The following is a 57,671-nucleotide window of genomic DNA, read 5'->3' on the forward strand; positions in this document are numbered from 1 at the left end:
GCTCGACAACCATCTCCGTTTTTGAAGAGGGGCACTTGAAAGGAACGAGCATGATTCCTTTCGGCGGGGATAACCTTACCAAGGATTTATCCATCGGTCTGCGTACATCAACAGAAGAAGCGGAACAGGTGAAAGTGGAACATGGACACGCTTTTTTTGACGATGCGAACGAAGATGAGAATTTTTCCGTCACAATTATTGGCAGTAATCGTCAACAGGCATTCAATCAATTGCAAATCTCTGATATGATTGAAGCTAGACTAGAAGAAATTTTCGTCTTTGCAGCACAGGAACTTCAGAAAATGGGTGTTCGTGAATTACCAGGAGGTTTTGTTCTCACCGGTGGTACGATGAATATGCCGGGAGTGCTTGAGCTTGCCCAGGATGTATTCCACGCTAACGTCAGACTGGCTATTCCTGATTATATCGGCGTTCGTGAACCGCAGTTTACCAGCGGCGTAGGCATCTTGCAATTCGCCTATCGTAATGCGAAAATACAAGGAAAAGAGATATTTCCTTCTGTCTCAGATGAATTTCAGGAAAGACCACAGCCGAAAAAGCAGAAGCGTTCGGCAAAACCACAGCCTAAAGAAGAAAAAGAAAAAACAGAAAAGAAAAAAGAGTCAGGCTTCAGCAATCTCTTAAAGTATTTCTTTGATTAAATCACAAGTTTGAGTCGGTCGATCGACGGACGAAGTAATAAATCTTGTAATCTCGTGTATTAGGAGGAACGGAAGATGTTAGATTTTGATACAAGCATGGATCAGCTGGCAACTATTAAAGTAATCGGTGTAGGAGGCGGCGGAAGCAACGCCGTCAACCGAATGATTGAACATGGAGTCCAGGGCGTAGAGTTTATCGCTGTCAATACAGATGCCCAGGCTTTGAACCTTTCCAAAGCAGAAGTGAAAATGCAGATTGGTGGAAAATTGACACGCGGACTAGGTGCCGGAGCGAATCCGGAAGTCGGTCGCAAAGCGGCTGAAGAAAGCAAAGAGCAGATTGAGGAGGCCCTTCAGGGAGCCGATATGGTCTTTGTTACCGCTGGTATGGGCGGAGGAACCGGTACGGGTGCTGCTCCTGTCATTGCACAGGTTGCTAAAGAACTGGGTGCCTTGACTGTAGGGGTTGTTACACGTCCATTTACGTTTGAAGGACGCAAGCGCTCTACACAGGCTACAGGCGGAATCGAAGGCTTGAAAGGCGCGGTAGACACATTGATTGTGATACCAAACGATCGTCTTCTTGAAATCGTAGATAAAAATACGCCTATGCTTGAAGCCTTCCGTGAGGCGGATAACGTCCTTCGTCAAGGTGTTCAGGGGATTTCCGACTTGATCGCCGTTCCCGGCTTGATCAACGTGGACTTCGCCGACGTGAAAACGATCATGGTGGACAAAGGTTCTGCTCTGATGGGCATCGGTATTGCTACAGGAGAAAGCCGCGCAGCAGAGGCTGCTAAAAAAGCGATTTCCTCTCCGCTGCTTGAAACTTCCATTGATGGTGCCCACGGGGTGCTGATGAACATCAGCGGAGGAGCGAACCTGAGCTTGTATGAAGTACAGGAGGCCGCTGATATTGTAACGTCTGCAGCCGATCAGGAAGTGAACGTTATCTTTGGTTCCGTTATCAACGAGAATCTTAAAGATGAAATCGTCGTAACGGTTATTGCAACTGGATTTGACGAGTCTCAGCTGGCACAGGGACAGCAGAAAAAGCGCCCGCAGATCAACCAGCAGAAGCCTGCTCCTCAACAGCAGCAGCCGGAACGTGAGCGCAGTACTGTTCGTGAAGAACAGCCGCGTCGTGAAGCGCCGCAGCCACAGCAGAAAGGGAATACGCAGGAAGAAGATACCCTGGATATTCCAACATTCCTAAGAAATCGTAACCGCCGCCGCTGATGATGGCAGAAAGCCGCCGTACTCTCCATGAGTACGGCGGCTTTTTTTCGGTTTCAGTCTTCTACAAAACTTGCCAGCAGCATGATCAGATTGCGACAGACTTTTCAATCGGACGGACTTATACTCGGTGTAACAGCAGAAAAAGGGAGGGAGAAAGGATTTTATATTTGGATGCTGTCTGGCTGCTTAATCTTTTGATGGACGGCATGATCCTGTCGCTTACCCAGGGTCTCACCCGTGCAGGGTCCTCGAAATGGAGGATGGCTGTCGGAGCTTTTACAGCATCGCTGATTGTACCGGTGACCATTTATATGCCGGATTCATGGCTGGTGGGCAGTGCAGGGAAACTGCTGTTTTCCGTAGGCATTGTTTTGACTGCCTTTTCCTTTACCTCCCTCCGTGCTTTTTTTGTCCAGTGGGTCACGTTTTATTTCGTAACGTTTGCCATTGGAGGAAGTATGATGGGGGTCCATTTTTTTCTCGCTTCAGAAGTCGACGTCTTGAAGGGAGCGGTCGTCACGTTCAGCGGCGGGTATGGGGATCCGGTAAGCTGGCTGTTTGTTGCCGCCGGCTGTCCTTCAGCTTATCTGTTTACCAAATGGAGGTTCAACCAGCTCCAGATTCATCAATTGAAATATGAGGATGTTTATGAAGTGGACATGGTATGGAACGGTCAACATGCTGTATGCCAAGGCCTTGTGGATAGTGGAAATCAGCTGATTGATCCAGTCAGCAGAAAAATGGTGTTTCTTGCAGATCCATCGGTGTGGAAGCAGCTTCTGGCCGATGGGGAGCTGGAGCAGTTGAAAGAGGAAGATGTACTCGCTTCTCTCCATGAGCTGCCTGAAACGCTGCAGTCTGCTGTAAGGCTTGTCCCTTATCAGGCAGCCGGGATATCCGGCAGGCTCCTCGTAACACTCATGATCGATCAGATTACTGTTCAGACAAATGAGGGGCCGCTGGTAATCAAACAGCCTCTCGTCGGTGTCCAGCATCAACCGTTAACCCGGGACGGGCTTTATCAAATGCTGATCCACCCCCATGTCATGATCAAAGGAAAATCAGCGTAAGGGAGAAGGAGGATTCCATGTTCAAGTGGATGTTCAGAGCGCGGCTCTGGTATTACCGGTTGTTAATGAAGCTTGGGATTAAGCAGGATGAAATTTATTATATCGGTGGTAGTGAGGCACTTCCGCCCCCCCTTTCCAGGGAAGAAGAAAAAGAGCTTCTGGAACGTCTTCCTAAAGGGGACAAAGCTGCACGGGCCATGCTGATTGAGAGAAACCTGCGGCTGGTCGTTTATATTGCCAGAAAGTTTGAAAACACAGGGTTAAACATAGAAGATTTGATCAGTATCGGGACCATTGGTCTGATCAAGGCCGTAAATACCTTTGACCCGGAGAAAAAGATCAAGCTCGCCACTTACGCCTCCCGCTGTATAGAAAATGAGATTCTGATGCACCTGCGTAAAAGCAATAAGCTGAAAACCGAAGTTTCCTTTGATGAGCCTTTGAATGTCGACTGGGACGGCAATGAACTGCTATTATCCGATATTCTCGGTACGGAAGAAGATCTGATTACAAAAGGAATTGAAAAGAAAATCGATAAAAAGCTTCTCAAATCTGCACTCGAGCAGCTGAATGACAGAGAAAAACAGATTATGGAGCTCCGTTTCGGCCTGATTGGAAAAAAAGAAAAAACCCAGAAGGATGTAGCCGATATGATGGGGATATCCCAGTCCTATATATCAAGGCTGGAGAAGAAAATCATCCGCCGTCTGCAGCGGGAGTTCGACAAAATGGTCTAAAAACCTCATGTAAAGCCGATGCATAAAATTCCCACCCAGGGAGATACTGAGAACTGATTACAGCTTCCTGGGAGGGTCTTACATTGACACGACATAAAGTAGAGATATGCGGCGTAGATACATCAAAACTTCCGGTACTGAAAAACACAGAAATGAAAGACCTGTTTGTACGACTGCAGAGTGGAGAGCTTGAGGCCAGGGAACAACTGGTGAATGGAAATCTCCGCCTCGTTTTATCCGTGATTCAACGCTTTAACAATCGTGGGGAATATGGCGACGATCTATTCCAAGTGGGATGTATCGGCCTTATGAAGTCCATAGATAACTTCGATCTCAGTCACAATGTGAAATTTTCCACTTATGCTGTACCGATGATCATCGGAGAAATCCGACGATACTTAAGAGACAATAACCCGATCCGGGTTTCACGGTCCCTGCGCGATACAGCCTATAAGGCCCTGCAGATGCGGGAGAAGATGATCAGTGAAACCAATAAGGATCCAGCTCCACATGAAATTGCCGAACGAATGGGTGTTCCTCACGAGGATGTTGTATTCGCTATGGACGCTATTCAGGATCCGGTCTCTCTGTTTGAACCGATCTACAATGATGGAGGCGACCCGATTTTTGTAGTGGATCAGCTGAAGGATGATCGGGAGAAAGATACCGTATGGATCGATGAACTGTCCTTGAGAGAAGGGATGAAAAAACTGAACGACCGGGAAAAAATGATTTTGACCAAACGCTTTTTTCAGGGGAAAACCCAGATGGAAGTGGCCGAAGAAATCGGAATTTCCCAGGCGCAGGTATCAAGGCTTGAAAAAGCAGCCATCAAAGAAATGAATACCTCCATGTTTCAATAAAAGAACTTTTCTGCCGCCGGGCAGAGAGGTTCTTTTTGTTTCCAACACGTCAGGCACAATGTGGGAATATCCTTAAGAATACAGGGAAACGAGCCACTTTTTCTATTCTCCACAGCCGCTGCATATAGTAAGATAAGGAGTGTGAGCTGAAATGAAAATCACCGAACTGCAGATGAAGGACGTCATCGCCATGGAAACAGGAGAACGACTCGGGTACATCAGCGACCTTGATATTGATACGCAGCGGGGCCGCTTGAAAGGGCTTGTACTGACGATGAAAGGAAAAGCTATGGGTCTGTTCGGAAAAGAAGAAGAAATGACCATCCCATGGGATCAGATCGTAAACATCGGAGCGGACGTTATATTAGTGAAAAAGTCTGCCTATAAAGGACTGCCTGCAGTTCAAAAGACAGATTCAGCAGAATAGAGCAAGAAATGAGAAGGAAAATGTGTTAAAATGAATGAAATTGAGGTGGTGGGTAAGAAATGGAACCCTTCAAACGACAATCAACGAGACAGCTCTCCTGTTTCCAACAGTATCCTGAAATCATTTCCGGAATAACGACGAGGAACGGAGGGGTCAGCCGTGGTTCTTTTGCATCCATGAATATGGGGCTCCATGTCCATGACGAAAAGGACCTGGTCATAGAAAACCGCAGACTTCTTGCAGAGGAAATCGGTATCCCTTTGTCCCGGTGGGTCATAGGGGAACAGGTTCACGGCACAAAAGTAGCTGACGCCGGCTCCCTGCCGGCTGGTGCTGGTTCCGAGTCATTGGAAACAGCCGCTGCTGGAGTGGACGGGCTGATCACAAAAGAAAAGAATCTGGTCCTTGGAGCTTTTTATGCCGACTGTGTGCCCCTGTACTTTTTCGATCCCGAATCCCAATGGATTGGAATTGCTCATGCCGGATGGAAAGGAACCGTTCACGGCATGTCCGGCCGGATGATTGCTGCGCTGGAGGAGAAAGGGTGCTCCAGGGAGGATATCCAGGTTGTGATCGGTCCATGCATCAGTCCAGAGCGGTATGAAGTGGACAACAACGTCATCCGTCACATACCAAAGCCCTACCACGAAACATGCGTTTCGAATAAAGGCGGCGGTCGGTATCAACTGGACTTGAAAGAATTAAATAGACACATGTTAATCGAATTGGGAATGCAGGAATCCGCAGTTCAGGTTTCCGGTGCATGTACATACGAGAAGGAAGATCAGTTTTACTCCCATCGCCGTGATCAGGGTGAAACAGGGCGGATGCTCGGTTTTATTGCTTTGAAAGCTTAAGGGACGGGAAGGAGTTCAGCAATGTCTGTAGCAGAAAATCTAGCAGAAATTAAAGAAAATATTGAACAGGCCTGTCAAAGGTGTGGACGTGATGCCAATGAAGTATCCATTGTGGCGGTGACAAAATACGTGTCCACCGAGCGGGCGCAGGAAGCATTGGAAGCAGGGATACACAACCTTGGGGAAAACCGCAGGGAAGGGCTGCTTGAAAAATATGAGGCGGTCGGCGATCAGGCCACCTGGCATTTCATCGGCACGCTGCAGTCCCGGAAAGTGAAGGAAGTCATCGATTATGTGTCGATGATTCATTCCCTTGACAGGCGCTCCCTGGCAAAGGAAATTGATAAAAGGGCGTCTTCACCTGTACCATGCTTCGTTCAGGTGAATATCAGCGGGGAGGACTCCAAGCATGGGCTCCCTGCCTCAGAAGTGGAAAGCTTCATAGAAGCTGTGCAGGACTTTAAACATGTTAAAATCGTTGGTCTGATGACAATGGCTCCGCATACAGAAGATGAGGAGCGTCTCCGCGGCGTCTTCCGTCAGCTTCGGGCCTTAAGGGACCGGATCAGGGATAAAGGGTATGCCCATGCCCCATGTGAATACTTGTCCATGGGAATGAGCAATGATTATGCGCTGGCTGTAGAAGAAGGAGCTACTCACGTACGACTCGGTTCCTGTCTTGTCGGCGGACAATAAAACAATGAGGTGATGGAAATGAGCATGAAAAATAAATTCCGTTCATTTTTTACGTTAGACGATGAATATGAATACATTGAAGAAGAAGTGGAAGAAGATGACGAAGAGTCCCATCAGCCCCAGAAAAACACGAAGAAGCAGGACAGTAACAACATTGTCAGCCTGAAAAGTGCAAAGTCCTCGTCCAAAATGGTCCTGAGTGAACCGAACAGTTACAATGAGGCGCAGAATATTGCGGATCAGCTGGTGAGCCGACGTGCCGTTGTCATTAATCTGCAGCGCGTCGATCACAATCAGGCGAAGCGGATAGTAGATTTTTTAAGCGGAACCGTATATGCTATAGGTGGAGACATTCAAAAACTAGGTTCACAAACCTTCCTCTGTACACCGGATAATGTAGAAATTTCCGGATCGATTTCTGATATTATCACAGCAGAAGAAGAGGACTTGAATAGAAGGTGGTAAGTCATGGCTTTTGTTTTTAACATTTTAACGACAGCACTACAATTATACAGCTGGATCTTGATCATTTACATCCTGCTTTCCTGGTTTCCGGGAGCACGTGAATCCAGCTTCGGGCAGATACTCGGCCGCCTGGCGGAACCGTTTCTCGAGCCTTTCAGGAAAATCATTCCACCGCTTGGGATGATCGATCTTTCCCCGCTCGTCGCCATTATCGTTCTGCGGTTTGCTTCGCAGGGATTGAACCAGCTTTACTGGATGCTTGCAGGGTTATAAAAGAAGGAACAGAAGCTAGGGCATTTACCGCTCTTTTCTGTTCCTTTTGGTAGTTATGGAGGATTTTTATGGACATGTACCAGCATTTTAGAAAGGAAGAGCATCCGTTTATCGACCAGGTGGTTTCCTGGCGGGAGGATGTGGCTTTAAAGTACCAGCGGCGTTTATCAGATTTCCTCGACCCGCGTGAGCAGAAAATTGTCAAAGCAGTGATGGGCAATGACGCGGATTTAATCTGTCAGCTTGAAGGCGGTGCGGAAAACAGTGAGCGGAAGCGGGCGGTCATTGCTCCTGATTATGAGCAGATCGACAAGGAAGACTTCCGGCTGATCCTGCTTCAGGCCGAATACCCGGTGAAATTCGTAACGATGGAACACAGAGATGTCCTCGGGGCTTTTATGTCTCTTGGCATCCGCCGTGAGAAAATCGGGGATGTTGTCGTCAAGGATGGAATCATCCAGCTGACGGCCGCTGCTGAAATCAGCGATTATATCAAAATGAATTTGACGGGAATCAAGCGTTCCACCGTCGAATTCAAGGAGGTTCCTTGGACGGGACGTATAGAAAGTGATGAAACGTGGACGAAAAAAGAAACGACGGTTTCTTCGCTTCGACTGGATGTCATCGTTAAAGAAATCTACGGCATGTCCCGAAAGAAAGCCGGTCTATTTATTGAAGGCGGCCATGTGAAAGTGAATTTCCGGACCGTGGAAGACGGTGCATTTTCTCTGGAGCCCGGAGATTTGATTTCTCTCAAGGGAAGAGGGAGGAGCCGTCTGGATGAAGTAACGGGTCAGACGAAAAAGGACAAATACAAAATTATGACAGCACGCCTGAATTAATCCTGCTGAAAAGAAGGAAATCGCAGGTTGTTGTCGAATCTTTAACATAACGAGTAGATGGGGAGGTGGCTGGTGTGCCTTTAACACCATTGGATATTCATAACAAAGAATTCACCCGGGGCTTCCGTGGGTATGACGAAGATGAGGTCAACGAATTTCTGGATCAGGTCATTAAGGATTATGAAATCGTTATCCGTCAAAAGAAAGAATTGGAGCGCGAAGTGACTCAGCTGAATGAGAGACTTGGTCATTTTAATGATATTGAAACGACATTGAATAAATCCATCCTTGTGGCTCAGGAAACGGCCGAAGATGTAAAAAACAGTGCAAACAAAGAGTCGAAGCTCATTATTAAAGAAGCAGAAAAGAACGCTGACCGTATTATTAATGAAGCACTGGAAAAATCACGCCGGATCTCCATTGAAGTCGAGGATATGAAAAAGCAGGCTAAAGTATTCAAAACGAGGCTCCGTATGCTTGTGGAAGCACAGATTGATATGATTGAAAATGATGATTGGGATCATCTGTTTGATACAGAGATTGACAATGAGCAGGAAGTGGAACGGAAAATGGAACAGGAGTACAGCTCCCAGCCTTAACAGCATTCTACATAAACTGGTCCGTGCCATTCATCAGGCACCGTTCTGTGCAGCGGTGCCTTTTCCTATGGGAGCAGGTTTCGCCTGTCGAAATGTGGTACAATAGCCAGGGATAACAATTGTTTGATGGAGGACGCGTATGTATGTGTATTATCTGACAGCCTTGGTGCTGATCATACTGGACCAGTGGACGAAGTATCTGGTCGTGACTAAAATGGAAATAGGACAAAGCATCCCGGTTATCGAGAATTTCTTCTATTTAACATCACACCGGAATCAGGGAGCTGCCTGGGGAATTCTCCAGGGGCAGATGTGGTTTTTTTACATTATTACGGTAATCGTGATTGGATTTGTCATTTACTATCTTCAGCAGATGGGAAAGCAGAGCCGCCTTGTAGGAGCCGCCCTTTCCTTGATTCTCGCCGGAGCTGTCGGCAATTTCATTGACCGGATTTTTCGGAAGGAAGTCGTGGATTTTGCCAACACGTATATTTTCACCTACGATTTCCCAATCTTTAATGTCGCCGATTCGGCGCTCGTCATCGGTGTTGCTTTCATCATGATCGCTGCTTTTTTAGACGAGCGTAAAAAGAAAGGAAGTATAGAATCTTGAGTGAACAATACAACGTAACAGAAAAAGACCAATCCACCCGGATTGATAAATTATTAACAGAAGTCATTGAAGAGGTGTCCCGATCCCAGATCCAGGGATGGCTGAAGGATGATGTCATTCTTGTGGACGGAAAAGCTGTCAAAAGTAATTATAAGGTTCAGGAAGGGGAAACCATTACATGGCATGTTCCTGACCCGGAGCCGATGGATATTCTGCCGGAAGATATGAACTTGGACATCGTTTATGAAGACTCCGATGTGATCGTCGTCAATAAACCTTCAGGGATGGTCATCCACCCGGCCGCCGGGCATTATTCCGGCACACTCGTCAACGGGCTGCTTCATCATTGTACAGATCTTTCCGGCATCAACGGAGTGGAACGGCCGGGCATTGTCCATCGAATTGATAAAGATACGAGCGGGCTCCTTATGGTGGCTAAAAATGATAAGGCCCACCGCTCTCTTGCAGACCAGCTTTCCAAGAAAACAGTGGAGCGGAAGTATGAAGCGGTCGTCCATGGAGAGATCAGTCATGAATATGGAACCATTGACGCCCCGATCGGCCGTGATACAAAGGATCGTCAGAAGATGACGGTTGTCGATGGCGGCCGTGATGCCGTGACCCACTTCCGGGTCATCCGTCTTTTTAATGATTTTACCCACGTCGAATGCAAGCTTGAAACAGGGCGCACCCACCAGATCCGTGTCCATATGCGGTACATCAGCCATCCGCTGGCCGGTGACCCGAAATACGGACCGAGAAAAACTCTCGATCTTAATGGTCAGGCGCTTCACGCCAAAGTGCTGGGATTTGAGCATCCTTCCACAGGAGAGTGGATGCACTTTGAAGTGGATCCTCCCCGGGAATTTACGGATGTTCTTCGTGAACTCGAGCTTCGTGAAGGGTAAATCCAGTCTTGACAAAAGATGAATGCTTTGACATAATCCTTAATAGAATATAAAGACCTTTAAGAGCAGTCCCGTGAGGCTGAGAAGGTACGGTAATTTTACGAGTGATCTATGCGTAAAAAACCCCTTTTCTGCCTACACGTGGAAAAGGGGTTTTTTTGTAAAGGAGCTTGCCCATGAATCCGAAAGCTACGGTTCTGGACGATGCAGCCATCCGGCGGGCACTCACCAGAATCTCCCATGAAATCATTGAGAAGAATAAAGGGATTGAAGATCTTGTTCTTGTCGGGATAAAAACACGCGGTGTTCCCATTGCCGGGAGGATAAGAAATAAAATAGCCGAAATTGAAGGCCGGGAACTGCCGGGGGGAGAACTGGACATCACGTTATACCGGGATGATCTCACCCCTGAGAAACAGACGTCCGAACCGGAATTAAAAGAAACCAATATTGAAACGGATATTGATGGAAAGAAAGTGATTCTCGTCGACGATGTGCTGTATACAGGACGAACGGTGCGTGCCGCAATGGATGCACTGATGGATCACGGTAGACCGAAGGAAATCCAGCTTGCTGTTCTCGTTGACCGGGGACACAGGGAACTCCCTATCCGTGCGGATTATGTCGGTAAGAATGTGCCGACTTCCCTTGAGGAAGTCATCACCGTAACGCTTGCGGAAACGGACGAGAAAGACGAAGTGAAAATTTTCGAAAGATAACTGAATGAACACGCCCTTTAAAAAAGTCCCGTGAGGCTTAAAAGGAATCGTATGGACCTTTCGTGTAGCAGCTACACGTGTGCCTCTTTACGCCTTTTAAGCGTAGGGAGGCTTTTTTTACGGGCAGAGGAGGAATGAACAAATGGAAAAACATCAACCAGCATTAGACATTCATGAAGTTCCGGCAGCCGGGAAGTGGCTGACTTTAAGCCTGCAGCACTTGTTTGCGATGTTCGGCGCTACCATCCTTGTCCCCTTTCTGACAGGACTTTCCCCAGCCGTCGCTTTAGTATCCAGTGGATTTGGAACTCTCGCCTATCTGTTGATCACAAGAGGAAAGGTACCGGCCTATCTTGGTTCAAGCTTTGCTTTTATTTATCCCATTATTGAAGTATCGAAGACGAGCGGAGCAGCCGGGGCCATGGTCGGAAGCTTCCTGACAGGCCTTGTATACGGGGCGGTCGCTCTCTTCATCACTGTTTTTGGAACGAAATGGCTGATGAATCTGCTGCCGCCGATTGTCGTAGGCCCGGTCATCATCGTCATTGGTCTTGGGCTGGCTTCCACAGCGGTCGATATGGCCATGTACCTGCCTGGACAGGAAGAGAATGTATACAGCAGTGTACACTTGACGACAGCTCTGGTCACCTTAGGGTTAACAGTCATCGCATCCATCTTTTTCAGGGGGTTCTTCTCCCTGCTGCCCATCTTGTTCGGTATTGTCGGCGGATACATCTTTGCCTTATTCCAGGGTATTGTGGATACAACGGCGATTCAAGCAGAATGGCAGGCACTCACTTCAGCAGATTCTTTGACAGGCTTTCTCGGAGCGTTCTTCCAAGTTCCTGACTTCATCGTTCCCTTTGTCGACTTCAGCCCATGGGAAGTGATCAGCTGGGAAATTGCCCTCCTGATGGTGCCTTTTGCCCTTGTTACGATTACTGAACATACAGGGGACCAAATGGTTCTTTCCAAAGTGGTAGGGCGGAACTTTTTGAAAAATCCGGGGCTTGATAAATCGATTCTCGGCGATGGAGCGGCCACTATGATCGCATCCTGTCTGGGCGGGCCTCCGAATACAACGTATGGGGAAAACATCGGCGTGCTTGCCATCACAAGAGTCTACAGCGTTTTCGTTATCGGAGGGGCAGCAGTCATCGCAGTCATCTTCGGTTTTATCGGAATGGTCACGGCTGTGATCGGGTCTGTCCCGTCGGCCGTTATGGGAGGGGTTTCCATTCTTCTGTTCGGAATTATCGCTTCCAGTGGACTACGCATGCTGATTGATAATCAAATTGATTTTGGAGAAAAACGCAACCTGATAATAGCATCCATCATCCTTGTTCTCGGCGTAGGAGGCGCCTTCGTACAGGTCACCGAGGAGGTTCAGATCGCCGGGATGGCTCTGTCAGCAGTGATCGGCGTCTTCCTTCATCAAGTGCTGCCAGGAAAAGAAAAAGGCTATGGCAATGGAAAAATGTTTGAAGAACCTGAAGTGGAAGAGAAAAAAGAACAGCATGAAGTGGCATAACCAAGAACACACGTTTTAATCGGGTCCCGTGAGGCCCGGAAAGGTGTACCAGGGAATGGCTCGTCTGCCTGCGCAGCGAGTGAGGCACCCCCGTACACCGGGGGTGCCTTTTTCTTTGTATACCGGTCAAAAATCAAGAAGATCGGAGTGAAGGATATGCCTGTAGTCCAGCCATTACAACATCTATTATCTATGAAGGAACTGAGCCCGGCGCAGATATTCCAGCTTATCGAGAGGGCGGAGCGTCTGAATCAGCCCGGGGATAATCCCTCTTACCATGGCAGGTTTGCTGCCAACCTTTTTTTAGAACCAAGCACACGGACCAAAGTAAGCTTCCAGATTGCTCAGCGTAAATCAGGGTTTGAGCTCATCGATCTGGAAGGGCGGGAGTCCAGCCTGACGAAGGGGGAAAGTCTTTATGACACGTTGAAAACACTCGAATCCCTTGGAGTCGAACTGGCAGTCGTCCGTCAGTCACAGACCGGTCTGCTTCAGCATTGTGCTTCACATTTGAATCTTACTCTGATCAACGCAGGAGATGGTTGTGGCGAGCATCCCACACAGAGTCTCCTGGACTTGTATACCATTTATGAACAGTTTCATAGTTTCAAAGGGCTGCGCATCTGTATCGCTGGTGATATTAAACACAGCCGGGTAGCCAGGTCGAATGCTGCCGCACTTTCCCGCCTTGGAGCGGAGGTTTATTTTGTCAGTAAACCCGAATGGCAGGACGCAGCCATAGCGGATCACTACATTTCTATGGATGAAGCTGTCACAAACTGTGATGTACTGATGCTCCTGAGAATCCAGCATGAGCGGCATATCCATCGAGAAGACACGGCCACGTACCTTGAGCAGTACGGATTGACGAAGGAAAGGGAAGCGAGAATGGATGCGCACAGCATCATCCTTCATCCAGCTCCTGTCAATCGCGGAGTTGAAATCGATCGTGATCTTGTAGAGAGTGGTAAGTCAAGAATTTTCAGGCAGATGAGCAATGGAGTTGCTGTTAGGATGGCTGTTATGGATTCGTTAATGAAGGGGGAACTGTAAATGAAGGTAAAAGTAATCAATGCTCGTATGCTGCAAAGCGATGGAAAGATGGAATCCGCAGAAATGGTGATGGAAAATGGGATGATCCAGGAAATAGGGAAGAACCTTAACCAAACGGTTGTCGACCGTGTATGGGATGCGGAAGGTCTTTTCATCAGTCCCGGCTTTGTTGATGTACATGTCCATCTGCGCGAACCAGGTGGAGAAGCGAAGGAGACGATTGAAACTGGGACACAGGCAGCAGCGAAAGGTGGATTTACGACCATCTGCGCCATGCCGAATACCACCCCTGTCCCTGATGATGGGCAGACCCTGGATGAACTCCAGCAGCGAATAAAAGAGACGGCCCATATCCGTGTCCTGCCTTATGCTTCCATCACAACCCGCCAGGTCGGCCGGGAACTTGTGGATATGAAAACACTGGCAGACAAAGGTGCCTTCGCCTTCACTGATGATGGGGTGGGAATTCAGGATGCGGGAATGATGCTGGAAGCCATGAAAGCTGCCTCAACGGCCGGTAAAGCTGTAGTCGCTCATTGTGAGGACAATTCTCTTGTACATAAAGGGGTGTGTCATGAAGGGGATGTGAGTCAGCGTCTTTCGCTGCCGGGCATCATGTCAACGGCGGAATCTGTTCAGATTGCCAGAGATGTCCTGCTCGCTGAACAAACCGGCTGTCACTATCACATTTGTCATGTTTCCACCAAAGAATCCGTACGTATCATCCGCAACGCAAAAAAAGCGGGGATCCATGTAACGGCTGAAGTGACTCCCCACCATCTTGTCCTGAAGGAAGACGACATCATCGAGGATCATGGGTTTTATAAAATGAATCCGCCGCTTCGGAGCAGAGTGGACCAACAAGCCCTTCTTGAAGGTTTAAAAGATGGCACGATCGACTTTATCGCTACAGACCATGCTCCACATACAGAAGAGGAAAAGCAGCAGGGCTTTTTAGACGCCCCCTTTGGGATTACAGGATTGGAAACGGCTTTCCCTCTACTATATACACACCTCGTTGAAGAAGGATTCTGCACTTTGAAGGAACTGGTGGATTGGATGACAGTAAAGCCGGCAGCCGTTTTCCATCTGCCTTACGGTACGCTTGCCCCTGGTGCTCCTGCAGATTTTACTATGATTGATTTAACCAGTGAAAGGGCTGTGGTGCGGGAAACATTCCTTTCGAAAGGAAAAAACACACCATTCAACGGCTGGACACTGAAAGGCTGGCCGGTGTTAACCGTAGTCAACGGAAATCTTGCGTGGGAGGAGAGTACACATGAAGCAGCTCGTACTTGAAGATGGAACAGTATTCAAAGGAGAAGGTTTTGGAAGCGAAAGGGAATCGATCGGCGAAATTGTCTTCAACACAGGAATGACAGGTTATCAAGAGGTCCTGTCCGATCCTTCCTACTGCGGCCAGATTGTGACTTTTACGTACCCGTTGATCGGAAACTACGGCATCAACCGTGACGATTTTGAAACGGTTCACCCCGCTGTGTTCGGAGTTGTTGTGAAGGAGCACTGTGCAAGGCCTTCAAACTTCCGCAGTGAGGAAACCCTGGATGCTTACCTTGAGGCAAGGAACATTCCCGGGATAAGCGGAGTAGATACGAGAAAACTGACCAAGATCATCCGCCGTTACGGTACGATGAAAGCGATGATTGCCTCCAGTGAGCGATCCCCCTCAGAAGTTATGAAAATGCTGGTGGATTCACCTTCTTACAACAACCAGGTGCAGCACGTATCCACTGTGAAACCGTACGTTGTACCCGGACGAGGGAAAAGGATTGTTTTGATGGACTTTGGAATGAAGCATGGTATTTTAAGGGATTTTGCCAAGCGCAGCTGTCACGTCACAGTTGTCCCGTACCATACCAGTCATGAGGAGATCTTAAGGCTGAAACCGGACGGCGTTATGCTCTCCAATGGCCCGGGAGATCCGAAAAATGTCCCGGAGGCTGTGGAAACCGTACGGAACCTCATCGGGCGTGTTCCGGTTTTCGGCATCTGTCTCGGCCACCAGCTGATTGCTCTTGCAGGTGGCGCCGATACGATGAAAATGAAGTTCGGACATCGTGGGTCCAACCAGCCTGTGAAAGATCTTGAAACGAATCGAACTTTCATTACCTCACAGAACCATGGGTACACCGTAGCGTTGGAATCTCTTGAAGATACGGAATTGATGGCGACACAAGTATCTCTGAACGATGAGACAGTTGAAGGGCTGAAGCATCGCACACAGCCCGTTTTTAGTGTGCAGTATCACCCCGAAAGCTCACCGGGACCAGAAGATACAGCGTGGTTGTTTGACCACTTTCTTGAAAACATCGAACAGACGAACAAGCGCACAAAGGAGGAACCTCAATGCCTAAACGTACAGATATAAATAAAATCCTCGTCATCGGATCCGGTCCCATCGTCATCGGTCAGGCGGCTGAATTTGATTATTCCGGCACCCAGGCCTGTCAGTCTTTGAAAGAGGAAGGGTATGAGGTCATTCTGGCAAATTCCAATCCAGCTACGATCATGACGGATCATACGTTTGCGGATCAGGTCTATATGGAACCTTTGACTCTTGAATTTATGAAAAAGATTATCCGTAAGGAGCAGCCGGATGCCGTGCTTCCGACACTGGGAGGCCAGACAGGTCTGAACATGGCCGTCGAACTTCATGACTCAGGCATTCTCGATCACTACCAGGTGGAGCTGCTCGGTACACCGTTGGAAGCGATCCAGCGTGCGGAGGACCGGGAGAAGTTCCGCTCCCTCATGCACGAATTGGAGCACCCCGTTCCGGAAAGTGATATCGTCAGTACAGTGGATCAAGCGTTACGTTTTGCCGATCGTATCGGCTATCCAGTCATCGTCCGTCCAGCTTATACGATGGGCGGAGCCGGTGGAGGGATTTGTGATCATGAAGAGCAGCTGAGGGAAACGGTGAGAAGCGGACTGTCACTAAGCCCCGTCTCCCAATGTCTCGTCGAGAAAAACATCGCCGGCTTCAAGGAAATTGAATACGAAGTGATGCGGGACAGTACAGAAAATAAAATTGTCGTCTGTAACATGGAAAACTTTGATCCTGTCGGAATACACACGGGTGATTCCATTGTAACCGCCCCATCTCAAACACTTAGTGACAGAGAATATCAGATGCTTCGAAACGTGTCTTTGGAAATTATCGAAGCTTTGAAGATTGAGGGAGGCTGCAACGTGCAGCTGGCTCTCGATCCCGGCAGCTTCCAGTACTATGTGATTGAAGTGAATCCAAGAGTCAGCCGTTCCTCCGCGCTTGCTTCAAAAGCGACGGGTTACCCTATCGCAAAAATTGCTGCGAAAATTGCAGTAGGGATGACGCTGGATGAGATTCAAAATCCGATTACAGGAACCACATATGCCTGCTTTGAACCTGCGCTGGATTATGTCGTATCCAAAATTCCCCGCTGGCCGTTCGATAAATTCGCCAAGGGAAACCGCGTTCTGGGCACACAGATGAAAGCGACAGGCGAAGTGATGAGCATCGGCAGGACTTGGGAAGAGTCCTTGTTGAAAGGCATCCGCTCGCTTGAAGGGGGGACGGAAGAACTGCGTCTGGCCCACGCGTCCCGTTTAACCGCAGAGGAATTGAACGAACGGATTGTGAAAGCGGACGACGAACGGATTTTCTTAATTGCCGAAGCTTTCCGGCGGGGCTTTTCTATAGAGGAACTTCACGAAAAAACAGCGATTGATGAGTTTTTCCTTTATAAATTGGAGCAGATCATCCTTCTGGAACAGCAGCTTGAAACAGAGGGAGTGTCTGCTTCTCTCCTAAGGAAAGTGAAACAGCTGGGGATGTCCGACCAGCAGATTTCCCGTGCAGCAGGAGTCTCGGTCGATGAAGTCCGACAGAAGCGGAAGAGTATGAATATTGAACCAGTCTATAAAATGGTAGATACGTGCGCAGGGGAATTCGCATCCGAAACGCCGTACTTTTACAGCAGCTATGAAGAGGAAAATGAATCCCTTCCCTCATCAAGGAAAAAAGTGCTCGTCATTGGATCCGGCCCGATTCGAATTGGTCAGGGGGTCGAGTTTGATTATGCTACGGTGCACTCGGTGCTTGCGTTGAAAGATATGGGCTATGAAGCGATTATTATGAACAACAATCCGGAGACGGTTTCCACTGACTTCAGTGTCTCCGATAAATTGTACTTCGAACCTTTGACCCTTGAAGATGTTCTCAATGTCACCGACCTTGAAAATCCTGAAGGCGTAATCGTTCAATTCGGTGGACAGACAGCGATAAATCTAGTAGAAGGGCTGAGCCGGCACGGCATCCCGATCCTTGGAACAACGATGGAAGCCATCCATGAAACAGAAGACCGCGACTTGTTTGAAAAGCTGCTCAACCGTCTGAATGTACCGAAACCGGGAGGAGAAAGTGTGGCTGGTGAAGCAGAAGCTGCAGCCGCAGCTGAGAAAATTGGTTATCCCATTGTCGTCCGCCCATCCTATGTCCTCGGTGGGAGAGCGATGGCCATCGTGTATTCGCGTGAAGAACTGGCTTCCTATCTGGATGCCAATGCTTTTGTTCATAACGGCCACCCCATTTTGATCGATAAGTATATGACAGGGATGGAAGTGGAAGTAGATGCCATTACAGACGGTGAGGATGTGTTCGTACCCGGTGTTATGGAACATATTGAACGTGCCGGTGTCCACTCAGGTGACTCCATGGCTGTCTACCCACCCCGGCGGTTGACTCCTGCGCTTGAAAAGCAGTGTCTGGACATCACAGCTGATATTGCAAAAGAATTGAAGATGAAGGGTCTCGTCAATATCCAATTCGTCATTTCAGATGGGACCGCTTATGTATTGGAAGTTAATCCCAGAGCGAGCCGGACCGTTCCTTTTCTCAGTAAAATAACCGGTGTTCCGTTGGCCGGGCTGGCAACGAAAGTGCTGATGGGTGGAAAATTGACCGACCATGGCTACAGCACGGGAACGGCCCGCAAGCCGAAAGGGGTCTATGTGAAAGTGCCGGTGTTCTCCTTTGAAAAATTAAGAAGTGTCGATACGACGCTTGGACCTGAAATGAAATCGACAGGGGAAGTCATCGGGTATGATGAAACGCTGGAGAAAGCCTTATACAAAGGCATGATATCCTCTGGATTAAAAATACCCGTCCAAGGATCTGTCCTCTTAACCGTTGCTGATAAGGATAAGGAAGAAATGGTGCGCATCGCCCGGACCTTTGATGAACTCGGTTTCCGTTTGTTTGCCACAGAAGGCACGTCAACCGTAATTGCCCAGGAAGGTCTTCCTGTAGAAGCGGTCGGTAAAGTTGGTTCGGCAGAGAGGGATGTGCTGGACCTTATTCAGAACGGTGAAGTTCAATTTGTCATCAATACGTTGAACAAAGGGATGCGTGCAAGGTCTGACGGGTTCAGAATCCGCCGGGAAGCTGTGGAAAACGGCATTGCTTGTCTGACGAGCCTTGATACGGCAACGGCTATCGTTGAAGTCATTAACGCCATGTCTTTTTCGGCAAGAGCCATTACTCCGATGGAAGGGGTGGGGCAGTGATCAGAGAAGATTTGACGGTTGTGGATCATACGCTGGTTGCCGAAGATACGTACCAATTAATTCTTTGCGGGCGTATGGTGCATGACATCAAGCAGCCTGGACAATTTGTTCACATTCGGACAAGTGCGGACGAATATTTACGTAGGCCGGTATCCATCTCGGATTACAATATAGATGAGGAAACAATCACCCTGTTGTACAAAGTGATTGGAAAAGGAACAAAAGCTCTTACAGCCTATCAGATAGGTGATTCTCTTGATGTGCTTGGTCCCGGAGGCAGAGGTTTTCCTGTAAAGGCTCTGCCTGGAGAGAGTGTCCTTCTGACAGGGGGAGGCATCGGTGTTCCCCCTCTATACCGGCTGGCACGTGAGTTGTATGAAAAAGGAGCGGACCTTACTATTATTCTCGGATTTCAATCCATCCGTCACGCTTTTTTGAAGACTGAATTTCAACAATATGGGAAAGTCCACATTATGACAGATGACGGAACCTCCGGAAATAAAGGGTTTGTAACAGACGGGATTGCCGGAATGTCTGGTTCGTTTGACCGCTATTATACGTGCGGACCTACGCCCATGCTGAAAGCAGTGGTCAACCAGCTCGGTGATACAGAAGGATATATTTCCATGGAGGAACGGATGGGATGCGGGATCGGCGCTTGTTTTGCCTGTGTAGTGCCTTCCCATGATGAAAAAGGCTACAAGCGAATCTGCTGTGACGGTCCGGTCTTTCACCATAAGGAGGTTGTGCTTTCATGAATACGATGATTCAACTGCCCGGCCTATCTTTGAAAAATCCGATTATGCCGGCTTCCGGATGCTTTGGTTTTGGTCGTGAATATGCCCGCTTTTACCCGCTCGCTGAACTCGGCGCTGTCATCATGAAGGCTGCCACCGGTGAAAAGAGATATGGCAATCCAACTCCGCGGGTAGCTGAATCAACGGGAGGGATGCTCAATGCCATTGGTCTTCAAAATCCAGGGGTCGAGTCGATCATTCAGGATGAAATCCCTTTTCTAAAGGCCCAGCGGGTACCGATCATAGCAAATGTCGCCGGCAGTACGGTAGACGAATATGTGGAAGTAGCAGAAAAAATCTCTGTTCATGTTGATGCTCTCGAACTGAATATCTCCTGTCCGAATGTCAAGGAGGGCGGCGTTCAGTTCGGAATGGATCCAGTGCTTGCGGAGGATGTTACACGCAGAGTCGTTCAAGTAAGCCGTGTTCCGGTATATGTGAAGTTGTCGCCGAATGTAAGCGACATCGTCGTCATGGCCAAAGCGGCTGAAAGGGGAGGAGCCTCCGGCCTGTCTATGATCAATACGCTGACCGCTATGCGCATCGATCCATCCTCGCGGAAACCTGTTTTATCGAACGGGACCGGAGGATTGTCCGGAGCTGCCCTGAAGCCTGTCAGTATCCGGATGATCCATCAAGTTTATCCCGAAGTCGGTATCCCCATTATCGGAATGGGAGGGATTGAAACGGCAGCCGATATTGTCGAGTACCTGCTGGCAGGAGCGAGCGCGGTGGCTGTAGGCAGTGCGAACTTTAAAAACCCACTCATATGCAGCGAACTCGTGGAACAACTGCCGGAGACGTTACACCATTATGGATTTCAATCTGTAGAAGAAGCTGTAGGAGGTGCGCATCGTGAAAGAGTTGAAGCCGGTCTACTTCGCCCTTGATTTCCCCTCAGGCGGAAAAGCGTTTGATTTTTTGATGGAACATCATCTGGAAGGTGTTCCAGTTAAAGTAGGCATGGAGCTTTTTTATAAAGAAGGCGCCCCGTTCATTGCCGAACTGAAAAGACGGAACCACGCAGTTTTCCTGGATTTAAAGCTTCATGATATACCGGAAACCGTCCGCCGGGCGATGAAAAACCTTGCCGGTCTCGGTGTAGATATCGTTACGATTCATGCGTCCGGCGGCAGCCAAATGATTGAAGCTGCCCGGAAGGGGTTGAGCGAAGGGGCAGATGGAAAAACACCTCTTTTATTTGCCGTCACTGTCCTTACTTCCATGGACGAATGGTCATTGAGCAGGGAATGGAAGGTAGAAGGATCAACGAAAGACATGGTCCTTCATTACAGCCTCTTAGCGGAAGAACATGGGGCGGATGGAGTCGTGTGTTCTGTTCATGAAGCATCCTTGGTCAAAAAAGAATCAGGGCTTCTTACGTTGACCCCGGGGATCAGGCTCCCGGGAGGGCACGTGCACGATCAAAAACGGACAGCCACTCCTGCAAAAGCCGCTATGGAGGGAAGTGATGCCATCGTCGTTGGCAGACCTATCCGGAACAGCGGTGAACCTGAGGATACATATCAAACCATCAAGGGGGAATTTCTGCATGGAAAAAAATCAGTTGATTCATAAACTGCTGGATATTGGTGCTGTCAAAATGTACGAGGAGGATTACTTCACATGGACCTCGGGCATCCAATCCCCGATTTATTGTGACAACCGTTTGACGATGTCTTATCCCTCCGTGCGTTCGGCGGTCGCAGAGGCGTTTGTGGACATGATCCGGAAACTGCCGGGAGAGGTGGATGGAATAGCCGGATGCGCCACAGCCGGTATTCCGCATGCAGCATGGGCAGCCGATCGTCTCAATCTTCCGATGGTGTATGTGCGCGGGACCGCCAAAAAACACGGGCGCAGAAATCAGATTGAAGGAGTGGTTACCAAAGGCAGCCGTGTAGTCGTCATTGAGGATTTGATTTCCACTGGGAAGTCTTCCATACAAGCTGCAGATGCCCTGCGGGAAGCGGGGGTGGAAGTGGCAGGGATTTTATCCATTTTCACCTACGGCCTGGCGGAAGCGAAGCAGGTGTTTAAGGAAAAGGAGTACCATGTTCAATCGATTGCCAGCTATGATGATCTACTGGATGAGCTGTACCAACAGGAAGAACTGGATGACCTTCAGCTGGAGAAACTGAGAGTGTGGAGGGAAGACCCTTACGTTTTTACAAATTCTTAAATGAGGGAAGAGTTGCTATTTTCATCTTGTCCTTGTACCATTAATACAACACAACGTATTGGTGATGACGATGAAATCTAACAAACATTCCTTTTTTATTCTCATGAATGCCTCCCTCGGACTATTAACCTGCTTCGTTTATTTATACACGTGGGTCGCTTTTTCCTTTATGGAATCCATGCTTTCATGGGAACCCCTGCTCAGTCTGGCAGGGTCGCTGACGATATTTATATTATGGAATATGTACATGTTGAAAAAGGAAGCGAAAAGATACTGGGCCCAGGCGGTTTTTTCTTATGTGGCCTCGATTGCCGTTTTTGCTTATTTTTTAACTTGAAGCTGCGATGCCGATCGCAGCTTTTTTCGTCCGGGGCTTTTGATGGAATGTTCTTACAATAGAAAACGTCAGGACGTGAGAGTTGTCCTGACACTTAAAAATCGATAAGATAAATGACTATACATACGAAAGAGGGGAGCATCAATAAATGAAAGATTTAGTCAAACAGTCCTACTGGCTGCGGCGTCTGCTCGCCTCTGATCCGGGCAGGCGGAGACTGGCCCAGGCGGGGAAAGCTACGCTGAGTTTGATTTCATCGGTTTTTACAACGATGTTGATCATGAACGTCTTTGCCATCGATCCGCTTTTTCCTGCGATCATCTCCGGGATTGCCGGTCTGATGGGCATTATGATTGTTATGGATGATACAAAAAGAAAAAAACAGGGGACAACCCTTCTCCTGGGAGTGGCTGCATGTTCAGGGGTGACGCTTGGGTCCTTGACTGCTTCAAGCCCCGTCCTGGTAAGTATCCTGATGATTGCTTCGATAGGTGCAGCTTTTTATTTTTCGCAGCATGGAAGCCGGTATTTTTCTCTTGGAATGATTGGGTTCTTCACAATTTATTTCTCCTCATTTCTTCAGCTGTCACCGTCCCAGTTTCCCTGGTTTTACCTCGCAGTAGGTATCGGCATTCTTTATGCCTTTCTTTACAATTTCTTCCTATTTGAAGACACAAGGCAGATGCTGCGGAGAAGCACGGTTTCCTTCCACAGGCAGGCAAACTTGACGTTCGACCTGCTTATTGAGGTGATTAAAGACCCCGAACTCCAGCCGTCCCGGTTGAAGAAGCTGGGCAGCAACGTGAGTAAATTAAGAATTTACGCCAACCAGGTCGCCGCTGATCTACACCAGCAGGACAGCACAGAAATCTGGCCGGGGCTTCAATCCGGCCGGCTGCGATTATATATTTTCGATACGACCATGTTTGTTATGACGCTTTCGGAAAGCCTGCAGAAATTGAAGGAAGACGAGGCATTGGATTTGAAGGAGCTGCGCTATCTTCTCGTCGATCTGCTTCTGACGTTGAAAGATGCCGATGTGCTTGACCCACAGCCGGAAATGAAGAGTCTTCAGGAGGCTGAGAAAGTGGTCGCAGGTATCCGGCATCAGCTTGATCACTGGATGATGAATGCAACCGATCTCCCTGATGGACGGCTTTATTTGATCAGAAGAATTGAAACAATGGCTTCCCACGTGACAGAAGGCGCCTCGGAAGTGCAGCGGGATATTCACTTCAATGAAGCAGTGGAACATCCACCGGCAGCAGATGAAGAGGCGGTGGATGAGAAGGAAGCGGGGCCTGCCGGACTGAAACCTGCTGAGAAAAAAGCCGTGCAGGCGTTGATTGCAGGAAGCATAGCTATTGTTACGGGCTATATCATTTCTCCGATTCAGCCGTACTGGGTCCTGTTGACCGCTTTTATTATCCAGCTCGGTACAGAAACCGTCGGCAGGACGTACTTAAAAGCTTTTGAGCGTTCCGTCGGCACATTCTTCGGTGCTTTCTTCGGTTTTCTCGCTGCTTTGTGGCTCTCCGGCCACCCTTACCTTGAGGTTGTCCTATTGTTTCTGGTTATTTTTACAGCTTTTTACTTTCTTACGGTTTCCTATACGGTGGCAAGCTTCTTTATTACGATGATGATTGCCTTTATTTATGATCTGATTCTCGGTGGAGTTACGCCGGAGCTTCTTGGAGCGAGGGTCATTGACACAGTGGCCGGAGCTGCGATTGCTCTTGGTGTTTCTGCTTTCGTCTTTCCCACGAGTACTAAGGACAAGCTTTCCGAGGCCTTTCGTGAATATTTTACACAAATGTCTCAATTAATCAGCCAGTATTTAACCAACATCAAGGGTACGAAAGGAGTTAAAGGTCTTGCGCAGCAGGCCTTAGATCTGGATGCGAAAATGCAGGAAATTGAGGAAGAATCCAAGCCTGCTGTACAGGATCCTATTTTCCGAGGGGATAAAAACCTTACAGCCGTGCTGACCGTGATTACAGCCGTCAATTATTATGCCAAGCACCTTGTCGCCTCTCCATACCCCAAATACACGAATCACAGTCATGAAACACTGGAACTTCTAACAGCGGTTCAGGATAAACTGGAAAAGAATCTGCAAGGTTTGATCCATCAAATCGAAACAGGAAATCATTCCGATCCGGTTTACGACCTGCTGGAGGAAAGGGAGCAGGTGGAGTTGAAAGTGCAGCCGGGAACAGAGGATAAGGAAAATCTGCTCCATCACCTTTATTACATCTGGAAAATCAACCGTTCCATTACGATTCTCAGGGACAGGCTTGATCATATGAGGAAAAGATAACCGTCTGGTTTGAGTCCAGGCGGTTTTTTTATAGAAAGCTCTGTTAAAGTCTGTTGTTGTTATTTTAAACGATTACTAAATCGTCTCCGTCTGGAATCAGGGGTCCGGTCCGTTGTTTACTCAGAGCATGGGATGGCAGGGAAAACCGTCCGCTTTCCGCGGGGAACGATGAGCCTCCTCGAACTTCGTTCTCCGGGGTCTCACCTTGTTCCTTTTTCCCGCAGGAGTCTACCTGTTTTCCCTGCCATCCCTTTCGTAGTGGTGTAACGGACTTCGGTTATGTCCTTTCTAACTCCCCTTCTTTGAAGAGGCGGCCTTGGGAATGGCAGGACTCCTGTGGGATGAAGGTACATCGTGAGACCCCGGAAGGCGCTGCCTGAGGAGGCTCACGGTAACCCGTGGAAAGGGAGTCATCCCAAGGCCGCCTCCTACAAACCCCATGAGAGAAAGGGGTGATAGGAGCTCACATGTTAAATAACAACACCAAGCAATAACAGAGCCTTATAGAAAAAAGCTGCCGAGAAATTTTCTCGACAGCTTTCCCGACGCGTGTACGCCGGCGTTTTGTCATGGGAACTCTGACTATTGCTCTTCAACGGCCATCAAAAGATCTGCCCGCTTTAGAGATCGTTACGCGTTCTTCACCACTGCTGGGCTGGACCGCGTCCCGGCTCTTCTTTGGGTTGCGTTTTGATTTTGAGTTCTTTGGCATGACTGCAGCCTCCTCTACTAAGATCAAGGTGCTCTCTTAGTATGGCTGCCTGTTCCTGTTTTATTTCTCTGCCTGTTTTTTCATCATCCGGACATAGGAGGCATCCGGAGTTACAAACAGGGTCTGCTGATGATCATAGGTAACGAAACCGGGTTTTGCTCCGGACGGTTTTTTCACATGCCTGATTTGTGTGTAGTCAACAGGCACGGAGGACGACCGGCTCGATTTACTGAAGTTTGCCGCCAGCTGGGCGGCTTCAAGCAGTGTGTCTTCACTTGGGTTCTCATCTTTAATGACTACGTGGGAACCCGGAATATCTTTGGCGTGCAGCCAGATATCAGATTTACCTGCCATCCGGTTGGTTAAATATTCATTCTGTTTATTGTTGCGCCCGACATAGATCATCGTCCCGTCACTGGATCGGAAGGTTTCCGGGGACGGTTTTTTAGGCTGGTTTTTCTTACGCCCCGGGGAGGCGTTCTTTTTCTTCATATAGCCTTGTTCCCGGAGTTCCTCCCGGATTTCTTCAATATCTTCTTCCCTGGCTGTTTCGACTTGTTGAATCAAACGTTCGAAGTAGGTGATTTCAATGTCCGCTTTTTCAATTTCCTTTTGAACCACCTGCTTGGACTTCTTCAATTTCTGGTACGTCTGGAAGTAAGACTGGGCGTTTTCACTTGGGGTTTTATTCGGATTCAGCTCGATTGACATTTCCTTTTGGTCAGGATCGTAGTAATCAACGACCGTTACACTTTCGTCTCCATTATTAACGAGGTGCATATGAGCGGTCAGCAGTTCGCCGAGCTTTTGATAATCCCCGGCTGCTTCAGACTTTTTCAAGGTATCTTCGTGTTTTTTGATTTTCCTCTGGTTTTTGTCGCCTTCATTTTTCAGAAAGCGGAATAAATCACCAGCCTGCTGTTTGACACGATCCCTTTCGGCTTTCCCTGAATAAAAAGCGTCCAGCATGTCACTCACCGTAGAGAAAGTTTCTCTTTCTTCTCCAAAGGCCTTCAGCGGCAGTACATAAAATTGTTCTTTGTCCCCGCGTTTCACCTGTGGTTCATACGAGTGATCCAGTATTCGGTTCCGTACTTCCTCATAAGCAGCTTCGTATCCTGAGGGTCCGTTCATTCCTGCTTTTTCTGCGATCTCCTTTGTAATCATGGGGGAAAAGCCCATGACAATGGAGAGAATCTGTTTGTCCAGGCGGCCCGCATTAAAATCCAGTTTTTTAAGGAGTTGGGCCGGTTCGAGTTCCAACGGGCTTATTTTGCCCTGCTCCGGCGGCCGTTTATAGGGCTGGCCCGGCATAATCGTCCTGTGCCGGTTCTGGGAAGGGGGAAGGTGCTTGATGCTGTCCAGAATATGCCCCTCCTGTTCGTCGACAAGAAGAATATTGGAGTGTTTCCCCATCACCTCAATGATCAAGGTTTTATACGTTTCGTCGCCGATTTCATTCCGTGTGCGGATATGGATCTTGACAATCCTCTCCATATCCACCTGTTCAATTTTCTCTATAAATCCTCCTACAAGATGCTTGCGCAGGAGCATACAGAGCATCGGCGGTTCTTTTGGATTGTGGTATTGATCATTGGTTAAATGAAACCGTGCATAGGATGGATGAGCGGATAATAGAAGCGTATATTTCGTCCGCTGGGAGCGGACAGTGAATACAAGCTCTGTATCCGTGGGTTGATAAATTTTCATGATTCGTCCGGACTGAAGAACATTGTTCAGCTCATTTGTCGCCGCCCGGGTTACAATTCCGTCGAAAGACATAGTCTCTTCACCTCTCTAAAAGGTCATTATAGCATGATTTGACGCCGGATTTCTAAAGAATCATACCAGTCGCTCTGAAAGAGGAAGTTTGGTAAACTAGACAGTATCAATGAAGAAGCGGCAGGTGAAGGAGATATGGCTGACAGTATGACCGGATATGGACGGGAAATATCAGAGCAGGAGGGAACACGGATCGTGGTGGAAGTCAGATCCGTGAATCATCGGTTTCTTGATGTTCATATGCACCTTCCTTCCTCTTTGTTATTTATGGAGGACCCGGTAAGGAAACTTGTTAAAGAAGCCCTGCACCGCGGGCGGGTCGATGTGTACATAACGATGGACGGCGGCGGCCTGCAGAAAAACGTCGAGGTGGACTGGGCAGCAGCGGAGCAGTACATTCAGGCGTTGGAAGATATGAAGAGCCGGTTTCATTTGACGGGTGATATAACTATTGATATGGTATCCAAGTTAGAGAATGTCTTCGTTACTAAGGAATCGGATGACATCCCGGATTCTTTTCAACAAAAGCTGAAGACGTCGGTGGAACAGGCTCTGCGGCAGCTGAAGGACATGAGGGGACGGGAAGGAAAGCAGCTTTCAAAGGACCTCCTATCCAGACTCAAGGCTGTCGCCTGCTGGCTTGACATGATGGACCAGCGCCGCCCTGAAGTGATAAACGAATACAAAGCGAGAATACGCGCCCGAATTGAAGATTACGCTGCACAGCCCCTTTCCCAGGATGAACCAAGAATTCTCCAGGAAGTGGCCCTTATGGCTGAAAAAGGGGATGTCACCGAAGAGTTCACACGGATGCATTCCCATCTTCAACAGTTTGAGAAGGCTCTGGACCAGCACGGGTCCGTCGGGAGACGTCTGGATTTCATCCTTCAGGAAATGCACCGGGAAGTGAACACGATGGGGTCAAAATCCAATGACACCCTCCTGATGGAGTATGTACTTAACGTGAAGGGTGAATTGGAAAAAATGAAGGAACAAGTGCAAAATATCGAATAACAATTGTGTTCTGTACGGTTTTTTTCATATAATAGAGTTAATGATTAAGTGCTTGGCCATAAGAAGGAGGAGTCAGCTTTGAGTTTAAAATTGATCAATATCGGGTTCGGGAACGTTGTGTCTGCCAATCGAATCATTTCCATCGTTTCACCGGAATCCGCTCCAATCAAACGTATCATTACTGTCGCCCGTGACAATAATAAATTAGTAGATGCTACATATGGCCGCCGTACACGTGCGGTCATTATCACAGATAGTGATCATGTCGTTCTGTCTGCTGTTCAGCCGGAAACCGTCGGCCAGCGTGTAATCAGTAATGATGAGATTTCAGATGAAAACTAGGAGGACTATTTGCAGTGATTGAACAGAAAGGTATACTATTTATACTTTCCGGCCCATCAGGTGTCGGAAAAGGAACTGTACGGAAGGCTCTGTTCGAGCAGTCGACAGACCTGCGATATTCTATTTCCATGACGACGCGTGCCCCGCGTGAAGGGGAAGTGGATGGTGTCGATTATTTCTTTAAAAGCAGAGATGAATTTGAAAAGCTGATCACAGAAGGACAGCTGATTGAACATGCCGAATATGTGGGCAACTATTACGGCACGCCGAGACATTATGTGGAAGAGACGTTGAACCAGGGGAAGGATGTATTCCTTGAAATTGAGGTTCAGGGCGCATTGAAAGTCCGCGAAAACTTCCCGGAAGGTGTGTTCGTATTTTTAATTCCTCCTTCTCTTGAAGAATTAAAAGACCGAATCGTAAGCCGGGGTACCGAAACAGAGGAAAAGGTGAAAAACCGTCTGCTGGCGGCTAAAGAAGAAATTGATATGATGGATGCCTACGATTATGTCGTTGTCAACGATCAGATTAATCACGCCGTTCAGAAGGTCCAGTCCATCGTAGCCAGTGAACACTGCAAACGTGAGCGCGTGGCCCATCAATACAAAAAAGCATTGGAGGAAAATTAATTATGATGTTAGAACCATCCATTGATTCCCTGCAGAAGCAGATCAAATCAAAATATACACTTGTCACACTATCAGCACGAAGAGCCCGCGAACTGAAGCAGGGAAGTGCTCCTATGGTCGAAAACCCAACCTCTCATCAGCAGGTTGGTGTAGCTCTGGAGGAAATCCGCGACGGGAAATTGAACTATATTGAAGCGGAAGAGATCCAGGAAAGAACGGAAACCACATAATAGCATTGTTCCCGGAACAACGTAGGAAAAGCCGCGCATCTGTCTGACGATCAGCGCGGCTTTTCCTACGTATTTTATCGTAAGATTTTCACAGGCAGGGAGGTCCATCACATGTTAAAAGATAAAAAGATTGTCCTGGGCGTATCAGGAGGAATAGCTGCATACAAAGCGGCGGCCCTGACAAGTAAGCTTGTCCAGGCAGGAGCCTTCGTCAAAGTCATTATGACAGAGAGCGCAAGAAATTTCGTCGCTCCGACGACCTTTCAGGCACTGTCCAGACAGCCGGTCTATACCGATACGTTTGATGAACAGGACGCCACACAGATCCAGCACATCGATGTTGCCGACTGGGCCGATTTATTCCTGATTGCGCCCGCTACAGCCAATACGATTGGCAAGCTTGCCGGCGGGCTGGCGGATGATATGCTGTCAACGACACTGCTTGCGACCGAGGCTCCCGTGTACATTGCACCGGCGATGAATGTGCACATGTACAGCCACCCGGCCGTCATAAACAACATGAAACAGCTGGATGAATGGGGCTTTCGTTTTATTGAGCCTGGTGAAGGGTATCTGGCCTGCGGATATGTCGGGAAAGGAAGGCTGGAAGAACCGGAGAGCATCGTTAAAGTACTGGAAGATGAGTATCGGAAAACCGAGTGGTTGAAAGGCAGAAGGGTCCTGATTACAGCAGGACCAACGCAGGAGAAAATTGATCCGGTCCGGTATTTCACGAATCCTTCGACCGGAAAAATGGGGTTTGCTCTTGCGCGGCAGGCGGCTCGAAGCGGTGCTGATGTCACCCTGATCACCGGACCTGTCTCCCTTCATACGCCAAAAGGGGTGGAGCGCATTGATGTAGTCTCTGCTCAGGAGATGTATGAAGAAGTGCTGAAGCATTATCCAGCGGCCGATCTTGTGATCAAATCCGCCGCTGTCGCCGATTACAGGCCAAAGGAAACCTTTGAACACAAAATGAAAAAATCCCCGGGAGGATATGCGGTTCAAATGGAGCGCACACACGACATCCTGCAGGAGCTCGGTACACGGAAGGAACATCAGTATCTGATCGGCTTTGCCGCCGAGACGAATGATCCTGAGCGTTACGGAAGAGAGAAGCTGGAGAAAAAGAACCTGGATGCCATAGTGATCAACAATGTGGCCGAGGAAGGGTCCGGCTTTGGTACGGATACGAATGCCTCCCTTTTCATTCAGAAAAGTGGTCGTGAAAAAATCTATCCCATGATGACGAAGGATCAGCTGGCAGAAGAAATCCTAAAGGAAGCCTCTCAGGAGATGACGGGGCGTGACCGCACGTGATTGCCAATGTCATTGTGGACGTAGCCTCACAGAATACCAACAGACCCTTTGATTATGAAATCCCTGAAAAATTTGAAGGAATTGTACAGCCCGGGGTCAGAGTCATCGTCCCCTTCGGACCGAGGAAAATTCTCGGCTATGTGATCGCCTTGTCAGAAACGTCCAGCTTCCCCTCCGTGAAAAAAATCACTGATGTACTGGATGTCATTCCGACGTTGACGGAAGAACTGCTTCACCTTGGGAAATGGCTGTCCAATTATACGTTGAGTTATTATATATCCTGTCTACAGGTCATGCTGCCGCAGGTTATGAAAGCCAAATATAGAAAAGAGCTGTGGAAACTCTCGGATGAACCGCTGGATTCAGCCCTGGATGCTGTGTTTGATGGGCGGGGCGTCATGGATTTTGAAGAGTTCGAACAGTCCGGTGTCAGTTACCATATCCTTAGAAAACATATGAACGAAGGCGAAGTGGATGTTCACTATGAAGTAAAGAGCAGGGAAACGAAAAAGCTGAAGGCTGTGGTTGCGCCGGCTGTTTCTCCTATCGATATGGAAGAAAAGCTGGAAGACCTCCCGCCACAGGCAAAAAAACAGCGGGCCATCGTTGAATATTTCCTTCAGCATCCAGAGCCACTGGACAAAAAGCGTTTGCTGGGTAACCTTCAAACCACTCCTGCTGCGTTGAAGCCTCTTGTGGAGCAGAACGTGCTCAAAGAGTACAAACAGGAAGTCTTCCGCGATCCATACGGAGGACGGGAATTTAAACGAACGACGCCTTTTGATCTGACCGAAGAGCAGGAAACCGCCATCCGGCCGATTCTTTCAACCATCGAAAAACAGGAGCACGACGTGTTTCTCCTTCACGGTGTAACGGGAAGCGGGAAGACGGAAGTATATATGCAGTCGATTCAGCAGGTGCTGGATAAAGGGGAGGAAGCCATTATGCTCGTCCCCGAAATTGCTTTAACCCCTCAGATGGTGGAGCGGTTTAAAGGACGTTTCGGCTCCAAGGTAGCCGTCCTTCACAGTGCTCTGTCAGCTGGAGAGAAATACGACGAATGGCGTAAGATTCAGCGTCAGGAAGTACAGGTCGTTGTAGGAGCCCGGTCCGCCATATTCGCCCCGTTTACGAATCTTGGGCTGATCATTATTGATGAAGAGCATGAGACGAGCTATAAGCAGGAAGACAGGACGAGGTATCATGCCCGCGATGTCGCTGTCCAGCGCGCGAAAACACACAACTGTCCAGTCGTTCTGGGAAGTGCGACCCCGTCACTGGAAACGTATGCGCGGGCTGCGAAAGGCAACTATCAGCTGCTGACACTAAGCAAACGGATGAATGAGGCTGTGATGCCTGAGGTGGAGCTTGTGGATATGAGAGAAGAGCTTCACAGCGGGAACCGATCCATGTTCTCGATTCCATTAAAGGAAAAAATCGAAGAGCGGCTGGCTAGGAAAGAACAAGTCGTGCTGTTTCTTAACCGACGGGGATATTCCACGTTTGTCATGTGCAGGGACTGCGGCCATGTAAGCGAATGCCCGCACTGTGATATTGCATTGACTTATCACAAGCGGCAGAACCGCTTGAAATGCCACTACTGTTCTCATGAAGAGCCCATGCCGGAGAAGTGCCCGGAATGTGAAAGCAAAACGATCCGATACTTTGGTACAGGAACTCAAAAAGTCGAGGAAGCCCTGCAGGAACTGATTCCTGAGGCGCGGATCATCCGGATGGATGTTGATACAACGAGGAAGAAAGGCGCTCACGAAAGACTGCTTACACAGTTTGGCGAGGGAAAAGCGGATATCCTGCTTGGAACACAGATGATCGCCAAAGGACTCGATTTCGGGAATGTCACACTTGTCGGTGTGCTGGCTGCGGATGCGATGCTGAACCTGCCGGATTTCCGTGCCTCCGAAAAGACCTTTCAGCTGCTGACCCAGGTGAGCGGACGGGCCGGACGCCATGAGAAAAGCGGGGAAGTGGTTGTCCAGACGTATACACCGGAACATTACAGTATAGAGCTTGCGAGTACGTACGACTATGAACAGTTTTTCCAGGAGGAAATGAAGCTTAGAAAAGCATTCCGGTATCCGCCTTACTATTATTTGACGTTGTTTACAATTTCGCATCCCAACCAGTTGAAAGCGGAGGAAGCCACCCGTAAGATTACGATGTTTATGCAGCAGAAGCTGTCCGAGCAGGCGCACGTACTGGGCCCAACCCCTTCTGCGCTGGCCAGGATCAATAATAGATATCGCTATCAATGCATGGTAAAATACAAGAAGGAACCCGAGCAGCGGAAGTTTGTCGAACGAATACTGCACTATTATGAAGATGAATTGAAACAGGAAGATGGTTTACAGATTACGGTTGATTTTCAGCCGTATCAGTTGATGTAGGAAGGAGCCGTCAGTTATGACACGAATTGCGTTTATGGGAACACCGGACTTTGCGGTCCCTGTTCTTGACCGGATTATGAAAGAGGGATATGAAGTGGTGGTGGCTGTGACCCAGCCGGACCGTCCAAAGGGGAGGAAGAGGGTTCTTACACCGCCGCCGGTGAAAACAGCAGCCTTGAACCATGGTATTCCGGTGCTGCAGCCCGAAAAAATCAAGCATGAATATGAGGATGTCCTCGCCTATGAGCCGGACTTGATCGTCACAGCGGCTTTCGGACAGATCCTCCCGGAAGCGCTGCTGAACGTTCCGGAATACGGATGCATCAATGTCCATGCCTCGCTGCTGCCCGAATTCCGGGGAGGAGCTCCTATCCACTATAGTATTCTGGAAGGAAAAAAAGAAACCGGCGTCACTATTATGTATATGGTGAAAAAACTGGATGCCGGCGATATGCTTTCCAAAGTGGTCGTTCCGATTGAAGATACCGATCATGTCGGCACACTGCACGATAAATTATCAGCAGCGGGAGCCGATCTTCTGGCTGGCACCCTGCCTGAATTGCTGGCTGGGAACATCACTCCTGAAGTTCAGGATGAATCCAAAGTCACATTTGCCGGCAACATTAAACGTGAACAGGAGCTGATTGACTGGAGCAGAGATCAGCAGGACGTCTACAACCACGTCCGGGGTCTTCATCCCTGGCCGGTGGCGTTCACGTACTGGAATGGTAAACCGATGAAAATCTGGTGGGCCGAAAAAGTTTCCGGACACTTTTCCAGAGCCCCGGGAACAGTGGTCAAAATCGAGGAGGACGGTTTCCTCGTTCAGACAGGAGACGGAAAAGCGTTGAAAATTGTATCCCTTCAGCCTTCAGGGAAGAAAAAAATGGACGGGCAGTCGTTCGTTAATGGCGCCGGCCAATCTTTAAACGAGGGCGACGTATTGGGGGAGCAGCATGGCTAAGTATGTATTAAGAGAAACCGCGCTCCATCTATTAACAAGAATCGGTGAGCAGGGAGGCTTCAGTCACGTCCTGCTCGACAGAGAAATGTCCAAACAGGAGCTCTCCCGTCAGGACGGGGCACTATTGACTGAAATTGTTTACGGAACTCTGCAGCGCAGAGACTTGATCGACTATTATATTCAGCCTTATACAGCCGGTCAGAAGAAAATTAAACCGTGGGTACGCTGGCTGCTTTACATGTCAGTCTATCAAATGATCTTCCTTGAACGGGTACCGGACCATGCGGTCATCCACGAGGCGGTGGAAATTTCGAAAAAACGCGGACATAAAGGAATCTCCTCCTTTATGAACGGCGTTCTGCGCAATGTACAGCGAAAAGGTGTTCAAAGCCTTGATCACATTGAAAATGATGGTACACGTCTGGCGGTTGAAACCAGTCATCCTGAATGGCTTGTGCGGAGGTGGGTGGATCAGTACGGCATGGAAACGACGAGGTTGATGTGTGAAGCGAACAACCACCACCTTCCTATGTCCATCCGCGTGCAGCCACTCAGAATCAGCCGCGGCGAGGCAGCCGGCCAGCTGCGACAGGAAGGGTTTTCGGTAGAAGAGAGTCCATTTTCCACACAAGGCCTGGTTGTAAAAGATGGGAACATTATAAACCACAGGCTCTTTAAAGAAGGCTTGGTAAGCATTCAGGACCAGAGTTCCATGCTGGTTGCGGAAATGATGGACCTGGATGAAGGGATGGCTGTCCTTGATGCGTGCAGCGCACCAGGAGGCAAAACCACGCACATAGCAGAAAAGATGAAGGATAAAGGAAGCGTGACAGCTTATGACCTTCATGAAAAGAAGGCAAAGCTCGTCAGTAAAAAAGCTGAACAGCTCCAGCTTACTTCCATCAAGGCCGGCCAGGCGGATTCCCGGACGCTCACATCGCTGCATGCGTCTGAGAGCTTTGATCGGATCCTGCTTGATGCCCCATGTTCAGGTCTTGGTGTACTGAGAGGCAAACCGGATATTAAGTACCATAAGAGTGAGGAAGATATCTATAAGCTCAGGAGTATCCAGGACGACTTGTTCCACGAGGTGGCACCGCTCCTGAAATCCGGTGGAAAACTGGTCTACAGCACATGTACAGTGGATCGGCATGAAAACGAAGAAGCGGTCCGTCATTTTCTGGATCAACATCCGGAATATGAACTGGATCCATCCTTTGTCAACGATCTTCCCGATGCTCTTCGTCAAGGGGAAGGCCTGACCGGAACCGGTCTCCAGCTGTTTCCCCATGAGTGGGATACGGACGGCTTTTTCCTGACGCGATTGGTGAAAAAATAAAGGCACCTGCTTCCTGTTGATGGAAGCAGCCGGCCTTCTATGGATGACAGTAACTGAAAAAGGCAGGTGAACGTCCATGATAGAGTACTACCTCACAGATCAAGGCAGAGTAAGGGCTCATAATGAGGATGCAGGCGGCGTGTTCAGAAATCATTCCGGTCAGGTGCTTGCTGTCGCAGCCGACGGCATGGGAGGGCATCAGGCAGGTGATGTCGCCAGCCGGATGGCTGTTGATGTTTTACATAAGGAATGGGAGCATACGGGTTCGTTTCAAACTCCGAATGGTGCTGAAGAGTGGATAAAAGAAACCATCCGTTCCGCCAATAATGAAATCAAAACCTATGCTTCTGAACATGAAGAATGTGCCGGCATGGGGACGACAATAGTGGCAGCTATCTGCACGGACCAGTTTGTCTCCATTGCCCACGTCGGAGACAGCCGTTGTTATTTAGCGAATGCTTACGGATTCAAAGCCGTTACGGAAGACCATTCACTCGTCAATGAACTTGTCAGGTCCGGACAGATTACAGAAGAACAAGCCGAGCATCATCCTCGCAAAAATGTTCTGCTGAAGGCGCTCGGCACAGAATATGATCTTTTCCCGGATATCCAGAGTATGGAGTGGGATCCGGATAACCGGGTTCTTCTTTGTACAGACGGTCTGACCAATAAAGTGAGTCATGAAGAATTGAGTGGTTTAAGTGACCACAAAGGAGACTGGTCCGATTTCGCCCACTCTCTTGTTGAGCGGGCCAATGAGCGGGGCGGAGAAGACAATATCACTCTTGCCATTGTCCATCATCTCCCACCCCAAGGTGAGAAGGAAGGTGTGGATTGATGCTCAATGACCGTCTTCTTAATGACCGTTACCGTGTCGATAGAATGATTGGCGGCGGAGGGATGGCGAACGTTTATTTAGCTCATGATACCATCCTGGACAGAAGCGTAGCCATCAAGGTACTAAGGCTGGAACACGGAAATGACGAAGAGTTTATTGCGCGTTTCCACCGGGAAGCCCAGTCCGCCACCAGCCTTTCTCATCCGAACATCGTCAATATATATGATGTCGGGGAAGAGGACGATTTGTATTATATGGTCATGGAATATGTTGACGGCATGACACTGAAGCAGTATATCCAACAGAACAGCCCCGTTGATGTTTCGGAAGCGGTGGACATTATGCGCCAGGTAACTTCTGCCATCACCCATGCCCATGACAACGGCATTGTACACAGAGATATCAAGCCGCAGAATATTTTGATTGATCATTACGGCCATGTGAAAGTGACAGATTTCGGAATCGCAATGGCTTTGAGTGCGACCGCTCTGACTCAGACAAATTCAGTTCTTGGTTCTGTTCATTATTTGTCTCCTGAGCAGGCGCGTGGGGGAATGGCGACGAAGAAATCCGATGTTTATTCGATGGGCATTGTTTTCTTCGAACTGTTGACTGGACGTCTTCCTTTTTCAGGCGAGTCTCCTGTATCCATAGCCCTTAAGCACCTGCAGCATGATACACCTTCGTTAAAACGATGGCATCCTGATCTGCCGCAGAGTGTGGAAAATGTCGTATTGAAAGCAACGGCGAAAGATCCGTTTCACCGTTATCCCACCGTGGTGGAAATGGAACAGGATATAGAGACCTCACTTGAACCTTACCGACTGGGTGAAAAACCCTTTGAACTGCCGGAGGAAGATGAAGAGGAAAAAACGAAAGCCATCCCCGTCATTACGAACGACGCCTACGGGGATCACACAGAAGATCATACAATCATCCATACCGGCGAGTATCAGCCGGTCAAGGATACAAAAGTGCATCATCAGCAGCCGGCAGAGGAAAAGCAGCCGGTCGATAAAGAAAAGAAAAAGAAGAAAAGAAAAATCTGGCCATGGATCCTGACATTCCTGCTTTTGATCATACTAGGGGGCGGAGCTGCCCTGTATTTTACACCAGGCATCATTCAGCCTGCCGATGTGACCATTCCTGAAGACCTTGACGGAAGGGAATATGAAGAGGTCTACAGTGAACTGAGTGATTTGAACTTGATGGTCAGCCGTGAATCTCAGTTTTCAGATGAAGTGGAAGAGGGTCTTGTTATTACGACAGATCCTGAACCCGGCAGGACAGTGAAGGAAGAAACAGAAGTCACGATCTATACGAGTAAAGGAAAAGAACGGGAAGAATTCCCGGATTATGTGGGTGAAGAATATGACCAGGTCGATAAGGAACTCCAGGATAAGGGGTACGCAGGGATTGAACGTATTCCTGTTTCCAGCGATGAACCGGCTGGTCAAATTGTCGCCCAGCTCTCTCCGAACCCGGGAGCAAGCGTAATTCCGGAAGAAGAGGAAGTCATTTTCCGCGTCAGTACCGGACCCCCGACCATTAATCTGGGCCGGCTGGACAGGATGACCCAGGAACAGGCGGAGAAATATTTAAAGGATCGCAGCCTGGAGGTTGAAGTTGCTGAGAGCTACTCGGAGACTGTACCTGCCGGAGAGGTGATTACACAGGATCCGGAGGCGTACACCGATGTGAAAGAAGGGTCAACGGTAACTATCACCATATCCAAGGGGCCGGAGGAAAAACCTCCAAGAGAAGAAAACGTAACGCTGGAAGTTCCGTTTAATGAGGAATCGGAAGAAACAGAACAGCAGGTGTTGATTTATGTCGATGATTATGAAAACGATATGGAGACACCAGTCGTGGAAGAAACCATCACAGAAACCACCTCTTTTGATGTAACACTGATTATAGAAGAAGGCGGGGAAGCGTCTTACCGTGTGCAGCGAGGTGATGAAGTGATCGATGAAGGAAATGTTCCTTATTAAGAAGGTGATCAAGTGGCAACCGGAAAAATTATAAAGTCCCTCAGCGGTTTTTATTACGTGCTTCATGACGGAGAGGTTTATCAATGCCGTGGGCGCGGAAACTTCCGTAAGAAAAAAGTGTCCCCTCTCGTCGGGGATATGGTGGATTTTAAGGCGGACAACTATGAAGAGGGCTACATCTTATCCATTCATGACCGGAAAAATGAATTTGTAAGACCGCCGATAGCCAACGTCGACCAAGCGTTGATTGTTACATCAGCCATCCATCCTGATTTTAATTCGCTTCTTCTGGACAGATTTCTCGTTCTCGTTGAGGCTAAACGGATCGAGCCGTTTATCGTGATTTCCAAGATGGATCAGCTGGACAGCGCTATGGTGGAAGCAATGGAGGAGTATAAGGCACAGTATGAGAAGGTTGGATACCCGGTCATTTTGTCGGCTGTGAACGATTCCGCTTCCATGGATGAGATACAAGCGCACCTGGCTGGACGGACAACGGTGATTGCCGGGCAGTCCGGAGTCGGTAAGTCGTCGCTGCTGAATTCCATCGACCCCCGTCTTTCCATCGACACGGATGAAATCTCTGAAAGTCTTGGAAGAGGAAAGCATACGACACGCCACGTGGAGCTGTATGACATTTCCGGTGGGTTAGTAGCCGATACGCCGGGGTTCAGCTCCCTTGAGTTCGGGGATTTACAGCTTGAACAGCTGCCGGAGTGCTTCCCGGAATTCGTAGAAGTACAAAATGATTGTAAGTTCAGAGGCTGTCTGCATCATAAAGAGCCTAAATGTGCGGTGAAAGCCGGTGTGGAAAACGGCGTTATATCAGAGCACCGCTATGACCACTACCTGCAGTTCATGCAGGAAATCCAGAATAGAAAGCCGAGGTATTAAGGCATGACAAAAATTGCACCTTCCATCTTATCTTCTGATTTTGCAAGACTGGCTGAAGAGATCCGGGATGTGGATCAAGGCGGAGCGGATTACATTCATGTGGATGTTATGGACGGCCATTTTGTCCCTAATATAACCATAGGCCCCTTGATTGTTGATGCGGTAAGGCCGGTCACCAATCTTCCGCTTGATGTCCATTTAATGATTGAGAACCCGGACGCCTATATAGAGGCCTTTGCGAAAGCGGGAGCGGATATCATCACCGTCCATCAGGAAGCTTCTCCTCACCTCCACCGCACCCTCCAGCTGATCAAAAGCTTCGGAGTGAAAGCGGGCGTGGTCATCAATCCGGGGACACCGGTCGAAATGATCCGTCCGGTTCTTAAGGATGTGGATCTTGTTCTATTGATGACTGTGAATCCAGGATTTGGCGGTCAGGCATTTATTCCTGATGTGCTTGATAAAATCAGTCAGGTGGCTCAATTAAGAAGCGATGCCGGACTTTCCTATGAAATTGAAGTGGACGGCGGTGTCAACGAGAAGACCGCCCGTCTCTGCACAGAAGCGGGTGCGGATGTTCTTGTGGCAGGCAGTGCGGTCTTTAATCAATCGGACAGAAAACAAGCCATTGAAAGGATCCGCGCCTCGTTGTAAATCACAGCGGGAACCAAGTGACTCTGCATGTAGAGTCTTAGTCGAAAGAGCTCAGAGGATTGGTCAGAATCCTTTGGGCTTTTTCTATAGAAAGGGTGAGCATACGTGAAAAAAGTTATCGTAGTCGGCGGAGGGCCGAAAGCCTATATTCCCAGCTTCCAAAGATGGGCAGAGGAAGATGTAGAATGGATCGGAGCAGATCAGGGAGCAGAAGTGCTTGTAGAAGCCGGAATAACCCCTGATGTGGCCATCGGCGATTTCGACTCCGTCAGCGCTGCTTCCTATGAGAAGATTAAAGATGAGGCCCGAATGATACATACCTATCCGGACGAAAAGGATGAGACAGATTTGGAGCTTGCGATCAATGAGGCACTGAACCGGAAAGCCGAGCATATCGTATTACTCGGAGTAACAGGGGGAAGGATGGATCATTCCCAGGCGAACATTCAGCTGTTGTATCCGTTAATGAAAAAAGGGGTGAAGGCGGTTATTGTGGATCATCAGAACCAGGTGGAAATAGCAGGGTCCGGTTCGCATAAAATCAAAGAGGACCCACAGTATCCCTATCTATCTTTTCTTCCTGTGACCCTGGAGGTGAAGGAGCTTACACTCAACGGCTTTTATTATCCACTTTCCCGGGCGTATCTGCCCTTCGGGTCCACCTTATGCATCTCCAACAGGCTCGTTGAAGATACAGGTACTTTTTCATTTGAGTCAGGCATACTCTTAGTAATAAGAAGTACAGACTCAATGGATCACGGAAAAGGGCGTTCGCATTAGTTCACTTAGGAGGAGGGGGCTCTTTTGAAATTTTACACCATTAAACTCCCGCGTTTTGTCGGGGGGATAGTGCGCGCAGTCATAAGTACTTTTAAAAAGGATTAGCTCCGGGCCATACGTGCCTGAAGGGAGAGAATAAGTGTCTCCCGGAAGGCCCTGATGCGATTCGGTGGTCTTTGGGAATGGAGGAGATGGTCCCGGGGACTGCCATAATCATATAAAGGCAAGAAAAAAAGCACCCGCAGAACGGGTGCTTTTTTCAACTTGTCATTATACGCGCTGGACTTTACCAGATTTAAGTTCACGCGCTGTTACGTAAACTTTCTGAGGCTTGCCATCCACAAGGATACGTACTTTTTGAACATTTGCTTTGAATTTACGTTTATTAGCGTTCATCGCGTGTGAACGGTGGTTACCTGCGCGTGTACCTTTACCAGATAGAACACTTCTTCGTGCCATGAAAATCCCTCCTGTTACATACAAAAATCATCAGATACTTAGTAACTTTATCATATGTATGTAGGCTTTGCAATAATCTCCGGACAATTATATCAAGAATTTTTTCTTGACAGACAGATTGAATTGTTTCAAAGTATATTAGGGGATAACCGGCTTATTTTCAACAGTCAACACAAATTCAACACCCTTCACTTGTGTTATAATTAGGAGAGAAATTGAGGAATCTAAAGGAGGATCTATATGTCTGTGGATTTGAACAACCAATACGGCCATATAACGATTAGCAATGAAGTTATTTCAACGATTGCTGGAGGAGCAGCTGTAGAGTGCTACGGAATCGTCGGCATGGCTTCTAAAAACCAGCTGCGGGACGGGCTGGCTGAAATGCTCCGTAAAGAGAACTTTTCCCGGGGTGTCGTTGTCAGACAGGAAGAAGATCGCCTCCACATTGATATGTATATTATTGTGAGCTACGGTACAAAGATATCGGAAGTCGCTCATAACGTCCAATCCCAAGTAAAATACACATTAAACAAAACAGTCGGATTGTCCGTTGACTCTGTCAATATTTTCATCCAGGGAGTCCGCGTGACAAGCGAATAGGTTGCAGTTGCAGTCAAAGGAGGAAGTAAGTGTGACGTTACAAAAGCTTGACGGCAGAACATTAGCCGAGATGATTTTACAAGGAGCGCATTATTTAAAGCAGAATTCGCAGATGATCGATGCGCTGAATGTATTTCCTGTACCTGACGGGGATACAGGAACAAATATGAATCTTTCCATGACCTCCGGAGCGGACGAGGTGAGAAACGTTTCCCAGGACCATGCAGGAGCAGTTTCCACTTCCCTGTCCAAAGGTCTTCTTATGGGTGCGCGTGGAAATTCAGGAGTAATTCTTTCCCAGGTCTTCCGCGGTTTTGCAAAAGCCATTGAGAATAAAGAAGTGTTAACGACCCGGGATTTCTCTGAGGCCCTGCAGGGTGGTGTGAAAACAGCTTATAAAGCTGTGATGAAACCTGTGGAAGGAACGATCTTAACTGTTGCCCGTGAAGCAGCGGAAGCATCTGTGGAAATAGCTGAAAAAGAAGTGGACTTCATTCCTTTCATGGAAGGTGTCGTAAAAGCAGCCAAAGCTTCCTTGAAGCGGACACCAGAACTTCTTCCGGTTCTAAAGGAAGTCGGTGTGGTCGACAGCGGGGGCCAGGGACTTGTTACCATTTATGAAGGATTTCTGGCCAACTTGAAAGGCGAGGAAATGCCGGATGTTGAAGAATTGGTTTCCATGAATGAAATGGTAAACGCCGAACACCATAAACTTGCCCAGGACTTCATGAATACCGAAGATATCCATTACGGCTATTGTACGGAGTTCATGGTGAAATTCGAAGAGGATAAGCTTGCTGAGAATCCTTATGATGAAGAAGCTTTCCGTAATCAGCTGAGTGAATTCGGTGATTCCCTGCTCGTCGTGTCTGACGAAGAACTGGTCAAAGTTCACGTCCATGTCGAGTACCCGGGTGAAGCTATGACGCTTGGACAGAAGTATGGAAGCCTGATCAATATGAAGATTGAAAACATGAGGGAGCAGCATACGTCCCTCGTAGGTAATAAGAAAGAAAAAGCCGTGCCTGAGAAAAAAGCGCCATATGGTATTGTCACCGTCAGTATGGGCGAGGGGATGAAGAAACTTTTCGAAAGCCTCGGAGCCACAGTAATCATCCAGGGTGGTCAAACGATGAATCCTAGTACCCAGGACTTATCGGAGGCTATTAAAGAAGCGCATGCAGAACGCGTGTTCATTCTTCCGAATAACAAAAACATCGTGATGGCAGCAGAACAGGCTGCAGAGATGGCGGAAGCGGAAGTGGCTGTCATCCCGACGAAGACCATTCCTCAAGGGATGAGTGCTATGCTTGGTTTCAATCCTGAAGCAGATCTCGATACGAACAAAGAAGAAATGACCAGTTTGATGTCAGAAGTGAAGACGGGGCAGATTACCTATGCCGTCCGGGACACCCAGATTGACGGACTTGATATTGAAAAGGGTCATTTTATGGGGATTTCCGACGGGAAGATATCAGCTACCGATAAAGACGCCCTCACAACAGCGAAAACACTGCTGAACCAGATGATTGATGAGGATGAAGATGAAATCCTTACTATTCTTACAGGGGAAGATGTGGACGATAAGGATGTGGCTGAACTGGAAGCTTATGTGGAAGAAACCTTTGAAGATTTAGAGGTGGAAATTCACCATGGTGGCCAGCCGATTTACAGCTATATCTTCTCTATCGAATAAAATGCAGCGCTTCTGGATTTAGAACAGCGTTCGCAGGCTGTCGGGATTTTTCCCGGCAGCCTTTTGTAATGGTCTATGGTCTGAATGCAGGAGCGGAGATGAAAGAAATGGTTTCACAGAGGATATTGATCGACCATTAGACAAACGCCTTGGCGGTTTGTTTTCTAAGCTTGTCATTCTATAAGCTGAAAGCGCAGTTCTCCATTAGAACTGCGCTTTTTTTAACCGTGTTTCCGTCTGCGGGTGCCGGTGCCGTTGAATATATTTTCGAACTGAGAAGATAACGGCAGCAGCATATCCGGCAAGAAGCAGGCTGTAGATGATAACTAAGGTCTGTTCACTCCATGTGGCATAGGTGAGCAGGGTCCGGCTGTTCGTCAAAATGATAAATCCACCCGCCGCTACCCCAAGCACGAGAGGGGGGAGTTTTTTCACAAGCCAGGCAGCGAGGGGGGCTGCAATAACGCCACCGATCACAAAGGCGAGCACAAGCATCCAGCTCAGCTCTTCCCACCCAAGGAAGATCAGGAAGCCGGCCGTAGCAGATAAAGTAACGATGAATTCACTTGTATCTACGGTGCCGATGACTTTTCTGGGAAGGATTCCTTTGCTGGATAAGAGAACAGGTGTATTTACCGGCCCCCAACCCCCGCCGCCCACGGCATCAAGAAAACCGCCCAGAAAACCTAAGGGAAACAAGAAGCGCCGTCGAAATGGTCTTTTTTCTGTATGCAAGGGCTTCACTCGATTCATCAGTAAAAAGCGGATGACCACATAAACGCCAAGCCCTAGTAAAAAAACGGAAATGTACGGGCGGATCAGCTCACCTGGAATCCAGCTGAGCAGAGCAGCCCCGGCAAAGGCACTGATCCCTCCGGGGAGAGCAAGAGTCAAAACGAGACGCTTATCCACGTTGCCGAATTTATAATGGGAAAACCCGGAAGCTGCCGTTGTAGCAATCTGGGACAAATGAATAGAGGCGGAGGCCACCGCCGGAGCCATTCCATAGGCGAGGAGGATGGTGGAGGAGCTTAAACCAAATCCCATTCCGAGGGCTCCATCCATCAATTGAGCAAAGAATCCAACCAGTGAAAATATAAGTAATTTCTTCATCGTACCTCTCCTTTTGATTAAACACATAAGATTACTTGGTTTTAACCATGAAGAGGCACAAAAAAACCTCTTCATCCAGAAGAGGTCAAGCTTCCTCTCCTTATCTTTCAGACCACCGTCTGCTGGAATGAGCACCTTTTCCAATGTGAGGTTGCTGCGGGATCATCAGACCAGTTTCCTCCCCCGGCTCTTTATAAGGATATATGTAGCCCGCGCTGAAAGCGGAATTCCTAAGTACATGAATAATATATTCAAAGCTAAAACATGGATGACGATTTGTCAATGGTTTACAATAAAATAAACAGAAAACTAGTAATATTTAAAATGCATGTTGACATATCTTTAAATCGGGTCTAATATTTGAATCAAATCTTTTGAACAAAATCTGGAAACATTTTTCTTATCGAGAGAGGTGGAGGGACTGGCCCTTGGAAGCCTCGGCAACGGATCTGTCGTCATGAACAGAAGCTGTGCCAATTCCAGCAGGTGATCAACACTTGGAAGGATAAGAAGAACGGTTGAATCATGTATAATGACTCTCCTTTCTTCTTACCATCAGAAGAAAGGTTTTTTTGTTGAAGATAAGAAAGGAGGAGCTTATGAATACGAGTGCACCGACATATGGAACATTCACCGGGGATCCTTTACTTCATATGGATATTGATGATGGACACAAAGGGGCAGAGAGTGTGATTCAATGGGCTTACGGGCATTATGGAAAACAGCTCGTTTATGCGTGCAGCTTCGGTGCTGAAGCGATCGTACTGCTTGACTTCATTGCAAAGGCACAGCCGGATGCCGACGTCGTTTTTCTGGACACTGGACTTCATTTCCAGGAAACCTATGATTTGATAGACAAAGTGAAAAAGAGGTATCCGGATTTGAACATCCATATGAAAAAGCCGGAATTGACAGTGGAAGAACAGGCAGAGGAATATGGTCCGGCCCTTTGGAAAAGGAATCCCGACCAATGCTGTGCCATCAGAAAAATCAAACCGCTGGAAGAAGCCCTGACAGGAGCGGCTGCCTGGATGTCGGGATTAAGAAGAGAACAATCTGCAAGCCGGAGTCATACGAACTTCGTCAACAAGGACGAACGCTTCCAGTCCATCAAGGTATGCCCCTTAATTCACTGGACATGGGAAGACGTATGGACTTATATCCGACTAAATAGCTTGGATTACAATGAATTACATGACCAAAGCTATCCAAGTGTCGGCTGCATCCCCTGCACAGCGAAAGCGCTGGATGACGGCCGTTCAGGAAGATGGCAGGGATTTGATAAAACCGAGTGTGGACTCCACACAGCGGGAGATACGAAACAATAAAGGAGAGATGAATGATGTCCATTATTCAACCGCATGGCGGGCAGTTAATCAATCGTTTTACAGCACAGCCGGATACGCTTCCGGAACAAAGGATCGAGCTTGATGCGATGGCGTTGAGTGATATCGATTTAATCGCTAATGGGGCATACAGTCCGCTTCAAGGATTTTTAACAAGGGAAGATTATGATCACGTCGTTGAAAATCTTCGTTTGAAAGACGGCACTCCCTGGAGTCTCCCGATCACACTGCCTGTTTCTGAAGAGCAGGCCCGTTCGTTACATGGTCAAGCGGCTCTTGTGAAAGATGGGGCAATCTACGGTGTGATCGAAATCGAAGACATTTACAAGCCGGATAAACAGAAAGAAGCTGCAAAGGTTTACTTAACGACAGAAGACGCTCACCCGGGGGTCAGTAAACTTTACAAGCGCCCGGATTATTATGTCGGTGGCAGAATTGAAGTATTCCATCGTCCGGAGCGGGAGCATTCAGACCATTACTACCTTGATCCCGAAGAGACAAGAGAACGATTCCAACAGGCCGGATGGGAAAAGGTTGTCGGTTTCCAAACGCGTAATCCTGTTCACCGTGCTCATGAATATATCCAAAAAGCGGCCCTGGAAAGCGTAGATGGACTATTTCTGAATCCGCTCGTAGGAGAAACGAAAAGCGACGATATCCCGAGTGATGTGCGCATGAGAAGTTATGAGGTACTCTTGGATGAATATTATCCGGAAAACCGGGTGACGCTGGCTGTCTTTAATGCGGCCATGCGCTATGCAGGCCCGCGGGAAGCCATCTTCCATGCGATTGTCCGGAAGAATTTCGGCTGCTCCCATTTCATAGTCGGGAGGGATCATGCAGGTGTCGGCGATTACTATGGTACATATGACGCTCAAAAAATCTTCAGCCACTTTGAAGAAGGAGAGCTGGAAATAACCCCGGTCTTTTTTGAGCACAGCTTCTACTGCAAAGTCTGTGAAGCAATGGCTTCTCATAAAACCTGCCCCCACAGCAAGGAGCATCACGTAATTTTATCAGGAACAAAAGTGCGCGAGCTGCTTCGGAGCGGCCAGAAACCACCGAAAACGTTCAGCCGTCCGGAGGTCGTGGAAGTGCTGATTGAAGGGCTTAACCAACAGACAGCGGATGTAAAGGGGTGAATGGAATGGCAACGAATTTAACATGGCATGAAGCTGCCGTCCAAAAAAAGGATTACCGGAGTAAAAATGGTCATTTCAGTGGTGTGCTCTGGTTCACCGGTCTCTCAGGGGCTGGTAAATCCAGCATTGCCAACCATTTGAACCGCCTACTTTTTGAGCACGGCATCCAAACCTACCTGCTTGACGGGGATAACGTTCGTCATGGATTAAATCGGGATCTTGGTTTTTCTGAAGCCGACCGGACAGAGAACATCCGTCGGATCGGTGAAGTATCCAAATTGTTCACAGACAATGGTTCCATCGTTTTGACGGCTTTTATTTCTCCATTCAGGGAGGACCGTGACCGGGTCCGATCCCTTTTGGAAGAGGAAGAATTCATGGAAGTCTTTGTCGACTGTCCTGTGGAGGAATGTGAAAGCCGGGATCCTAAAGGACTGTATAAAAAAGCAAGGGCTGGGGAAATCTCCGGTTTTACCGGGGTGGATGCTCCTTACGAGGCACCGGTGAATCCGGAATGTGTCGTTCGGTCTGACCAGCATTCCATCCAAACCTGTGCGGAACAGATTTTTCAACTTCTTATTGATAAAAAGTGGCTGAACGACAAGGAGGGATAACGTGACCAAAGTATATATCGTAGGTGCAGGTCCTGGAGACATTGATTTGATTACCGTGAAAGGTCTTAAAGCTGTCCAGAAGGCTGATGTTGTTCTGTATGACAGGCTCATCAATCAGGATCTTCTTGAGGAAACGAAAGCAGGGGCAGAGCTCGTCTTCTGTGGGAAAAGGCCCGATCATCACGCACTGTCCCAGTCAACCATCAATCATCTTCTTGTCAAATACGCCCTTCAAGGGAAAGTGGTCACACGCCTTAAAGGAGGAGATCCATTTGTGTTCGGCCGCGGAGGGGAAGAAGCAGAAGCTCTTGCAAAAAGGTCCATTCCTTTTGAGATCGTTCCAGGAATTACATCCGGGACGGCTGCCCCTGCCTACGCCGGCATTCCGGTCACCCACAGGGATTACAGCTCGTCGGTCGCTTTCATATCCGGGGTCAGTAAGAAAGGAACAGATGAAGAAGCGTACTGGGAGCGGGTCGTCAAGAGCATGGATACGCTGTGCATCTACATGGGTGTCAAAAGACTTCCGGAGATTTGTGATCGGCTGAAAAAATATGGGCGGTCTCCAGATACGCCGATGGCCCTTATCCAGAATGGAACGACGAACAGCCAGAAAATGGTGAAGGGAACAATCGATACGATTGTAGAAAAGAGCCGTTTTATCGAAAACCCTGCCATGATCGTTGTGGGGGAAGTGGTGGAGCTGAGCAGCCACCTCCAATGGTTCGACCCGGCCGGTGAGGACGCCCGCGTATCTGCGGAAACGATTGTAGGCTAGGAAAAGGAGGATGAGGATGGAAGCTGTCCTGTATGTAAGTCACGGAAGCAGAAAAAAAGCAGCCACCACTCAGGCAGAGGACTTTTTACACCGTGCAGCGGAAGCGCATGATCTGCCTTATGAGATTTGTTATCTGGAACTCGCTGAACCTGATATATCAGAAGGGGTGCGGCGCCTTGTGGAAAGGGGAGCTTCCAGCATCGTTGTACAGCCGGTCCTGCTTTTGAGTGCTGGTCACTATTATAAAGATATCCCTGAAGAGATTGATCAAATCTCCCGCCTTTACTCCGGCCTGACGTTTTCCTATGGAGAACCTCTGGGAGTGCAGCCATCGATTATAAAAGCGCTCGCTGAACGTGTGCAGGGAACGGATGTACCGGTTCAAAAAGGAACGAATATCCTCTTGGTGGGAAGAGGAAGCCGTCACCCGGATACACCTCAAGCCGTCAAAAAAATTGCGCAGCTTCTGAAGGATGAAATCAATCATTCCCACGTGGAGGTCTGTTACCTCGCGGCTCTTTCTCCGCGTTTTCCAGAGGCTTTCCACCGGTCCATCGAGGATTACGAACATACAATCGTTGTGCCATACCTTTGGTTTACCGGTGTATTGATGGAAGAAATTCAAGAGGAAGTCTATCAGGCTGTCCAACAAGGATATTCAGCTGCTGCCGCCCATCATCTGCAGGATCACGCGGCGATGGAACACTCACTTCAATTCAGGGTGAAGGAAGCGCTGAACCGAATGTCCAGAGCGGAGTGAACGGTTAATGAAGCCTTTATCCATCGATTTACACAAAAAGAAGGTCATTATTGTCGGAGGTGGCAGAGTAGCAGAGAAGCGTTTGAAATCTCTCTTGTCAGAGGGTCCGGAACTGACGGTGATCAGTCCGGAATTGACAGAAGCCCTTCGTCAGTTATGGGAGAAGGGGGGATTTGAGTGGAAGCAGAAGACTTATTTCAAAGGGGACGCGTCCGGTGCTTTTCTGCTCATTACGGCTGCTGATCAGCCTGAGGTGAATGAACAAGCGGCGGCTGAGGCCGGAGACGTTCCGCTGCTCAACCGTGCAGACAATGGAGGCGGGAATGTTCATTTTCCTGCCCATATGAAGAGGGGAAGACTCTCTGTTTCTGTCACAACAAACGGGGCCAGCCCTGCGTTGTCAGCCGAAATTAAACAGAGGTTTGAAGAGCAGTTTCCGGAGGATTACGGGAGTTATGTCGATTTTTTGTTCACGTTAAGGAATGAACTTCGACATGCCGGCTTTTCATCTGACCGGAGGCGTTTTTATCTGGAGGAGGGATTGAAAGAATCCTGTCAATACAAGGTGAATCAGCACTTATTGCTGGAAGAAATACATAAGGAGAAGGAGGCGGATGACTGTGAAAGGTCTGGCCGGTAAAAAGATAGGTGTGGCAGCTGATCGGCGCGCGGATGAAATTGCCAGGCTGATTCGTAATATGGATGGACGCTCAGCCGGCTATCCCATCCAAGGCTCTCAGCAATATAATCAGGAAACGGCCCGTCGGGATGTTCATCATTATTTAAAAAAGCCCTTTGATTATGTTTTGTTAACGACTGGTATAGGGGCTCGGACATTGGAAGAGGCTGCTGCAGGCATTGGTCACCGCCGTTCATTTGTAAAAAAATTATCTGATGAAATCCTGCTCATCCGCGGTCAAAAAACTGCTGACTGGTTGAAGGAACAAAACCTCGCTTATGAATGGATCGCTGAAGACGGGACAATGGCAAAGCTGTTGTCCTATATGGAGAATAATACCGCAAAAGCAGGAAAAAGTGTGTATTTACAAGCCTATAACCTGGATGATGCTGCCTTAAAAGACCGTCTTGAGGAAATGGGATACGATGTTTATTTATCAAAACCCTACTCATTCCTGCCTCCGGATCCCGATATTTTAGGTAGGCTGCGAAGAGAAATTACAAAGGAAAATCTTGATGCGGTCGTTTTCACCAGTAAAACCCAGGTAAAACAGCTGTTTTCGAAAGAGCAGCAGCCAGTCGTCGATGCCTTTAATCGAAATGTTCTCGCTGCTGCTGTCGGAAAGGTAACGGCAGCCGCTTTGGAAGAGCAGGGGATTTCCTATGTCCTGCAGCCTGAAAAAGCGAAGATGGGCGCTATGATTGTAGCGCTGGAGCGCTATTACCGGGAGGACGCGCACACGGCCGCTCATTTTTGACTATGGAGGTGACAGAATTGTCGTTACAAGTAATCAACAGTCCGTTCAATAAAGAGCAGACGGAGTTACTGAACCAGCTGCTCCCAACATTGAATGAGCAGCAGAAAATCTGGCTCAGCGGCTATCTGGCCGCAGGGGCAGACCGTGGAAGTGGAGCAGCACAGGAAACAGAAGCAGGGGTCCCGGCAGTGGAAACAAGACACGTCACCCTTTTATATGGATCGCACACAGGGAACTGCCAGGAGCTTGCCGAAAAGTTTTCCGGCAGGTTGAAGAAAAACGGACTGCAGGTTTCTGTCGAAGATATGGACCGGTACAAACCGAAGTCCTTAAAAAAGGAAGAAGATCTATTGATCATTACCAGTACCCATGGAGACGGCGATCCTCCGGATAATGCGCTCTCCTTTTATGAATTCCTTTACAGCGGGCGTGCACCAAAACTGGATGGTGTCCGCTACAGTGTGCTTGCCCTTGGGGACAGCTCGTACGAATTTTACTGTCAGACAGGTAAAGACTTTGATAAACGTTTGGAAGAGCTTGGAGCAGAACGTATCGTAGAACGCATGGATTGCGACCTCGATTATGATGAAGAGGCGGAGGACTGGATCAATAAAGTCATCAATTCTCTGGAAACAGCTGAAGAAGGTAAAAAGGTGCAGGCCGCTCCCAATCCCCAATCATCCGGACCGGTGTATACGAAGAAAAATCCGTTTTCGGCGGAAGTGCTGGAAAATATCAATTTGAACGGCCGTGGTTCCAATAAAGAGACCCGGCATCTGGAACTGGATCTGGAAGATTCCAATCTTGCATATGAGCCTGGGGACAGTCTTGGAATCTACCCGCTTAATGAAGAGAAGCTGGTCGATCAATTAATTACTCTGATGCAGTGGGATCCTGAGCTTTCCGTTACCCTTAATAAAGACGGAGAGGTCCGTGCATTACGGGAAGCCCTTTTGTCCCATTTCGAGATCACTGTGCTTACTAAACCGCTGCTCGAAAAGCTGGGAACCTTCACCAGTAATGAAAAACTGCAGGAAATCCTTGCATCCAAAGAGGCGCTTCAAACGTATATGGACGGTCGAGATCTTCTTGATGTTCTCACAGACTTCGGTCCATGGAACCTTGGAGCAGAAGAACTGGTGCAGCAACTTCGCAAAATCCCGCCTCGTCTGTACTCCATAGCGAGCAGCTGGAAAGCGAACCCGGACGAAGTTCACTTGACTATTGGCACGGTTCGGTATGAGAGCCACGGAAGGAACCGGCTTGGTGTATGTTCAGGCCAGTGTGCAGAACGGATGGAGCCTGGCGGAAACGTAGATGTATTTGTCCAGAAAAATTCCAACTTCAAGCTGCCGGAAGATGAATCTGCTCCTGTCATTATGATTGGTGCTGGAACTGGAATCGCCCCATACCGGTCATTCCTGGAAGAGAAAGAAGAAATGGGTTCAGAAGGGAATACATGGTTATTCTTCGGAGAACAGCATTTCACGACGGATTTTCTTTATCAAACCGAATGGCAGCGCTGGCTCAAGGATGGCGTTTTATCCAGGATGGATGTCGCCTTTTCGAGGGATAACGAAGAAAAAGTGTATGTACAGCACAGAATGACTGAGCGCAGCAGAGAACTCTTTGAGTGGATGGAAGCAGGAGCTTACCTGTATGTATGCGGGGATGAAAAACATATGGCCAAAGATGTCCATCAGGCCCTTGTATCCATCGTTCAGAAGGAATCCGGAAGGACTGAGGAAGAAGCAGAAGCCTATGTGGCAGACCTTAGACAGCAGAAGCGTTATCAGAGAGATGTGTATTAACCATCATTGAAATCAAGAAAACGAAAGGAGAGGACAAAGCATGACAAAATCCGATCACCCCTCTCACCAGACACAGGGACCACCGGACGCAATGGAAAAAATCAAGGAGGAAAGCCGGCTGCTGCGCGGATCTCTCGTGGAAAGCTTTCAGGATCCCATTACCGGGAGCATCCCGGATGACCAGACAAAACTGTTGAAGTTCCATGGAAGTTACATGCAGGATGACCGGGATATCCGGAATGAACGAAAAAAACAGAAACTTGAACCAGCGTATCAATTCATGGTGCGTGTCCGGCTTCCAGGAGGCACAGCCACACCGGAACAGTGGCTGACAATGGATAAACTTTCTGATCAGTATGGAAACGGAACATTAAAACTGACGACAAGACAGACCTTTCAAATGCACGGCATTCTGAAATGGAACATGAAGAAAAGCATTCAACGGATGGACCAGGCGCTCATGGATTCCATAGCCGCCTGCGGAGACGTGAACCGGAATGTCATGTGCAACGTATATCCGGATCAGTCCAATGTTCATCACGAAGTGTATGAGTGGTCGAAGAAAGTAAGTGAGCACCTTCTTCCGAAAACAAGAGCTTATCATGAAATCTGGCTGGATGAGGAGAAAGTTGCCGACGGCAAAGAAGAGGAACCAATCTACGGCCCTGTATATCTTCCTCGGAAATTCAAAATCGGTGTGGCCGTTCCCCCTTCCAATGATGTGGATGTCTTTTCGCAGGACCTGGGTTTTATCGCGATTGTGGAAGATGATCAACTCACCGGCTTTAATATCGCCGTCGGCGGAGGGATGGGGATGACTCACGGCGACGAACATACGTATCCCCAGTTAGCGCGTGTCATCGGCTTCTGCCCGGTCGATAAAATAGTCGAAACAGCTGAAAAAGTCGTCACCATCCAGCGCGATTACGGCAACCGGTCCAACCGTAAAAATGCACGGTTTAAGTATACCGTTGACCGGATGGGGCTGGACTGGATCAGGGAAGAGCTGGAAAGCCGTCTCGGCTGGGAACTTGAAGAAGCAAGGGATTACCATTTCGATCATAATGGGGACCGTTATGGCTGGATCAAAGCCGCTGATGGCACCTGGCATCACACCTTCTTTATCCAAAACGGCCGGATTAAAGATGAAAAAGAATACCAGTTGAAAGCCGGATTGAGAAAAATTGCCGGTATTCACGAAGGCGACTTTCGGTTAACTCCGAACCAGAACGTAAGCATAGCAGGTGTGACCGATGCAAAGAAAGAGGAAATATCAGCGGTCATCGATGAGTACGGACTGACCGATGGCAGGCAGAATTCAGCGCTGAGGAGGAATTCCATGGCGTGTGTCGCTCTTCCGACCTGTGGACTGGCGATGGCAGAGTCGGAGAGATATCTCCCGTCCCTCGTCGATAAATTGGAAGATATTCTAGATGAATACGGGCTCTCAGATGAAGAAATCATTATCCGTATGTCGGGCTGCCCGAATGGATGTTCCCGGCCGGCTCTTGGTGAAATTGGATTCATCGGGAAAGCACCGGGGAAATACAACATGTATTTAGGGGCTGGATTTGCAGGAGACCGCTTGAACAAAATCTATAAAGAAAACATCGGGGAAGAAGAAATTCTCCTCGAGTTAAGGCAGATGTTTAAGGAATTTGCGCTTAACCATTCCGAAGGTGAAAAGTTCGGGGATTTCGTCATCCGAGCCGGTTATGTGAAGGCCGTTTCGTCAGGCACAAAGTTCCACACCTCCTGATCATGTGTCACCTGCCGGCTTTCTCTGCATATCTTGTAGGGGAAACGACAGGCAGAGAGGTGTAGTAACATGGATGATAAAAAGAGTCAGCTCCCCGGTTTTTTTGAGCATACGTTTATGGATCTGGTTCGGGCCGTGGACTCGTTTTTTGATCAGTCCCTTCATGCAGCAGAATCTTTCTCCCAAAAAAATGCGATTCCTATCGATGTTTATGAATCAAACGGAGAGATCGTCGTTGAAGCTGTCCTTCCGGATGTGGATGAAAATCAAATCCGTATTGACCGCTCCGGCCGGCAGCTGCGCATTCTTATCGAACAACAGCAGCTGCGGGAAGTGAATGATGAAGGGCGCGATTACTACAGCCGCACCCACTTCAGAAAGACCCGGGAACAGATGATCGAGCTACCATTTGAAGCTGACGTCACCAGCAGCCGTGCTTCGTTCCAAAACGGGGTATTGAAGGTTGTCTTTCAAAAAAGAGGGCCGTTGGAGTCCATACAAATTGAAAGGTAAAGGGGAAGTGTAGCGGCTTCTCTTCTTTTTTTAAAGGTATATAGGAAGGGGAAGGGGGGAGGCTGTGCACCGTTACTGGGTTCCCTATAGCTGGAGGCCGGTCACTCCGATTTATGAAAGACCCGGACCTTCATATCCAGAGGTGGAAGTCTCTTTGTTCAGAGAATCCGCCGTTTCAATGGAGAAACTCATCAAGGATGCGGAAAGACTGGTTGGGAAAATTCACGACGATGCATCCTATGCTGAGCAGATCATGATGGCGGCTCAACAGTCCAATCATGAAAAAGTGGACGGTCTGCTTGGTGAATATGTAGCAAGTTCATTTCAGACCACATATAATCCGGATCGTCTGAAGGTCACCCTTGGATCACAGGACAGCAGACGTGACTGCTGCCGGCTGACACTCGTACTCCGCTGGAGATAAAAAAGCTTGAAGAGAACGTCATGACGTTCTCTTCAAGCTTTTTTTAACTACATGAATCATTAATGTCCAAGCGAGCGTACGATAAATTCAACGAGAAAGATCATGGCGATGAATACGACAGGGGTGGACAATTCCCGATGCCTGCCCAGGGCAAGCTTTACAATCGGATAGGCTATAAAGCCGAAGGCCATTCCGTCAGCGATGGAATACGTGAAAGGAATCATCACGATAATTAAAAACGCCGGCATGGATTCAGAAAGCTGATCAAATGGAATTTCCTTGATGTTCTGAACCATTAGGGCTCCAACGATGATCAGGATCGGAGCAATAGCTGAAGATGGAACCATGGAAATCCATGGGATCAAAAACAGGGTGGCTCCGAATAGAACGGCCATGGTCAGCGCCGATTTCCCTGACTTTCCTCCGGATGCAATGACAGCAGCACTCTCTGCGGAAGAAACCGTCGGAGATGTACCCAGAAATCCAGTGGATAAGGCGGAAAATGCGGTTGCCTGATAGGACCGTTTAAATTTGTCCTCCTGATTGAGCATGGAAAGCTGACCGTGGATCAGCCCCATATTCTCGAAGATGAGAACGATCGCCAACGGGAAAACCGCCATCCAGAAACCAAACCCGAAGATTCCGGAAAAGTCCGGCAGCATCAGAAAGCTCTGTTCCTGGATATCGATGCTTTTTCCACTTTCCCCGAGCAGCCCCGTGAAGTGGGCCAGTACGGTCCCGGCAATCATCGTCACTAAAAAGTTGCCGGGGACGTTTCTTGAGAATAGAAAAATCCCGATAAATAAGGTGATGACACTGGTAATCACCATGGCAGATGACGGGTTGCCAAGCGTGATCAGGGAATGTTCCCCCTTGACAACGAGGCCTCCCTTTTCGAGTCCGATCAGCGTCAGGAAAAGTCCAAGCCCGACGGTGATGGCATGCTTCAAAGAAGCGGGAATGGCATGTTTCAGCCAATCGCCGAGCTTTGTGAAAGCAGTGATCAGAAAGATGATGGAAGCCATCGTCACGACAGCGAGTCCTTCCTGAAAGGACATGCCCGTTCCTTCGACAATCGAGTAGGCGAACAACGCATTGACGCCCATCCCGGGGATGAGAACCATCGGTGCGTTCGCATAAAAAGCCATGATCAAGCAGCCTAACGCGCTGGCAAGGATAGTAGCGACCATACCGCTCTCAAGCGGCAGCCCCGCACTCTCCAGAATCTGACTGTTGACGGCTACAATATATACCGTTGTGAAATAACCGATCAAACCTGCCAGTCCTTCTTTTTTCCAGCCCGCCTGTTGATGTTGCTGATTGAGCATTTCAATCCCTCATATGAAATTATCCCTCTCCCGCCCGGTTACCGAGTAACCCACAATCTATTATTCTACTCTCTCAAAAGAAAACAATCAACCAGTCAAAATATGGAGGGAACGAAAAGGAAGGAAGATTAAAGTGGAATGTGATAAGATGATAAAGGAATGTTAGAATGTAGTAAGCGTTTTCACCACTTACCTGTTCAGGTTTATATAGAAAGGAAAGGGATCTTAATGAAGTATAGATCTGTGTTTGACATCATCGGTCCTGTTATGATCGGGCCTTCCAGCTCGCATACTGCAGGAGCGGCCCGCATCGGCAGGGCTGCCCGCCATTTATTCGGAAGGGAGCCGAAGTACGCCCATATCCATCTTTACGGGTCATTTGCTAAAACCTACAAGGGGCATGGGACGGATGTAGCCATTATTGGTGGTCTCCTGGACTATGAAACCTATGATGAAAGGATAAGCACTTCCCTTGAAACGGCCAGAGCTTCAGGCATGAAAATCCGTTTTCACGAAGAGGATGCCCATACCGATCATCCAAACACTGCCCGTGTAAAGATCGGCGATGAAGACGGGGAACTGGAACTTGTCGGCATTTCCATTGGAGGAGGCAAGGCTGAAATCACGGAATTGAATGGTTTTGAACTCCGGTTATCGGGGAGCCACCCGGCTATCCTTCTTATTCATAACGACCGTTACGGAGCTATTGCATCAGCGACAGCGGTCCTTGCAAAAAATGAAATCAATATCGGCCGGATGGAAGTATCCAGAAAAGCCCAGGGGGAGCAGGCTTTGATGGTCATTGAGGTTGACCAGAATATTGATGATTCCATACTTAATGAACTGGAACGCGCAGACCACATTACTCAAGTGGCTAAAATCTCAGACTAGACATACAAAAGGAGTGTTCGCATGTTTCGCAATGTAGCAGAACTGATCGAGCTTGCTGAAAGTGAGCAGATACAAATATCTGAAGTGATGATTCGTCAGGAAATGGAAGTGAAGCAGCTTTCCAGGGAAGAGGTCTTTGCCCATATGGAAAGGAATCTCGACGTCATGGAAAAAGCAGTGGAAGATGGTTTGAAAGGTGTGCAGTCCCACAGTGGATTGACCGGAGGGGACGCTGTACTCATTCAGGATTACATGAAAAACCATACCCCGTTGTCAGGTCAGCTGTTGATGGACGCCGTCAGTAAGGCAGTGGCCACGAACGAAGTAAATGCGGCTATGGGCA

Annotated in this window: 59 protein-coding genes and 2 riboswitches (2 of these 61 running past the window's edge); of the genes, 55 read left to right on the forward strand and 4 right to left on the reverse strand. The window is 48.4% G+C overall.

The window, feature by feature from the left end; translation table 11 throughout:
- From ftsA to ACXAGL_RS16715, 26 genes are all read left to right on the forward strand, one after another.
- On the forward strand, positions 1-662 hold the 3' portion of the coding sequence (gene ftsA, locus ACXAGL_RS16590) for a cell division protein FtsA (RefSeq protein WP_027954115.1). The gene continues 634 nt to the left of window position 1, outside the view; 662 of the gene's 1,296 nt are visible here — the last part of the coding sequence; its start codon lies beyond the left edge, outside the window; it ends in the stop codon at positions 660-662.
- Between the two features lie 75 nt (positions 663-737).
- Entirely contained in the window at positions 738-1,901 is a 1,164-nt protein-coding gene (gene ftsZ / locus ACXAGL_RS16595) for a cell division protein FtsZ (RefSeq protein ID WP_474991843.1), read from the forward strand.
- A gap of 167 nt (positions 1,902-2,068) precedes the next feature.
- Positions 2,069-2,971 carry a sigma-E processing peptidase SpoIIGA gene (gene spoIIGA, locus ACXAGL_RS16600; RefSeq protein WP_474991845.1) on the forward strand — a complete coding sequence of 301 codons (903 nt, stop codon included), beginning with the start codon at positions 2,069-2,071 and terminating at the stop codon, positions 2,969-2,971.
- Positions 2,972-2,988: 17 nt separating this feature from the next.
- The gene (gene sigE, locus ACXAGL_RS16605) at positions 2,989-3,708 is read left to right on the forward strand and encodes an RNA polymerase sporulation sigma factor SigE (protein ID WP_027954118.1); all 720 of its coding nucleotides are present in this window, start codon (positions 2,989-2,991) and stop codon (positions 3,706-3,708) included.
- A gap of 83 nt (positions 3,709-3,791) precedes the next feature.
- Positions 3,792-4,571 carry an RNA polymerase sporulation sigma factor SigG gene (sigG, locus tag ACXAGL_RS16610; protein WP_027954119.1) on the forward strand — a complete coding sequence of 260 codons (780 nt, stop codon included), beginning with the start codon at positions 3,792-3,794 and terminating at the stop codon, positions 4,569-4,571.
- Between the two features lie 151 nt (positions 4,572-4,722).
- Positions 4,723-4,998: a YlmC/YmxH family sporulation protein gene (locus tag ACXAGL_RS16615; RefSeq protein WP_027954120.1), complete on the forward strand. Its 276-nt coding sequence runs from the start codon at positions 4,723-4,725 to the stop codon at positions 4,996-4,998.
- Between the two features lie 59 nt (positions 4,999-5,057).
- Positions 5,058-5,855 carry a peptidoglycan editing factor PgeF gene (pgeF, locus tag ACXAGL_RS16620; protein WP_474991847.1) on the forward strand — a complete coding sequence of 266 codons (798 nt, stop codon included), beginning with the start codon at positions 5,058-5,060 and terminating at the stop codon, positions 5,853-5,855.
- A 21-nt stretch (positions 5,856-5,876) separates the two neighbouring features.
- Positions 5,877-6,551 carry a YggS family pyridoxal phosphate-dependent enzyme gene (locus tag ACXAGL_RS16625; RefSeq protein WP_474968429.1) on the forward strand — a complete coding sequence of 225 codons (675 nt, stop codon included), beginning with the start codon at positions 5,877-5,879 and terminating at the stop codon, positions 6,549-6,551.
- Between the two features lie 18 nt (positions 6,552-6,569).
- Positions 6,570-7,016, forward strand: coding sequence for a cell division protein SepF (locus tag ACXAGL_RS16630; protein WP_027954123.1), 447 nt, complete (start codon positions 6,570-6,572; stop codon positions 7,014-7,016).
- A 3-nt stretch (positions 7,017-7,019) separates the two neighbouring features.
- Positions 7,020-7,289 (forward strand): YggT family protein, encoded by a 270-nt coding sequence (locus ACXAGL_RS16635; protein ID WP_027954124.1) that lies wholly within the window; start codon positions 7,020-7,022, stop codon positions 7,287-7,289.
- A 68-nt stretch (positions 7,290-7,357) separates the two neighbouring features.
- On the forward strand, positions 7,358-8,131 hold the full coding sequence (locus tag ACXAGL_RS16640; RefSeq protein ID WP_474968430.1) for a YlmH family RNA-binding protein: 774 nt from the start codon (positions 7,358-7,360) through the stop codon (positions 8,129-8,131).
- A 74-nt stretch (positions 8,132-8,205) separates the two neighbouring features.
- Positions 8,206-8,730: a DivIVA domain-containing protein gene (locus ACXAGL_RS16645; protein ID WP_027954126.1), complete on the forward strand. Its 525-nt coding sequence runs from the start codon at positions 8,206-8,208 to the stop codon at positions 8,728-8,730.
- A 139-nt stretch (positions 8,731-8,869) separates the two neighbouring features.
- A complete protein-coding gene (gene lspA / locus ACXAGL_RS16650) occupies positions 8,870-9,343 on the forward strand; it encodes a signal peptidase II (RefSeq protein WP_027954127.1) in 474 nt (157 codons plus the stop codon).
- A complete protein-coding gene (locus ACXAGL_RS16655; RefSeq protein ID WP_474968432.1) occupies positions 9,340-10,251 on the forward strand; it encodes an RluA family pseudouridine synthase in 912 nt (303 codons plus the stop codon). Before lspA ends, ACXAGL_RS16655 begins: the two co-directional genes overlap by 4 nt.
- A 176-nt stretch (positions 10,252-10,427) precedes the next feature.
- Positions 10,428-10,970, forward strand: a complete 543-nt coding sequence (gene pyrR / locus ACXAGL_RS16660) for a bifunctional pyr operon transcriptional regulator/uracil phosphoribosyltransferase PyrR (protein ID WP_474971504.1) — start codon at positions 10,428-10,430, stop codon at positions 10,968-10,970.
- Between the two features lie 142 nt (positions 10,971-11,112).
- The gene (locus ACXAGL_RS16665) at positions 11,113-12,501 is read left to right on the forward strand and encodes a solute carrier family 23 protein (protein WP_474971503.1); all 1,389 of its coding nucleotides are present in this window, start codon (positions 11,113-11,115) and stop codon (positions 12,499-12,501) included.
- Positions 12,502-12,657: 156 nt separating this feature from the next.
- Complete coding sequence (locus ACXAGL_RS16670) at positions 12,658-13,554, forward strand: aspartate carbamoyltransferase catalytic subunit (protein ID WP_474968435.1); 897 nt, start codon at positions 12,658-12,660, stop codon at positions 13,552-13,554.
- Entirely contained in the window at positions 13,555-14,853 is a 1,299-nt protein-coding gene (locus tag ACXAGL_RS16675; RefSeq protein WP_474991849.1) for a dihydroorotase, read from the forward strand.
- The gene (locus ACXAGL_RS16680) at positions 14,834-15,943 is read left to right on the forward strand and encodes a carbamoyl phosphate synthase small subunit (protein ID WP_474991851.1); all 1,110 of its coding nucleotides are present in this window, start codon (positions 14,834-14,836) and stop codon (positions 15,941-15,943) included. The genes ACXAGL_RS16675 and ACXAGL_RS16680 overlap by 20 nt, the downstream gene beginning before the upstream one ends.
- Entirely contained in the window at positions 15,922-19,122 is a 3,201-nt protein-coding gene (gene carB / locus ACXAGL_RS16685; RefSeq protein WP_474991853.1) for a carbamoyl-phosphate synthase large subunit, read from the forward strand. The genes ACXAGL_RS16680 and carB overlap by 22 nt, the downstream gene beginning before the upstream one ends.
- On the forward strand, positions 19,119-19,880 hold the full coding sequence (locus tag ACXAGL_RS16690) for a dihydroorotate dehydrogenase electron transfer subunit (protein WP_474968439.1): 762 nt from the start codon (positions 19,119-19,121) through the stop codon (positions 19,878-19,880). Before carB ends, ACXAGL_RS16690 begins: the two co-directional genes overlap by 4 nt.
- Entirely contained in the window at positions 19,877-20,809 is a 933-nt protein-coding gene (locus tag ACXAGL_RS16695) for a dihydroorotate dehydrogenase (protein ID WP_474991855.1), read from the forward strand. Before ACXAGL_RS16690 ends, ACXAGL_RS16695 begins: the two co-directional genes overlap by 4 nt.
- Positions 20,775-21,497, forward strand: coding sequence for an orotidine-5'-phosphate decarboxylase (pyrF, locus tag ACXAGL_RS16700; RefSeq protein ID WP_474991857.1), 723 nt, complete (start codon positions 20,775-20,777; stop codon positions 21,495-21,497). The genes ACXAGL_RS16695 and pyrF overlap by 35 nt, the downstream gene beginning before the upstream one ends.
- Positions 21,472-22,101 carry an orotate phosphoribosyltransferase gene (gene pyrE, locus ACXAGL_RS16705; protein WP_474991859.1) on the forward strand — a complete coding sequence of 210 codons (630 nt, stop codon included), beginning with the start codon at positions 21,472-21,474 and terminating at the stop codon, positions 22,099-22,101. The genes pyrF and pyrE overlap by 26 nt, the downstream gene beginning before the upstream one ends.
- A 70-nt stretch (positions 22,102-22,171) precedes the next feature.
- Positions 22,172-22,438 (forward strand): hypothetical protein, encoded by a 267-nt coding sequence (locus tag ACXAGL_RS16710; RefSeq protein ID WP_242520185.1) that lies wholly within the window; start codon positions 22,172-22,174, stop codon positions 22,436-22,438.
- Between the two features lie 148 nt (positions 22,439-22,586).
- A complete protein-coding gene (locus ACXAGL_RS16715) occupies positions 22,587-24,758 on the forward strand; it encodes an FUSC family protein (RefSeq protein WP_474991861.1) in 2,172 nt (723 codons plus the stop codon).
- Between the two features lie 772 nt (positions 24,759-25,530).
- Here the strand turns inward: ACXAGL_RS16715 and ACXAGL_RS16720 are convergent.
- Positions 25,531-27,252: an Rqc2 family fibronectin-binding protein gene (locus ACXAGL_RS16720; RefSeq protein ID WP_474991862.1), complete on the reverse strand. Its 1,722-nt coding sequence runs from the start codon at positions 27,250-27,252 to the stop codon at positions 25,531-25,533.
- Between the two features lie 135 nt (positions 27,253-27,387).
- Between ACXAGL_RS16720 and ACXAGL_RS16725 the strand changes: the two genes are divergently transcribed.
- The 14 genes from ACXAGL_RS16725 to spoVM all read left to right on the forward strand — a co-directional run bounded on the left by ACXAGL_RS16725 (position 27,388) and on the right by spoVM (position 40,760).
- Positions 27,388-28,266 (forward strand): YicC/YloC family endoribonuclease, encoded by an 879-nt coding sequence (locus tag ACXAGL_RS16725; protein ID WP_474991864.1) that lies wholly within the window; start codon positions 27,388-27,390, stop codon positions 28,264-28,266.
- A gap of 78 nt (positions 28,267-28,344) precedes the next feature.
- Positions 28,345-28,608 carry an extracellular matrix/biofilm regulator RemA gene (gene remA, locus ACXAGL_RS16730; protein WP_027954142.1) on the forward strand — a complete coding sequence of 88 codons (264 nt, stop codon included), beginning with the start codon at positions 28,345-28,347 and terminating at the stop codon, positions 28,606-28,608.
- A gap of 14 nt (positions 28,609-28,622) precedes the next feature.
- Entirely contained in the window at positions 28,623-29,237 is a 615-nt protein-coding gene (gene gmk, locus ACXAGL_RS16735; RefSeq protein WP_474968447.1) for a guanylate kinase, read from the forward strand.
- Between the two features lie 2 nt (positions 29,238-29,239).
- Positions 29,240-29,467 (forward strand): DNA-directed RNA polymerase subunit omega, encoded by a 228-nt coding sequence (gene rpoZ / locus ACXAGL_RS16740; RefSeq protein ID WP_474968448.1) that lies wholly within the window; start codon positions 29,240-29,242, stop codon positions 29,465-29,467.
- A 111-nt stretch (positions 29,468-29,578) separates the two neighbouring features.
- Entirely contained in the window at positions 29,579-30,787 is a 1,209-nt protein-coding gene (coaBC, locus tag ACXAGL_RS16745; protein WP_474968449.1) for a bifunctional phosphopantothenoylcysteine decarboxylase/phosphopantothenate--cysteine ligase CoaBC, read from the forward strand.
- The gene (priA, locus tag ACXAGL_RS16750; protein WP_474991866.1) at positions 30,784-33,192 is read left to right on the forward strand and encodes a primosomal protein N'; all 2,409 of its coding nucleotides are present in this window, start codon (positions 30,784-30,786) and stop codon (positions 33,190-33,192) included. Before coaBC ends, priA begins: the two co-directional genes overlap by 4 nt.
- 16 nt (positions 33,193-33,208) lie before the next feature.
- Positions 33,209-34,156 carry a methionyl-tRNA formyltransferase gene (gene fmt / locus ACXAGL_RS16755; RefSeq protein WP_474991867.1) on the forward strand — a complete coding sequence of 316 codons (948 nt, stop codon included), beginning with the start codon at positions 33,209-33,211 and terminating at the stop codon, positions 34,154-34,156.
- Positions 34,149-35,495: a 16S rRNA (cytosine(967)-C(5))-methyltransferase RsmB gene (gene rsmB / locus ACXAGL_RS16760; protein ID WP_474991869.1), complete on the forward strand. Its 1,347-nt coding sequence runs from the start codon at positions 34,149-34,151 to the stop codon at positions 35,493-35,495. Before fmt ends, rsmB begins: the two co-directional genes overlap by 8 nt.
- A gap of 76 nt (positions 35,496-35,571) precedes the next feature.
- Positions 35,572-36,333: a Stp1/IreP family PP2C-type Ser/Thr phosphatase gene (locus ACXAGL_RS16765; RefSeq protein WP_474968453.1), complete on the forward strand. Its 762-nt coding sequence runs from the start codon at positions 35,572-35,574 to the stop codon at positions 36,331-36,333.
- Complete coding sequence (gene pknB, locus ACXAGL_RS16770) at positions 36,333-38,327, forward strand: Stk1 family PASTA domain-containing Ser/Thr kinase (protein ID WP_474970386.1); 1,995 nt, start codon at positions 36,333-36,335, stop codon at positions 38,325-38,327. Before ACXAGL_RS16765 ends, pknB begins: the two co-directional genes overlap by 1 nt.
- A gap of 12 nt (positions 38,328-38,339) precedes the next feature.
- Entirely contained in the window at positions 38,340-39,221 is an 882-nt protein-coding gene (gene rsgA / locus ACXAGL_RS16775) for a ribosome small subunit-dependent GTPase A (protein ID WP_474968454.1), read from the forward strand.
- Between the two features lie 3 nt (positions 39,222-39,224).
- Positions 39,225-39,875 (forward strand): ribulose-phosphate 3-epimerase, encoded by a 651-nt coding sequence (gene rpe / locus ACXAGL_RS16780; RefSeq protein ID WP_474968455.1) that lies wholly within the window; start codon positions 39,225-39,227, stop codon positions 39,873-39,875.
- Positions 39,876-39,980: 105 nt separating this feature from the next.
- Positions 39,981-40,655: a thiamine diphosphokinase gene (locus ACXAGL_RS16785; RefSeq protein WP_474991871.1), complete on the forward strand. Its 675-nt coding sequence runs from the start codon at positions 39,981-39,983 to the stop codon at positions 40,653-40,655.
- Positions 40,656-40,679: 24 nt separating this feature from the next.
- Positions 40,680-40,760: a stage V sporulation protein SpoVM gene (gene spoVM, locus ACXAGL_RS16790; protein WP_035531293.1), complete on the forward strand. Its 81-nt coding sequence runs from the start codon at positions 40,680-40,682 to the stop codon at positions 40,758-40,760.
- Positions 40,761-40,925: 165 nt separating this feature from the next.
- On the opposite strand, the gene rpmB is transcribed toward spoVM, so the two are convergent.
- Complete coding sequence (gene rpmB / locus ACXAGL_RS16795; protein ID WP_027954154.1) at positions 40,926-41,114, reverse strand: 50S ribosomal protein L28; 189 nt, start codon at positions 41,112-41,114, stop codon at positions 40,926-40,928.
- Positions 41,115-41,354: 240 nt separating this feature from the next.
- On the opposite strand from rpmB, the gene ACXAGL_RS16800 reads away from it, so the two are divergent.
- Complete coding sequence (locus tag ACXAGL_RS16800) at positions 41,355-41,717, forward strand: Asp23/Gls24 family envelope stress response protein (RefSeq protein WP_160835556.1); 363 nt, start codon at positions 41,355-41,357, stop codon at positions 41,715-41,717.
- Positions 41,718-41,748: 31 nt separating this feature from the next.
- Positions 41,749-43,413 carry a DAK2 domain-containing protein gene (locus ACXAGL_RS16805; RefSeq protein ID WP_474971489.1) on the forward strand — a complete coding sequence of 555 codons (1,665 nt, stop codon included), beginning with the start codon at positions 41,749-41,751 and terminating at the stop codon, positions 43,411-43,413.
- A gap of 204 nt (positions 43,414-43,617) precedes the next feature.
- On the opposite strand, the gene ACXAGL_RS16810 is transcribed toward ACXAGL_RS16805, so the two are convergent.
- Positions 43,618-44,526: a sulfite exporter TauE/SafE family protein gene (locus ACXAGL_RS16810; protein WP_474968458.1), complete on the reverse strand. Its 909-nt coding sequence runs from the start codon at positions 44,524-44,526 to the stop codon at positions 43,618-43,620.
- Between the two features lie 97 nt (positions 44,527-44,623).
- Positions 44,624-44,726, reverse strand: a riboswitch (SAM riboswitch).
- Between the two features lie 197 nt (positions 44,727-44,923).
- Positions 44,924-45,038, forward strand: a riboswitch (SAM riboswitch).
- An 87-nt stretch (positions 45,039-45,125) separates the two neighbouring features.
- Here ACXAGL_RS16810 and ACXAGL_RS16815 point away from each other — a divergent pair.
- The 11 genes from ACXAGL_RS16815 to ACXAGL_RS16865 all read left to right on the forward strand — a co-directional run bounded on the left by ACXAGL_RS16815 (position 45,126) and on the right by ACXAGL_RS16865 (position 55,109).
- The gene (locus ACXAGL_RS16815) at positions 45,126-45,854 is read left to right on the forward strand and encodes a phosphoadenylyl-sulfate reductase (protein ID WP_474968459.1); all 729 of its coding nucleotides are present in this window, start codon (positions 45,126-45,128) and stop codon (positions 45,852-45,854) included.
- A gap of 14 nt (positions 45,855-45,868) precedes the next feature.
- On the forward strand, positions 45,869-47,014 hold the full coding sequence (sat, locus tag ACXAGL_RS16820) for a sulfate adenylyltransferase (RefSeq protein WP_474991873.1): 1,146 nt from the start codon (positions 45,869-45,871) through the stop codon (positions 47,012-47,014).
- A gap of 5 nt (positions 47,015-47,019) precedes the next feature.
- Positions 47,020-47,628, forward strand: coding sequence for an adenylyl-sulfate kinase (gene cysC / locus ACXAGL_RS16825; protein WP_474991875.1), 609 nt, complete (start codon positions 47,020-47,022; stop codon positions 47,626-47,628).
- Between the two features lies 1 nt (position 47,629).
- Positions 47,630-48,406 (forward strand): uroporphyrinogen-III C-methyltransferase, encoded by a 777-nt coding sequence (cobA, locus tag ACXAGL_RS16830; RefSeq protein WP_474968462.1) that lies wholly within the window; start codon positions 47,630-47,632, stop codon positions 48,404-48,406.
- A 16-nt stretch (positions 48,407-48,422) separates the two neighbouring features.
- Positions 48,423-49,166, forward strand: coding sequence for a sirohydrochlorin chelatase (locus tag ACXAGL_RS16835; protein WP_474968463.1), 744 nt, complete (start codon positions 48,423-48,425; stop codon positions 49,164-49,166).
- A gap of 7 nt (positions 49,167-49,173) precedes the next feature.
- Entirely contained in the window at positions 49,174-49,806 is a 633-nt protein-coding gene (locus tag ACXAGL_RS16840; protein WP_474991876.1) for an NAD(P)-dependent oxidoreductase, read from the forward strand.
- Complete coding sequence (locus ACXAGL_RS16845) at positions 49,781-50,602, forward strand: uroporphyrinogen-III synthase (protein WP_474991878.1); 822 nt, start codon at positions 49,781-49,783, stop codon at positions 50,600-50,602. Before ACXAGL_RS16840 ends, ACXAGL_RS16845 begins: the two co-directional genes overlap by 26 nt.
- A 17-nt stretch (positions 50,603-50,619) precedes the next feature.
- Positions 50,620-52,413, forward strand: coding sequence for an assimilatory sulfite reductase (NADPH) flavoprotein subunit (locus ACXAGL_RS16850; RefSeq protein ID WP_474991880.1), 1,794 nt, complete (start codon positions 50,620-50,622; stop codon positions 52,411-52,413).
- A 40-nt stretch (positions 52,414-52,453) separates the two neighbouring features.
- A complete protein-coding gene (gene cysI, locus ACXAGL_RS16855; RefSeq protein ID WP_474991883.1) occupies positions 52,454-54,172 on the forward strand; it encodes an assimilatory sulfite reductase (NADPH) hemoprotein subunit in 1,719 nt (572 codons plus the stop codon).
- A gap of 69 nt (positions 54,173-54,241) precedes the next feature.
- Positions 54,242-54,685: an Hsp20/alpha crystallin family protein gene (locus ACXAGL_RS16860; RefSeq protein WP_474991884.1), complete on the forward strand. Its 444-nt coding sequence runs from the start codon at positions 54,242-54,244 to the stop codon at positions 54,683-54,685.
- Between the two features lie 154 nt (positions 54,686-54,839).
- Positions 54,840-55,109, forward strand: coding sequence for a YuzC family spore coat inner layer protein (locus ACXAGL_RS16865; RefSeq protein WP_474991886.1), 270 nt, complete (start codon positions 54,840-54,842; stop codon positions 55,107-55,109).
- 59 nt (positions 55,110-55,168) lie between these two features.
- On the opposite strand, the gene ACXAGL_RS16870 is transcribed toward ACXAGL_RS16865, so the two are convergent.
- A complete protein-coding gene (locus ACXAGL_RS16870; protein ID WP_027954168.1) occupies positions 55,169-56,437 on the reverse strand; it encodes an NCS2 family permease in 1,269 nt (422 codons plus the stop codon).
- Between the two features lie 228 nt (positions 56,438-56,665).
- Here ACXAGL_RS16870 and sdaAB point away from each other — a divergent pair, with 228 nt between their 5' ends.
- The gene (gene sdaAB, locus ACXAGL_RS16875; RefSeq protein WP_474968471.1) at positions 56,666-57,328 is read left to right on the forward strand and encodes an L-serine ammonia-lyase, iron-sulfur-dependent subunit beta; all 663 of its coding nucleotides are present in this window, start codon (positions 56,666-56,668) and stop codon (positions 57,326-57,328) included.
- A 21-nt stretch (positions 57,329-57,349) separates the two neighbouring features.
- Positions 57,350-57,671 carry the 5' portion of an L-serine ammonia-lyase, iron-sulfur-dependent, subunit alpha gene (gene sdaAA, locus ACXAGL_RS16880; RefSeq protein WP_474968472.1) on the forward strand. It continues 563 nt past the right edge of the window, so 322 of the gene's 885 nt are visible here — the first part of the coding sequence; the start codon lies at positions 57,350-57,352; its stop codon lies off the right edge, out of view.

Source organism: Halobacillus sp. ABA4_118, from assembly GCF_056160205.1.

Bases quoted from the DNA above. Each gene is read 5' to 3' on its own strand.
- ACXAGL_RS16860 (WP_474991884.1), top strand. From the start codon at position 54,242: ATGGATGATAAAAAGAGTCAGCTCCCCGGTTTTTTTGAGCATACGTTT.
- pyrR (WP_474971504.1), top strand. From the start codon at position 10,428: ATGAATCCGAAAGCTACGGTTCTGGACGATGCAGCCATCCGGCGGGCA.
- ACXAGL_RS16615 (WP_027954120.1), top strand. From the start codon at position 4,723: ATGAAAATCACCGAACTGCAGATGAAGGACGTCATCGCCATGGAAACA.
- ACXAGL_RS16670 (WP_474968435.1), top strand. From the start codon at position 12,658: ATGCCTGTAGTCCAGCCATTACAACATCTATTATCTATGAAGGAACTG.
- lspA (WP_027954127.1), top strand. From the start codon at position 8,870: ATGTATGTGTATTATCTGACAGCCTTGGTGCTGATCATACTGGACCAG.
- sat (WP_474991873.1), top strand. From the start codon at position 45,869: ATGTCCATTATTCAACCGCATGGCGGGCAGTTAATCAATCGTTTTACA.
- rpmB (WP_027954154.1), bottom strand. From the start codon at position 41,114: ATGGCACGAAGAAGTGTTCTATCTGGTAAAGGTACACGCGCAGGTAAC.
- ACXAGL_RS16680 (WP_474991851.1), top strand. From the start codon at position 14,834: ATGAAGCAGCTCGTACTTGAAGATGGAACAGTATTCAAAGGAGAAGGT.
- fmt (WP_474991867.1), top strand. From the start codon at position 33,209: ATGACACGAATTGCGTTTATGGGAACACCGGACTTTGCGGTCCCTGTT.
- ACXAGL_RS16640 (WP_474968430.1), top strand. From the start codon at position 7,358: ATGGACATGTACCAGCATTTTAGAAAGGAAGAGCATCCGTTTATCGAC.
- pknB (WP_474970386.1), top strand. From the start codon at position 36,333: ATGCTCAATGACCGTCTTCTTAATGACCGTTACCGTGTCGATAGAATG.
- ACXAGL_RS16625 (WP_474968429.1), top strand. From the start codon at position 5,877: ATGTCTGTAGCAGAAAATCTAGCAGAAATTAAAGAAAATATTGAACAG.
- carB (WP_474991853.1), top strand. From the start codon at position 15,922: ATGCCTAAACGTACAGATATAAATAAAATCCTCGTCATCGGATCCGGT.
- sigE (WP_027954118.1), top strand. From the start codon at position 2,989: ATGTTCAAGTGGATGTTCAGAGCGCGGCTCTGGTATTACCGGTTGTTA.
- ACXAGL_RS16635 (WP_027954124.1), top strand. From the start codon at position 7,020: ATGGCTTTTGTTTTTAACATTTTAACGACAGCACTACAATTATACAGC.
- ACXAGL_RS16815 (WP_474968459.1), top strand. From the start codon at position 45,126: ATGAATACGAGTGCACCGACATATGGAACATTCACCGGGGATCCTTTA.
- ACXAGL_RS16870 (WP_027954168.1), bottom strand. From the start codon at position 56,437: ATGCTCAATCAGCAACATCAACAGGCGGGCTGGAAAAAAGAAGGACTG.
- pyrE (WP_474991859.1), top strand. From the start codon at position 21,472: ATGGAAAAAAATCAGTTGATTCATAAACTGCTGGATATTGGTGCTGTC.
- coaBC (WP_474968449.1), top strand. From the start codon at position 29,579: ATGTTAAAAGATAAAAAGATTGTCCTGGGCGTATCAGGAGGAATAGCT.
- ACXAGL_RS16835 (WP_474968463.1), top strand. From the start codon at position 48,423: ATGGAAGCTGTCCTGTATGTAAGTCACGGAAGCAGAAAAAAAGCAGCC.
- ACXAGL_RS16845 (WP_474991878.1), top strand. From the start codon at position 49,781: ATGACTGTGAAAGGTCTGGCCGGTAAAAAGATAGGTGTGGCAGCTGAT.
- ACXAGL_RS16720 (WP_474991862.1), bottom strand. From the start codon at position 27,252: ATGTCTTTCGACGGAATTGTAACCCGGGCGGCGACAAATGAGCTGAAC.
- ACXAGL_RS16810 (WP_474968458.1), bottom strand. From the start codon at position 44,526: ATGAAGAAATTACTTATATTTTCACTGGTTGGATTCTTTGCTCAATTG.
- rpe (WP_474968455.1), top strand. From the start codon at position 39,225: ATGACAAAAATTGCACCTTCCATCTTATCTTCTGATTTTGCAAGACTG.
- cysI (WP_474991883.1), top strand. From the start codon at position 52,454: ATGACAAAATCCGATCACCCCTCTCACCAGACACAGGGACCACCGGAC.
- ACXAGL_RS16725 (WP_474991864.1), top strand. From the start codon at position 27,388: ATGGCTGACAGTATGACCGGATATGGACGGGAAATATCAGAGCAGGAG.
- rpoZ (WP_474968448.1), top strand. From the start codon at position 29,240: ATGATGTTAGAACCATCCATTGATTCCCTGCAGAAGCAGATCAAATCA.
- ACXAGL_RS16710 (WP_242520185.1), top strand. From the start codon at position 22,172: ATGAAATCTAACAAACATTCCTTTTTTATTCTCATGAATGCCTCCCTC.
- ACXAGL_RS16665 (WP_474971503.1), top strand. From the start codon at position 11,113: ATGGAAAAACATCAACCAGCATTAGACATTCATGAAGTTCCGGCAGCC.
- sdaAB (WP_474968471.1), top strand. From the start codon at position 56,666: ATGAAGTATAGATCTGTGTTTGACATCATCGGTCCTGTTATGATCGGG.
- rsmB (WP_474991869.1), top strand. From the start codon at position 34,149: ATGGCTAAGTATGTATTAAGAGAAACCGCGCTCCATCTATTAACAAGA.
- ACXAGL_RS16675 (WP_474991849.1), top strand. From the start codon at position 13,555: ATGAAGGTAAAAGTAATCAATGCTCGTATGCTGCAAAGCGATGGAAAG.
- ACXAGL_RS16765 (WP_474968453.1), top strand. From the start codon at position 35,572: ATGATAGAGTACTACCTCACAGATCAAGGCAGAGTAAGGGCTCATAAT.
- ACXAGL_RS16630 (WP_027954123.1), top strand. From the start codon at position 6,570: ATGAGCATGAAAAATAAATTCCGTTCATTTTTTACGTTAGACGATGAA.
- ACXAGL_RS16840 (WP_474991876.1), top strand. From the start codon at position 49,174: ATGAAGCCTTTATCCATCGATTTACACAAAAAGAAGGTCATTATTGTC.
- ACXAGL_RS16695 (WP_474991855.1), top strand. From the start codon at position 19,877: ATGAATACGATGATTCAACTGCCCGGCCTATCTTTGAAAAATCCGATT.
- pgeF (WP_474991847.1), top strand. From the start codon at position 5,058: ATGGAACCCTTCAAACGACAATCAACGAGACAGCTCTCCTGTTTCCAA.
- ftsZ (WP_474991843.1), top strand. From the start codon at position 738: ATGTTAGATTTTGATACAAGCATGGATCAGCTGGCAACTATTAAAGTA.
- ACXAGL_RS16715 (WP_474991861.1), top strand. From the start codon at position 22,587: ATGAAAGATTTAGTCAAACAGTCCTACTGGCTGCGGCGTCTGCTCGCC.
- cysC (WP_474991875.1), top strand. From the start codon at position 47,020: ATGGCAACGAATTTAACATGGCATGAAGCTGCCGTCCAAAAAAAGGAT.
- ACXAGL_RS16800 (WP_160835556.1), top strand. From the start codon at position 41,355: ATGTCTGTGGATTTGAACAACCAATACGGCCATATAACGATTAGCAAT.